At 49.0% G+C, this 57671-nt stretch carries 45 protein-coding genes and 1 pseudogene (1 of these 46 running past the window's edge); 26 read left to right on the forward strand and 20 right to left on the reverse strand.

Translation table 11 applies throughout. The features are described 5' to 3' along the window. A partial coding sequence (locus BMY60_RS07055; protein WP_143057382.1) for an IS110 family RNA-guided transposase occupies positions 1-698 on the reverse strand: 698 nt, incomplete at its 3' end. 341 nt (positions 699-1039) lie between these two features. Here BMY60_RS07055 and BMY60_RS07060 point away from each other — a divergent pair. After that, the gene (locus BMY60_RS07060; protein WP_090332477.1) at positions 1040-1603 is read left to right on the forward strand and encodes an NADPH-dependent FMN reductase; all 564 of its coding nucleotides are present in this window, start codon (positions 1040-1042) and stop codon (positions 1601-1603) included. Between the two features lie 228 nt (positions 1604-1831). On the opposite strand, the gene BMY60_RS16220 is transcribed toward BMY60_RS07060, so the two are convergent. From BMY60_RS16220 to BMY60_RS07075, 4 genes are all read right to left on the reverse strand, one after another. After that, positions 1832-9418: a calcium-binding protein gene (locus tag BMY60_RS16220; RefSeq protein ID WP_090332479.1), complete on the reverse strand. Its 7587-nt coding sequence runs from the start codon at positions 9416-9418 to the stop codon at positions 1832-1834. A gap of 9 nt (positions 9419-9427) precedes the next feature. Next, positions 9428-9874, reverse strand: a complete 447-nt coding sequence (locus tag BMY60_RS07070; protein WP_090332480.1) for a hypothetical protein — start codon at positions 9872-9874, stop codon at positions 9428-9430. A 148-nt stretch (positions 9875-10022) separates the two neighbouring features. Beyond that, positions 10023-10178: a hypothetical protein gene (locus tag BMY60_RS15710; RefSeq protein WP_177166615.1), complete on the reverse strand. Its 156-nt coding sequence runs from the start codon at positions 10176-10178 to the stop codon at positions 10023-10025. A 21-nt stretch (positions 10179-10199) separates the two neighbouring features. Next, a complete protein-coding gene (locus tag BMY60_RS07075; RefSeq protein ID WP_090332482.1) occupies positions 10200-10430 on the reverse strand; it encodes a hypothetical protein in 231 nt (76 codons plus the stop codon). A 751-nt stretch (positions 10431-11181) separates the two neighbouring features. Between BMY60_RS07075 and BMY60_RS07090 the strand changes: the two genes are divergently transcribed. The 6 genes from BMY60_RS07090 (at position 11182) to metW (ending at position 15662) form a co-directional block, all read left to right on the forward strand. Further along, complete coding sequence (locus tag BMY60_RS07090; protein ID WP_090332487.1) at positions 11182-11586, forward strand: PTS sugar transporter subunit IIA; 405 nt, start codon at positions 11182-11184, stop codon at positions 11584-11586. Then, positions 11576-11845 carry an HPr family phosphocarrier protein gene (locus tag BMY60_RS07095; protein ID WP_090332488.1) on the forward strand — a complete coding sequence of 90 codons (270 nt, stop codon included), beginning with the start codon at positions 11576-11578 and terminating at the stop codon, positions 11843-11845. Before BMY60_RS07090 ends, BMY60_RS07095 begins: the two co-directional genes overlap by 11 nt. Then, on the forward strand, positions 11842-13569 hold the full coding sequence (gene ptsP, locus BMY60_RS07100) for a phosphoenolpyruvate--protein phosphotransferase (RefSeq protein WP_090332490.1): 1728 nt from the start codon (positions 11842-11844) through the stop codon (positions 13567-13569). The genes BMY60_RS07095 and ptsP overlap by 4 nt, the downstream gene beginning before the upstream one ends. Positions 13570-13653: 84 nt before the next feature. Continuing rightward, entirely contained in the window at positions 13654-13812 is a 159-nt protein-coding gene (locus tag BMY60_RS15715; protein WP_177166616.1) for a hypothetical protein, read from the forward strand. Between the two features lie 89 nt (positions 13813-13901). Continuing rightward, on the forward strand, positions 13902-15029 hold the full coding sequence (locus BMY60_RS07105) for a homoserine O-succinyltransferase MetX (protein WP_090332491.1): 1128 nt from the start codon (positions 13902-13904) through the stop codon (positions 15027-15029). 15 nt (positions 15030-15044) lie between these two features. Next, the gene (gene metW / locus BMY60_RS07110; protein WP_090332493.1) at positions 15045-15662 is read left to right on the forward strand and encodes a methionine biosynthesis protein MetW; all 618 of its coding nucleotides are present in this window, start codon (positions 15045-15047) and stop codon (positions 15660-15662) included. A 78-nt stretch (positions 15663-15740) separates the two neighbouring features. Here metW and BMY60_RS07115 read toward each other — a convergent pair whose 3' ends face one another. Both BMY60_RS07115 and BMY60_RS07120 read right to left on the reverse strand, forming a co-directional pair. Next, on the reverse strand, positions 15741-17162 hold the full coding sequence (locus tag BMY60_RS07115; RefSeq protein WP_090332495.1) for an AmpG family muropeptide MFS transporter: 1422 nt from the start codon (positions 17160-17162) through the stop codon (positions 15741-15743). Then, positions 17162-17932 (reverse strand): exodeoxyribonuclease III, encoded by a 771-nt coding sequence (locus BMY60_RS07120; protein ID WP_090332496.1) that lies wholly within the window; start codon positions 17930-17932, stop codon positions 17162-17164. The genes BMY60_RS07115 and BMY60_RS07120 overlap by 1 nt, the downstream gene beginning before the upstream one ends. 19 nt (positions 17933-17951) lie before the next feature. Between BMY60_RS07120 and pyrE the strand changes: the two genes are divergently transcribed. After that, the gene (gene pyrE, locus BMY60_RS07125; RefSeq protein ID WP_090332497.1) at positions 17952-18593 is read left to right on the forward strand and encodes an orotate phosphoribosyltransferase; all 642 of its coding nucleotides are present in this window, start codon (positions 17952-17954) and stop codon (positions 18591-18593) included. Positions 18594-18686: 93 nt separating this feature from the next. Here pyrE and BMY60_RS07130 read toward each other — a convergent pair whose 3' ends face one another. From BMY60_RS07130 to BMY60_RS07140, 3 genes are all read right to left on the reverse strand, one after another. Continuing rightward, positions 18687-18896 (reverse strand): hypothetical protein, encoded by a 210-nt coding sequence (locus BMY60_RS07130; RefSeq protein WP_218141652.1) that lies wholly within the window; start codon positions 18894-18896, stop codon positions 18687-18689. A gap of 329 nt (positions 18897-19225) precedes the next feature. Continuing rightward, positions 19226-19456: a hypothetical protein gene (locus BMY60_RS07135; protein ID WP_090332500.1), complete on the reverse strand. Its 231-nt coding sequence runs from the start codon at positions 19454-19456 to the stop codon at positions 19226-19228. Positions 19457-19648: 192 nt separating this feature from the next. Continuing rightward, positions 19649-23317, reverse strand: a complete 3669-nt coding sequence (locus tag BMY60_RS07140) for a beta strand repeat-containing protein (protein WP_090332502.1) — start codon at positions 23315-23317, stop codon at positions 19649-19651. Between the two features lie 692 nt (positions 23318-24009). Between BMY60_RS07140 and BMY60_RS07145 the strand changes: the two genes are divergently transcribed. The 12 genes from BMY60_RS07145 to BMY60_RS07200 all read left to right on the forward strand — a co-directional run bounded on the left by BMY60_RS07145 (position 24010) and on the right by BMY60_RS07200 (position 43017). Continuing rightward, on the forward strand, positions 24010-24834 hold the full coding sequence (locus BMY60_RS07145) for an ABC transporter permease (protein WP_256250745.1): 825 nt from the start codon (positions 24010-24012) through the stop codon (positions 24832-24834). Then, positions 24824-26149: an ABC transporter ATP-binding protein gene (locus BMY60_RS07150; RefSeq protein ID WP_090332503.1), complete on the forward strand. Its 1326-nt coding sequence runs from the start codon at positions 24824-24826 to the stop codon at positions 26147-26149. Before BMY60_RS07145 ends, BMY60_RS07150 begins: the two co-directional genes overlap by 11 nt. A gap of 3 nt (positions 26150-26152) precedes the next feature. After that, entirely contained in the window at positions 26153-27148 is a 996-nt protein-coding gene (locus BMY60_RS07155) for a GNAT family N-acetyltransferase (protein ID WP_090332504.1), read from the forward strand. 35 nt (positions 27149-27183) lie between these two features. Beyond that, complete coding sequence (locus BMY60_RS07160) at positions 27184-28269, forward strand: acyltransferase family protein (protein WP_090332505.1); 1086 nt, start codon at positions 27184-27186, stop codon at positions 28267-28269. Positions 28270-28526: 257 nt separating this feature from the next. Continuing rightward, positions 28527-29624 carry a glycosyltransferase family 2 protein gene (locus BMY60_RS07165; RefSeq protein WP_090332506.1) on the forward strand — a complete coding sequence of 366 codons (1098 nt, stop codon included), beginning with the start codon at positions 28527-28529 and terminating at the stop codon, positions 29622-29624. Between the two features lie 35 nt (positions 29625-29659). Next, complete coding sequence (locus tag BMY60_RS07170) at positions 29660-34267, forward strand: rhamnan synthesis F family protein (protein WP_177166617.1); 4608 nt, start codon at positions 29660-29662, stop codon at positions 34265-34267. Between the two features lie 174 nt (positions 34268-34441). Continuing rightward, positions 34442-36550 carry a glycosyltransferase gene (locus BMY60_RS07175; protein ID WP_090332510.1) on the forward strand — a complete coding sequence of 703 codons (2109 nt, stop codon included), beginning with the start codon at positions 34442-34444 and terminating at the stop codon, positions 36548-36550. Beyond that, on the forward strand, positions 36543-37520 hold the full coding sequence (locus BMY60_RS07180) for a glycosyltransferase family 2 protein (RefSeq protein ID WP_256250746.1): 978 nt from the start codon (positions 36543-36545) through the stop codon (positions 37518-37520). Before BMY60_RS07175 ends, BMY60_RS07180 begins: the two co-directional genes overlap by 8 nt. Beyond that, positions 37513-38391 (forward strand): SDR family oxidoreductase, encoded by an 879-nt coding sequence (locus BMY60_RS07185; RefSeq protein WP_090332512.1) that lies wholly within the window; start codon positions 37513-37515, stop codon positions 38389-38391. Before BMY60_RS07180 ends, BMY60_RS07185 begins: the two co-directional genes overlap by 8 nt. A gap of 75 nt (positions 38392-38466) precedes the next feature. Then, positions 38467-40257 (forward strand): type I secretion system permease/ATPase, encoded by a 1791-nt coding sequence (locus BMY60_RS07190; protein ID WP_090332513.1) that lies wholly within the window; start codon positions 38467-38469, stop codon positions 40255-40257. A 57-nt stretch (positions 40258-40314) separates the two neighbouring features. Next, a complete protein-coding gene (locus BMY60_RS07195; RefSeq protein WP_090332514.1) occupies positions 40315-41667 on the forward strand; it encodes an HlyD family type I secretion periplasmic adaptor subunit in 1353 nt (450 codons plus the stop codon). Continuing rightward, entirely contained in the window at positions 41668-43017 is a 1350-nt protein-coding gene (locus BMY60_RS07200) for a TolC family outer membrane protein (protein WP_090332515.1), read from the forward strand. Here BMY60_RS07200 and BMY60_RS07205 read toward each other — a convergent pair whose 3' ends face one another. Both BMY60_RS07205 and BMY60_RS07210 read right to left on the reverse strand, forming a co-directional pair. Then, entirely contained in the window at positions 43018-43224 is a 207-nt protein-coding gene (locus tag BMY60_RS07205) for a DUF6447 family protein (protein WP_090332517.1), read from the reverse strand. Positions 43225-43426: 202 nt separating this feature from the next. Beyond that, positions 43427-43900 carry a DUF5658 family protein gene (locus tag BMY60_RS07210; RefSeq protein WP_090332519.1) on the reverse strand — a complete coding sequence of 158 codons (474 nt, stop codon included), beginning with the start codon at positions 43898-43900 and terminating at the stop codon, positions 43427-43429. Between the two features lie 270 nt (positions 43901-44170). Between BMY60_RS07210 and lptE the strand changes: the two genes are divergently transcribed. Both lptE and holA read left to right on the forward strand, forming a co-directional pair. Next, positions 44171-44719 carry an LPS-assembly lipoprotein LptE gene (gene lptE / locus BMY60_RS07215; protein ID WP_090332520.1) on the forward strand — a complete coding sequence of 183 codons (549 nt, stop codon included), beginning with the start codon at positions 44171-44173 and terminating at the stop codon, positions 44717-44719. A gap of 9 nt (positions 44720-44728) precedes the next feature. Then, positions 44729-45808, forward strand: a complete 1080-nt coding sequence (gene holA / locus BMY60_RS07220; RefSeq protein ID WP_090332522.1) for a DNA polymerase III subunit delta — start codon at positions 44729-44731, stop codon at positions 45806-45808. Between the two features lie 28 nt (positions 45809-45836). On the opposite strand, the gene BMY60_RS07225 is transcribed toward holA, so the two are convergent. Continuing rightward, the gene (locus tag BMY60_RS07225; protein ID WP_177166618.1) at positions 45837-47360 is read right to left on the reverse strand and encodes a protein adenylyltransferase SelO; all 1524 of its coding nucleotides are present in this window, start codon (positions 47358-47360) and stop codon (positions 45837-45839) included. 151 nt (positions 47361-47511) lie between these two features. On the opposite strand from BMY60_RS07225, the gene BMY60_RS07230 reads away from it, so the two are divergent. Together BMY60_RS07230 and BMY60_RS07235 are read left to right on the forward strand one after the other, a co-directional pair. Then, positions 47512-47715, forward strand: a complete 204-nt coding sequence (locus tag BMY60_RS07230) for a hypothetical protein (protein ID WP_143057384.1) — start codon at positions 47512-47514, stop codon at positions 47713-47715. A 170-nt stretch (positions 47716-47885) separates the two neighbouring features. Beyond that, on the forward strand, positions 47886-48836 hold the full coding sequence (locus BMY60_RS07235; protein ID WP_090332526.1) for a YihY/virulence factor BrkB family protein: 951 nt from the start codon (positions 47886-47888) through the stop codon (positions 48834-48836). Between the two features lie 63 nt (positions 48837-48899). Here BMY60_RS07235 and BMY60_RS07240 read toward each other — a convergent pair whose 3' ends face one another. From BMY60_RS07240 to BMY60_RS07270, 7 genes are all read right to left on the reverse strand, one after another. Beyond that, a complete protein-coding gene (locus BMY60_RS07240; protein WP_090332527.1) occupies positions 48900-49235 on the reverse strand; it encodes a BON domain-containing protein in 336 nt (111 codons plus the stop codon). Between the two features lie 53 nt (positions 49236-49288). Further along, complete coding sequence (locus BMY60_RS07245; RefSeq protein WP_090332529.1) at positions 49289-51229, reverse strand: AsmA family protein; 1941 nt, start codon at positions 51227-51229, stop codon at positions 49289-49291. A gap of 150 nt (positions 51230-51379) precedes the next feature. After that, positions 51380-52573 carry a tRNA 2-selenouridine(34) synthase MnmH gene (gene mnmH / locus BMY60_RS07250; protein ID WP_090332530.1) on the reverse strand — a complete coding sequence of 398 codons (1194 nt, stop codon included), beginning with the start codon at positions 52571-52573 and terminating at the stop codon, positions 51380-51382. Continuing rightward, entirely contained in the window at positions 52566-53636 is a 1071-nt protein-coding gene (selD, locus tag BMY60_RS07255) for a selenide, water dikinase SelD (protein WP_256250747.1), read from the reverse strand. Before selD ends, mnmH begins: the two co-directional genes overlap by 8 nt. Before the next feature lie 71 nt (positions 53637-53707). Further along, positions 53708-54811, reverse strand: a complete 1104-nt coding sequence (locus BMY60_RS07260; protein WP_090332532.1) for a transglutaminase-like domain-containing protein — start codon at positions 54809-54811, stop codon at positions 53708-53710. Between the two features lie 210 nt (positions 54812-55021). Beyond that, the gene (locus BMY60_RS07265; protein WP_090332533.1) at positions 55022-55546 is read right to left on the reverse strand and encodes a putative ATP-dependent zinc protease; all 525 of its coding nucleotides are present in this window, start codon (positions 55544-55546) and stop codon (positions 55022-55024) included. A 286-nt stretch (positions 55547-55832) separates the two neighbouring features. After that, positions 55833-56795 carry an acetoin utilization protein AcuC gene (locus BMY60_RS07270; protein WP_090332535.1) on the reverse strand — a complete coding sequence of 321 codons (963 nt, stop codon included), beginning with the start codon at positions 56793-56795 and terminating at the stop codon, positions 55833-55835. A gap of 246 nt (positions 56796-57041) precedes the next feature. Here BMY60_RS07270 and BMY60_RS07275 point away from each other — a divergent pair. After that, positions 57042-57379 (forward strand): annotated as a pseudogene (locus tag BMY60_RS07275) (ATP-binding protein); the annotation flags it as partial. 239 nt (positions 57380-57618) lie between these two features. Next, a protein-coding gene (locus tag BMY60_RS07280) for a hypothetical protein (protein ID WP_090332537.1) crosses the window boundary here: on the forward strand, positions 57619-57671 show its 5' portion. Its footprint extends 1624 nt past the window's final position; the window shows 53 of its 1677 coding nt (coding positions 1-53); its start codon is at positions 57619-57621; its stop codon lies off the right edge, out of view.

A 57671-nucleotide genomic window follows, 5' to 3' on the forward strand; every position in this document is an offset into this window, starting at 1 on the left:
GTGCCTACGCCCACTATCTTTTGTAACCGCTCTGTAGCTTCATTCTTTTGGGCAATCTGCTTAATTTGCTTCTCCAGTTCTGCTATACGCTGATCCAGCGCCTTCCAGTGTGCGCGTGCCAACTCAATCCCGCTTCTCGCCAGTAGCGGTAGCCGCGCCAACTCTTCTGCCTGCCTGCTAAACCAGCTCTCCAATTTATCCGGCGTCTGACCAATCCAAATTCCAAACTCTGCCAGCAACCCCCTGATTCGGTTCATCTGCGCCGTGCGATCATTAACCAGCCCGGAGCGCAAGCGGTGCAGCATCAGCAAGGATTGTTGCTCCTCGCATTTGATTGTCACAAAACGCATGTTGGGCCTGCCTGCCGCTTCACAAATCGCTTCGGCATCATTGATATCGTTCTTGCTTTTGCGGCTTTTACGGTATGGCGATACGTATTCAGCCGCCATTATTCTCACCTCATGCCCCAGCTTGCCTAATTCCCGCGCCCAATAATGACTGCCCGAACAGGCTTCAAAACCTATCAAACAACTGGAAATGTTTGCTGCCCAGGCAAGAAAATCTTCTCGCCGCAATGTCTTTACCAGCACTACGCGGTCATAGACATCAACACCATGCACATGCAGATAATGCTTCGAACTGTCCACACCTAAACGCTTGAATATTGCAATCCGCTCTGTTTTCGTTGAAACTCTCATTTGACTTCTCCTCTTATTTTGATTGATTAATACTTCAATCCTGGCACACCGATGCCGTGCGGGGCTACCGCTTCGAGTAGGGGAAGTCCTTTCTATTCAGTTGACCGCTACAACTATGGCCAATCTTATGAAATAAAACTAATATTTCATCATATGCCGCCCACCAAAAAGGTGGGCCACGCTATGATGCTATAGCACACTGTTCTTCCTTTTTTACTGCGTTGCAATTCGTTGCAATAACGCGCTATTACGCCTCATTGCGCCTTGCCAAAAAGGAAGAACGGTGGCACTCTAAACATCATCCAACTAAGGATTCTAGGTTAAACGGACAGTGTGCAATCGTGACTAAAATCATCGGCATTTCGGGCAGTCTGCGCAAAGATTCATTTAATACTGCTTTGCTTCGGGCAGCAAAGCAGTTGATTTCAGCGAAAGCCGCACTTGAAGTGACTACGCCTGAGGGTATTCCACTCTATAACGGTGACGTCGAGACTGAAGAAGGAATACCGCATGCTGTCGTTATGCTGCAGAATAAAATTGCGGCGGCCGACGGTATATTGCTCGCCACGCCTGAGTACAATTATTCAATACCGGGTGTATTAAAAAATACAATAGACTGGCTGTCACGACCGCCGGAAGCCATTCCACGTGTTTTCGGCGGACGTCCGGTAACCGTCATGGGCGCAACACCAGGTGGATTTGGCACGGCCATGTCCCAGAACGCCTGGTTGCCTGTGCTCAAAAGGTTAGGCACATGCCCCTGGTTTGGCAGTCAGTTGATGATTTCAAGAGCGCAGCAGGTTTTCGATGAGACTGGCAAATTAACAGACGAAGCGGTGCGCAAGCGACTTGAAGCGTTTGTTGCCGGATTTGTCAGGTTTATTCAATCCGGCAACAGCCGGTAACACCAGAAACTTCGACAATAAAGGCGAGTAAAGCAGAAATTTGAGGACTGTAAATTAAACTGTGTAACTGCCTGGGTTAAACATACTCAATCAGTCGAGGCGGGCACACTGCGGCGTTATTCGTCGTCTTCATAGCTTGTGCTATGGCTCATCCTCCCGCCTTGCATTGCATCCCCGCCAGACACGCCCGATTGTTACACTTATTTATTCGCGGCTCCTTAGACGATTTCATACCCAAAGAGACGTAATGACCGGATCAAGTATTACCGCATAGTCGCTAGATAATTCAGTTTGCCCGATATCGGGTATGGCGAAACCTGACATGGCATCCACCAGATCCTCAACCCGGTCGTTTTGCAGTTTCAATCCATCGGAAGTTCTGAACCGTTCGATCTGATAGGCCGGTCCAAGGTACCAGTTATTGATCACCAGCTTGTCACCGGTGCCGATGATGCTGACTTCAAGATTATTGCCGGCCTGCTGGAACCATACCTGGCTGGTGCTGACGTCAGGCAGGAATCGAACAACATCATTATTGCCTGCAGCGGAGTCGTTTTCGATTACTGTATCTGTACCATAACCGCGCCCAAAGACGTATACGTCATTACCGGGTCCGCCCAGCAATGTATCCACACCTTCCCGCCCGTTGAGCCGGTCATTACCAGCTTCGCCCGTGAGTATATTGCCGGCATCGTTGCCAACCAGATTGTTACCGTGTTCATTGCCATTCCCGTTAATCGCTGCACCGTCTATCAAAACCAGGTCTTCGACATTTGCGCCTAACGTATAACTGATGCTCGACCGAACTCTATCGGTTCCCTGATCGCCGAATTCAATGACAACATCCCCTGCATTGTCCACTATATAAATATCATCGCCAGAACCGCCGATCAGCGTGTCCGCACCTTCCCGTCCATTGAGCCGGTCGTTACCTGCGTTACCAGCGAGGATGTTGTCGCTATTGTTGCCAATCAGATTGTTGTCAAGATCATTACCCGTTCCATCAATCACTGATTCTTCAATTAGCACCAAATTCTCGACGTTAGCACTAAGTGTGTAGCTTACACTCGACCGCACCATGTCGATGCCTTCATCGGCAAACTCGATAATGGCGTCATTATTATCGCCAATAATATAAATATCATCTCCAATGCCGCCAATCAGGGTATCTAAGCCTTCATTGCCGTTGAGCCGGTCGTTGCCTGCGTTACCCGTCAGCACGTTGTTTGCGCTGTTGCCGATCAAACGATTATCCAGTGCATTGCCGGTGCCGTCGATAGTATTCGCTCCAATAAGGTTCAGATTTTCGATATTACCGACAAGGCCATAGGAAATGGATGACCGTACGGTATCTGTACCTTCATCCGTATTTTCTAACACACTATCCAGTGCACTATTGACAACGTAAATATCATCACCCACACCACCGATCATCGTATCGTTGCCTGCGCCGCCATTGAGCCGGTCGTTACCGGCATATCCGCGCAATATATCGTCACCCGCGCGCCCGTTGAGGATATCATCGCCTGTTCCGCCATCCAGCGTATCGACACCGGATGTGCCGCTAAGCTTCATTCCCAGGCCGTTGACATTGATGTCGAAGGTGTCCGATACCGTCAGATTGCCGGTATCCGTCGCAGCAACCGTAACGCTATACACGCCTGATACATCCGGTGTGCCGTTGAATGTCAGCGACTGCGCATCAAAACTGAGCCATGCGGGCAATGGATTTCCATCAGAAAGTGTCGCACTGTACGTCAGCATGTCCCCGGCATCCGGGTCAGTAAATGCATTCGCGTCTACGGTATAACTGAACGCAGCGCCTGCGGTGGCTTCCCGGTCCGGCAGCACGACTGAAAGCTCCGGTACCCGGTTGCTATCCAGTATCGTCAGGATTGCTGTCAGATCCCAGACGGTGCCACTTTCGCTGAATTCGATTAGTTCCACAGAATAGGGCGTAATGCCATTGTTTTCCAGATAACCCCGAATAGTCAGGGTGTCATCCGTATCTATAATAGAAAGCACCAGGTCCTGACCAAAGCGCCCGACATGGATTTGATCGGGCATTACGCCAAAACCAAACCGTATGGTGTCAGTCTTCCCGGAAGCTGTGTCGTAGCTGTTAACCGTGTCATTCCCCAAGTCCCTGTCAAACAAATAGGTATCATCACCTGCCCCGCCGGTCAAAGTATCGTTTCCGGTGCCGCCATTTAGAAAATCGTCACCACTGCCGCCATCCAGTGTATCATTGCCGCCTTCGCCGTAAATGATGTCATCCGTACCCTGACCTGTAATAACATTGTCGAATTCCTGTGGGTCAAGTGTTGATACTGGGTTGGCCAGCGCGATAAGCTCGGCCATCGTCAATACGGAGCCATCGTCAAATTGGATACGTTCCAGTCCCAAACCCGGCAAATCGGTCGAGTTCGGCAGGACAATTTCAACACCGCCGCCGGTCCAGGCCATGGTGAGCGTTGCGTGCGTGGTTTGAGAATATAAATCTTCTATAGATTCGAGATCTTCAAATTCATATCTCACTTCCCGTATCCCTTCAGCGACTTTTTCTCCCCATGTAAACGAGATATCCTCTTGGCTTATACCTATCAGCCTGAGAGTATCTTGTGCTATGGGCCCAGGCGGGAACCTGTAATCTAAATTAGAACTCTGAGATTTATCAAGGCTAGTACCGAAATAGTCAAAGTCATCTATCATCCACAGTTGCGTCCCCGTATCCCAGATTGTGTCGAACCCGGATTCATCGGCAAACATGATGTATCTGTCTTCGCTGAACCAGCCATCCAAAACATCATTTCCATCTCCACCTATCAGGGTATCTCGGGCATAATTGCCATAGAGGATGTCACCACCGGTATTACCGTACACAAAGCCGCCGATATAAGGTGAGCTATCCGCGAAATAATACACCTCGTTACCAAGCCAGACTTTGCCGGATGCATAGAGCGTATCGTCTCCACCACCGCCATCGATGATCGATATTTCGCTGTGGAAACTCACGTCGCTCTGGCCGGTTCCATCATTGTATTGATACCAGTTGCCATTCTTGAAACCTTCAATAACATTATCACTGTCGCCGCCCTGAATGCGTTCTATCTGCGTATCCAGGGTGGTCGTGCTTTGCCAGCGCTGCTGAACAACGGTGGTGTCCGGATCGGGTTGCGCTGGATCAGTGCTGTATACGACGACACCGATGATTTCGCCGTGATCGTAAACGTAAGTGTAACCACCCTGCCAGTAATCAAATGCAATACGGGCAAAACTGCCGATTGGATAAAATTTCGTCTCAAGCGCGGGCGCTGTGAACACAGTGTTTTGTACCGGCGTGTTTACAGAAGATGACGTGTTTAATACTTCCACCCGGGTATTGGTATAAACAAGGCTGCTGTTCTGGCGTTGTATGACTGCGCTGTCATCTGTTGTATCCAGGACTGTAAAACGCTGCGTCTTGGTGTGCGTTTCAAATTCGGAGACCGATTCGGCGCTGTAAGTGGCTGCATCGACTTGCCTGTACAGCCCGTAGTATGAATCATCGGTGTTGTTCAGTACATCATTGGCCCATTGCGCGCGCGCCGCATCGAGAAAATCCGCCTGCAACTGGTCGATATCAACCACAGGCTCCGGTGAGGCCAGCCAGTCTGCAACGCTCACCGCAGCATTGTTTTCGTCCAGAACCACCCAGAGATGGGAAGTCATGAAATAGTCTTTCAGCGTCAACGTCGCGCTGCCGCCGCGCAGCGCCAGAATCAGATCGTCTCCTGTCTGCTGATGGCGCAGATCGGCCAGTACCGTACCATCCGTCAGTTTGACAAAACCCGATCCTGTGCCGGATTCCACCGCCACATCGTTACCCAGCGAGCCCCAGCCGAAAAGATAGGTGTCGACGCCGTCACCGCCGATCAGGATATCGTCGCCACCGGCCCCATCCAGGCTGTCGTTGCCTGCATAGCCTTCTATGCGGTCGTTCTCGCCCGTTCCGGTCAGAACATCGTCGCCCGGCGTACCGCCATAAGCCTCGACAGCGAGAGCGTTCATCTGGTCGGCATCCAGTGTCGAGCCGTCGCCGAAACGCAGCGCGGAGACGTTCGGCCCTTCGCCAAACCAGCCTGTAAACAGAATGCTGTCCTGCGTGTCTGTAATGCGCATCAGCAAAGCGCCGTCGGCCAACCGGAAAAACTGCAGATCGCTCGCGGCAATTCCGGCGCCCAGCTGCACTTCATCACCGGTAGCATCATCGGCGCTGGTTTGGGCGATGGTGTCGGTTCCATCGCCACGCGAGAATAGATAGACATCGGCGCCGGTGCCACCCGCCAGCCAGTCTGCGCCGAGGCCGCCTTCAAGCCGGTCGTCGCCGCCGCCGCCCAGAATATAATCACTGCCGTCGTAGCTTTTAAGCGTGTCGTCATGGGCGCCGCCCTGAATCAGATCGTCCCCCGCGCCCGTATATGCATGCGTAACCGGCTGCCCAAAATACGACGCCGCATTCAGATTCAAAACCACGTCTTCGGTCAAATTCCTGCTCACCCATGATTCGAGATCGATACTCTGCGTGCCGTGGTCATAGTATATCTGGGCATCCATGCCGTAGAGCGCAGGCCCCAGGTCTATTATCTCGCCGTTCTCCAGCACCATTTGCAGGGCGCTGATGCCATCGCGCCATGCCGCGCCGACGGGCGCGTTGGCCGGTATTGCAGCAGGCTCGGTCAGCGACGTGGCGGACAGACTGAGTCCGAGTCCAAGTGGTTCGTTAGCCGAATTTGAAGCCACACCGGCAACATCGGCAAAAATAATCGTGTTCTTCCCCAGAACATCTTCTATGATGTCGCCTTGCTCCACGCCGATATAGGTGTCGTCTCCCTGTCCGCCCAGCATAGTATCCCTGCCGCTGCCGCCGATCAGCGTGTCGTTGCCGCCATGACCGATCAACCGGTCGTCTCCGCTTCCACCGTCAAGCGTATCGTCGCCATGATACTGCAGTGCAATATCGCTGGCGTCTCCAAAGAGACTATCGTTACCCGCGCCGCCTTCAAGATAGTCCGACCCACCTTCGCCAGACAAACGGTCGTTTCCGTCTCCGCCGCTCAGATAATCGTCGCCATGCAGCGATGCGGCCAGCGACGACGGACGGTTATCGCCGGTTATCATGTCGTCACCCGCCTGACCCAGAATGACGTCATTACCACCGTCACCGAACACCACGTCATTATCCTTGCCCGCATCGATAAAATCGTTGCCGCCCTGCGCAAATATCCAGTCATTTCCGGCGCCGCCGTAGATCACATCGTCATCGCCCGTTTCGAGCGCAATCGTATCCAGCGTTGTTGAAAAACTGTAGGACCGAATGTATAGATCTGTGTTGTTTTCGGTCGCTTCCGTTCGGGCAACAGTCCAGTCGCGGTTAACCGCATTAATGCTGACATCGCCTTCGATAGTGTCGTCACCGCCCATGCTCATCAGAATGTCTTTGCCCAGGCCGCCCAGCAGAATATCCTTCTCCGTCTCGCCGATCAGCACATCGGCGCCCGCACCGCCGTCGAGCAGATCGCCGCGCTGCCCGCCGGACGCCTGCGTTTCACCCAGCGCGTATGCTTCATCGAACGTGTATTCGGTCTCGGCATAAAGCCGATCGCCATCTTCATCGCCCACAACGATGTCGCTGCCTGCTCCGCCCAATATAATATCGTTATCCGCTCCGCCCGCCAGATCATCCTGCCCGGCGCCACCCTCGATACGGTCGTCACCACCCTTCGCTGAAACATCATCATTACCGCCAAAACCCTGGATCAGATCGTTGCCGTCGCTGCCAAACAGTATGTCCACACGGCCGGGTTCTTCTTCGGCGCCGACAATCACATTGCCCAGTTCGTCATAACCGGTCTGAACGCCGTCAGTATCCGTGTCCAGATCTTCCGGCTGCAGATCGCCCAAAATGGTACGCTCGTAAGCCGGTGTGTCGGGCGGCGCGCTTTCTCCCAACGTAATGCCGAGCCGGCCGTCCTGCCAGGCTTTGATCAATACGCCGCTGCCATCGGCCGCTTTGACCAGCAGATCGTTCGAACCGTTATCTTGAGATAACAGCAAATACTCCAGGCCATTGTGCTGGTCGATCCAGTTATCGCCGATCTTTATCCAATCCTGGTCATCGTTAACACCGTCTTTACCCTGAACGGTTAACGCACCAAACCGGATCAATCCCAGGCCGTCAACATCCAGTACCGTGTCTACGCCGTCGCCGGCGCTGACGATATACGTGTCCGTCCCCTTGCCGCCTTCAAGATAATCGTTGCTTTCCAGTCCCTGCAGCGTGTCGTTTCCGCCGCCGCCATAAAGACGGTCTTTTGACGCCGAGCCAGCCGGTGTTTCTGTTGCATCACTACCAAAGAAATAACGCGGCGTGTTGTCAAACAATCCACCCTGTTGAATTTTGTAACCCGTGGCAGCGTCTTCAAAATAAATATCCGATCTCAGATACGGATGGACGCCAAAATCGTGGCTGTCTATCCGGGCAAACGGGTTGTAGGGATTCTGATCATTGGTATTGAACCACAGCTTGCGCGCCAGCATAGTGGCGCGGTCGATCAGATATTGATCCGAGATCGCGCCGGCACCGCTTGCCGGGTTAAAACGATCCAGCGCGCCGTCAACATTAAATACACTGTAGTCCGCGCCTTCCAGTACAAAGGGGTTCAGCGCCGTCAACGCATAACGGGCGGCTAGTCCTAGCGTATTATTGTCTGTGGCGAGGTTAATAATCTCGTTCACAGACAGACCCGGCAAAGCAGTCAATTGCGCTGCGCTGGAACCAGTGAAATTATCCAGCTTTGTCCTGAAATCCGGATCATTCAGATTGGTGTAAAAGGCTTCGCGGTCGCCTCCTGCAGTCTTAAGACCTTCATCCAAAAAAAACTGGCCATTTGCCGGGTTCTGAATAATTACACGTATCGCGTCAAGCGCGGACTCAAGTGTTGTATTGTTATTTTCACCAGAGGCATTGATTAATGAATTTAGCTCACCCTGGCTTACATTAGGTGCAAGCTGGAAATAAATTGACTGAACAGCCAGTGCATCAGTCAGTATTTTGATGCTGTGATTGAGCGAAACCTCAGGACTGGCAACACCGCCAAGCTGATCTTCTACAATTACGTTGATCGGTGGAGAAACATCGTAGCCCAGACCGGCAACAGGACTTATATTGAATCCGTCGCCGACAACCGCTTCGATATTGCTGAATTTGGCCGGATCGTACCGGGTTGGAATACCCCACGCATTTTGCATCATATTGAGCAGGTCGCCAAAGATGCCACCCTGTCCCGGAGTGTTGTACAGATACGCATGGGTAATGTTGTCGGCAAATTGTGCATCAACCGCCAGATCGGTCGCCAGAAACCCGCCCAGGCTGTGGCCGGTGACGGTAAAATTCTGCGGTAGTATCTCAGCATCAATCCACGCCTGAACCTGGCTTTTGAGACTCAGGTATTGCGGCTGCAGTGTCGTGCTGCCAAACAACGCGATATTAACCAGATCAGTCAGCAAATCCGCCGGATCAGTGGCTTCCGTTCCGCGAATTGCCAGATAAGTTTCGCCCGTATTGTTGTCTCTGAAAACTGTCGCTGAAAGACCGGTTGCATCGATGTGTTGGTCTACCACTTCATATCTGAGTGTGAAGGCATCGGCTTGAGTTGCGGGAAATGCTGCATCATTTATTAATTTGTCTCGATCTGGAATACCTGCAGTTAAATTTTTTGCATAAGAAGCTAATGCCAATTCGGCTTGTTTGAAGTATTCAACATGTTGACTCATTATTTTTCCCTACTCTTTGATAAAAATTTGTTTATTCAAATTATTAAGCCCTGCTTCTTCTGGGCAGCTAAATGAGGAAGGATGCCAGGGCCCCGGCATATCCCCTCCGCGCCTTACATAACTGATCGATTCACCAAGTAACTTACTATCGGTTTTCCGATAAACTTTGGTATGAAGCTGGTAAATGTCAGGATTTCCTTTTCTAAAATAATTCTGGAACGATTCGTAATAAAATTTGTCCTCTGGTTTAGCCAACCGCTTGGCCGGAACAAGTATCTGCCCATATTTATTAAATCTTTCAACCGGCAATGTCACCGTCTCATACACCCTGATGCCGCCATCTTTTTCACACAGCCGCCTGACTTCAGCATCCGCCATAATTTGCGATGGCGTTGCGCAGGCGCTGAGCAACGGCAGAACGATTGTTGTAAGTAAAAACATGCGGGAAGTTTTCATGCAGGGAACCTCTATTGAAATCTATTGCTGAAACTAAAGGCAAAAAAGGCGTTATTTCTCTGATTTGAATCCATATCCCGAGCATACGGCCCGCTCGGCAATAACTTGAGCATAAAACCAAAAAATAACGCGGCGTGCTGCCGAGCAATCAGCCTTGTTGAATTTTGTAGCCCGTGGCGGCGTCTTCGAAGTAAATATCCGATTTCAGATACGGATGAACGCCAAAATCGTGGCTGTCTATCCGGGCAAACGGATTGCAGGGACTCTGATCATTGGTATTGAACCACAGCTTGCACGTCAGCATGGTGGCACGGTTGATCGGGTATTAGTCCGTGATCGCGCTGGCACCGCTTGCCGGGTTAAAACGATCCAGCGCGCCGTCAACATTAAATACACTGTAGTCCGCGCCTTCCAGTACAAAGGGATTCAGCGCCGCCTCAGTTTGAATCACGACCTGCACTCCAAGCTGGCAACCCAATCCGGCAATGATGGAAAAACCTTCTGAACCGCGTATATTCCGGATATTGTTGGGCGGTATACTGCCTATACCGAACAAACCGCCTACGCATCTGCAAGATGGCTCAGTAAACCACCCGCCAGCAGGTCGCCGGCAAGACCTGTCTCATCGGTATGCAGCCAAAGGAGGCGATCAAGCTATATCAATCAGACTACCGGTCTGCTTTCGTTCAGACTTATTATTAGGGGGTGTCGTCACGTGCTATGTGCAATAATTCTGTTTATTTTTCGGACAAAGGGGTCAAGTTTTTGTACCGCAGGACATGCCTGAGCATATTCAAGGCGCAAAAACAACGAATACGGCCTGTTAATTGTACTGATCCACACAAATAATCACAAAACACAAAAATATTTTCATTGGTATCGACACTTCCAGATGTTTGTGTAACCATCTGTCCACAAGATTGGACCGGTTTTTCTTGGCAGGCGGAAATCCAGAAGCCGCCAGCGCAAGAGACATGGGTAAAAAATTGAAGCGAATAGAGTGCTTGACACAAGCAATGATAAAATCCAAACATTTTTTCATTTTCCAAAACAGGAATAAATCAAACAATGATCCCAAAATCCTCAGTTGACCGCTACAACTATGGCCAATCTTATAAAATAAAACTAATATTTCTCTATACGCTACTCACCAAAAGGGTGGGCCACGCTATGATGCTTATAGCACACTGTTCTTTCTTTTTTGCTGCGTTGCAATTCGTTGCAATAACGCGCTATTACGCCTCATTGCGCCTTGCCAAAAAGAAAGAACAGTGCACTCTAAACATCATCCAACTAAGGATTCTAGGATGATTGGAATACTTGTGGTAACGCATGAGCACCTGGGCGAGCACATGGTTCGCTGTGCCCGCCATGTTCTCGGAGAAAAGCCGGAACAATTACAATCTCTGGGTGTTTTTGTCGAGAACGATCCTGATAACGTATTGATCAACATGCGCACACTGGCACAACAACTTGATGCGGGTGATGGCGTGCTGATTCTCTGCGATATTCTGGGGGCGACGCCGTGTAATATCGCTAGCCGGCTGGTTCAGCGTGATCAAATTGCCTGCATCACAGGCATTAACCTGCCGATGTTGATAAGGGCGCTGACTTACCGTAATGAAACGCTGGCCACTGCAGTTAGCAAGACACTAAGTGGCGGTAAGGATGGCGTCGTTGAAATTTCTCCAGGAAACCGGTATGCGGCTTAAAGAAGTTGAAATTGCGAACAAACTGGGACTGCATGCCCGCGCATCCGCAAAACTGACAAAACTGGCCAGCCAGTATCCATGCGAAGTCTGGATAACGGGCAACAACCGCCGCGTCAATGCAAAAAGTATCATGGGCGTAATGACACTGGCCGCCAGTAAAGGTACAAGCATACAGATTGAAACTGCGGGCGAGAAAGAAATCGAAGCTCTAGACGCGCTCGTCGCATTAATCGAAAATTATTTTGGAGAAGGGGAATGAGCTTTATCCTGCACGGTATCGGTGTGTCCGGCGGCATTGCAATCGGGCATGCGCATCTAACGGCCGCCGCTACGCTTGAAGTGATGCATTACCTGATTCCAAAAAATCAGATCAACAAAGAAATCAAACGGCTTGATCAGGCTTTTGCAACCGTGCGGGCGGAGTTCGAAGCGTTACAATCATCCGTGACTAACGGACCGGCTCTAGCAGAATTCAGCGCATTTCTGGAACTACACCACATGATTCTGGACGACCCGACACTCGCTGAGGCGGCACGCGGCATTATTGCACAAACGCAATGTAATGCGGAATGGGCGCTGACCCAGCAAAAAGATGCATTACTGGCGCAGTTTGAAGCGATTGACGATGCGTATTTACGAGAACGCAAAACCGACGTCGAGCAAGTCGTCAAACGGATACTCAAAGCACTGCTCGGATATCCCGGTTATCATCCGCCTCCGTCCAAGCATCTGGGCGACCATATCCTGGTGGCGCATGATTTGAGCCCAGCGGATATCATGCAGTACAAGCCACATCAGTTTATCGCTTTTTTAACGGATATGGGCAGCCTGACATCGCACACCGCCATTGTTGCACGCAGTCTAAATATACCCTCGGTCGTCGCCCTGCACCATGCGCATCAGCTGATTCTGGAAGGCGACAGTCTGATTGTCGACGGCAATTTAGGCGTCATCATTGTCAACCCGGACAAATATGTCCTGGACGAATACCGTTTGCGGCAGAGCCAGCTGGAACTGGAAAAACAAAAGCTCAAACGACTAAAAAACGTTAAGGCAGTTACGCTGGACGGCACCGGAATCGATTTGCTCGCCAATATTGAACTGCCCGGCGACCTGGAGCAGGTTAAGGAAAATGGTGCGACCGGGATCGGTCTTTTCCGCAGCGAATTCCTGTTTCTGAACCGTGACGATCTTCCCGGCGAGGAAGAACAGTTCGAAGCCTACCGTGCTGTAGCCACAGAAATGAATGGAAAACCCGTGACAATCCGCACATTTGATCTCGGCGCAGATAAAAATCTGAAACATACCACTCAGATCACAGCAAATCCTGCACTGGGGCTGCGCGCTATTCGCCTGAGCCTCTCCGAGCCGCAAATGTTTCATACGCAGCTGCGGGCAATTCTACGCGCTTCCTTATACGGACAGATCAAGATTCTGATCCCAATGCTGTCGAATGTCACAGAAGTTTTTCAGACATTGCTCTTGATCGATCGCGCCAAGCAAGCCCTGCACAACGATGGCATCGATTTTGACGAACATATTCAAATCGGCGGCATGATTGAAGTTCCAGCAGCTGCTCTCAGCCTGGAGGCTTTTCTGCAAAAACTGGATTTCTTATCAATAGGCACCAACGATCTGATCCAGTATACGCTGGCAGTAGACCGGGTCGACGACACTGTGGCGTATTTGTACGACCCGTTTCATCCAGCGGTACTATGGCTGATATCGCGCGTCATTCAAATGGCCAACCGCTTGAAAAAACCCGTGTCGATCTGTGGCGAGATGGCAGGCGACATTCAGTTTACGCGCCTGTTACTGGGCATTGGACTGACGCAGTTTTCCATGTATCCGGCACAAATATTGGTGGTTAAGAATGAAATTCTCAAAAGCAATCTACCCGACATTACGCCGCTCGCACACAAAATTATCCGCACCATACATCCTGAGAAAATGCACGACCTTTTAGCCAAACTTAATAGCTAGGCGGACTCATTTCAGCTAAGGAGCTGCGAATAAATAAGTGTGACAATCGGGCGCGTCTGGCGGGATGCAATGCAAGGCGGGAGAATGAGTCATAGCTCAAGCTATGGCGGCGGCGAACAACGCCGCAGTGCGCCCGCCAGATGCGATCCGGGTGTTACAGTTACTTATGAACGACTCCTAAGCACAGCATTATTATTTACGCAAACCGCGCACGCATGGAATCTGGCGCCACTCCATCGATGAACACTGGAATACTGTCTAGTTCCATTTTTTGACGATATAATGATCAATTTTCATCTGATCGTCCTTTTTTGGATTTTTTTAATTTTTAAATGCCCGATTCAAACGCAACAGGTATCGTTACACCGCAATATGTACATATCGACAAACCGCTCAAATTGAAAAGCGGTGCGGTCATCAGCAGTTATAACCTGGTATATGAAACCTATGGCACACTCAACACAGATCATTCAAACGCCGTTCTCGTGTGCCATGCACTCTCGGGCAACCATCATGTAGCCGGCATTTATGAGGACAAGCCAAAAAGCACCGGATGGTGGGACAATATGGTCGGACCGGGCAAGCCCATCGATACAGATAAATTCTTCGTCATCGGCATGAACAATCTGGGCGGCTGTCACGGCTCTACCGGACCAGCCAGTATTGACGCCAGAACGGGCAGGCATTACGGCGCAAATTTTCCATTTGTCACCGTTGAAGATTGGGTCGAAACCCAGGCGCAGCTCGCGGAACATCTTGGCATTCATCAATTTGCCGCTGTTGTTGGCGGCAGCCTGGGCGGCATGCAGGCGCTGCAATGGACGCTCGATTATCCCGATAAAATACGCCATGCGCTGGTTATTGCTGCTGCAGCAAAACTCACTGCCCAGAATATTGCGTTTAACGATGTCGCCCGTCAGGCGATACTTACGGACCAGGATTTTTACGGCGGCGATTATTATTCGTACAATACCCTGCCTCGGCGCGGACTGCGTCTGGCACGCATGCTGGGACATATTACTTATCTTTCGGATCATTCAATGGCATCCAAATTCGGGCGCGAACTCAGAGACGGCAAGTTTTCGTTCGGTTATGATGTTGAATTCGAGATCGAATCGTACCTGCGTTACCAGGGAGACAAGTTTACCGATCTGTTCGATGCCAACAGCTACCTGCTGATGACCAAGGCACTTGATTACTTTGATCCGGCCAACGCTTATAACGGCGATCTGAGCGCCGCACTCAAAGCAGCAGAAGCCGATTTTCTGGTATTGTCCTTTACCACAGACTGGCGTTTTTCTCCGGAACGTTCGCGCGATATTGTCAAAGCACTGCTCGATAACAACATTAACGTCAGTTACGGCGAAATCACATCAACGCACGGACATGACTCTTTTTTAATGAACGACGCCTATTATCATCAACTGGTGCGGGCGTATATGAAAAATATCGAGGTTTAATAACGAATCGACATCATGGCTACAAGCGCAACAACACACTCTGCAACTGTCGCATGGCGGCCCGATTTTGCCGCAATCGCTAACTGGATTCAGCCGGGTTCTAAAATTCTCGACCTTGGCTGCGGCGACGGTTCGCTGCTCAAGTATTTGTATCAGGAACGCAATATTTTCGGCTATGGCGTCGAAATTGACGACCAGAATGTTCTGGGTTGCCTGAAAAACGGTATCAATGTGATTCAGAATGACCTGGAATCCGGTTTATCGAGCTTTGCCACTGGTTCATTCGATTATGTCATTCTGTCGCAGACCCTGCAGGCCATGAAACATACCGCCGAAATTATCCAGGAAATGCTGCGCGTTGGCAGGGAAGGCATTGTATCTTTTCCCAATTTCGGCTACTGGAGAAACCGCATGCAGGTTATCCGCGGGCATATGCCCGTTTCGGAATCGTTGCCATACCACTGGTATGACACGCCCAACATTCACCTGTGCACACTTGGCGATTTTGAAGAGCTTTGCCGCGAATGCGATGCGAAAATTCTCGAACGCCGCGTGATGAACAAAGACCGCCAAATCGAATTGCTGCCAAATTTAATGGGAAAACTGGCATTCTACCGGTTTGAGCGGAAATAGATATTAAAACTAATTACAGCACATTGCTGCATAATATCCCGGTCGCTGTCTCAGGCAATATCATATAGAAATAGAGCGCTAAGTATGTGATTTGGTGCCGGACTCATTTGGCGATACTGATGTTTTTTTTTCAGACGCTTCAAATTTCGCCTTTCCGGCCAGTCTGACCAGCAGGAGTACAGGCACACCCAGCAATGCCGTGGCGATAAAAAAGCTCTCGTAACCATACGCATCGACAAACTGACCGCTGAACCCCGCGACAAACTTCGGTAACAACAGCATCACCGAGCTGAACAATGCATATTGCGTAGCCGAGTATGCGGAATTGGTCAAACCCGACAAATAAGCGATGAATGCACTGGAGGCAATGCCGGCAGACAGGTTATCCGCCGATATGGTAAAAACCAGGCCACTGACATCATGACCGCGTCCCGCAAGCCAGACAAACAGCAGATTGGTCGCCGCCGACAACACTGCACCGATAAACAGCGTGCGCATGATCCCGATCTGTGCAATCAGCAATCCACCCACAGCCGCACCCAGAACAGTCATCAACACGCCGTACACCTTAGAGACAGCAGCCACTTCATCTTTGGTATACCCCATGTCGACATAGAACGGATTACTCATCACACCCATTACGACATCGGATATACGGTACAGCGCGATCAGCGCGAGAATCAGCAGTGCCTGTCCGCCGTGACGTACAATGAAGTCCCTGAACGGTGCGATCAGGGCACCATACAGCCACACCAGTATGCGGGTCATTCGGGCATCCAGATGCCAATTGATAATCACTCGCTGAGCGTATTGCTCGTTTTCAGACAGCAGCGTGTTTACCGGCACACTCGGTTCGCGGATAATCAATGTCGTTACGATACCGACGCTCATACAGCACGCCATGACCAGATAAGCAAAACGCCAGGGCATATAATCATAACTGGCGGCAGAAGAATCCACGGCTGCGGCTATCCACAAAACACCGGCGGATGCCAGAATCATCGCCACCCGATACCCGGCCTGATAAGTTGCGGCCATGGCTCCCTGCAGTTCCAGTGCAACCGCTTCGATGCGATAGGCATCGAGCGCAATATCCTGTGTCGCGGACGCAAATGCAACCGCCAGCGCAAAGAAAACCATGTGTGACAGGTCGACGGCAGGATCGGTCAACGCCATTCCGACCAGCGCCAGCAAAATAATGCACTGCGACAGCAACAGCCAGGCGCGCCGCCGGCCCAGTAGACGGGTCAGCACCGGCAGCGGCATACGGTCAACCAGAGGCGACCACAGCCATTTGAAACTGTATGCCAGTCCAATCCAGCTCAAATGACCGATTGTCGTGCGGTCAATACCTGCCTCGCGCAGCCAGAACGACAAGGTGCCGAGAATCAGCAGCAACGGCAGCCCGGCCGAGAAACCCAGCGACAGCATTCCCAGTACCCGTGGATGGGCATAAATGCTGAGTGTATCAATCCAGCTGGCTTTTCCGGCGGGTTTCATCAAAGTGCGTCGTAATGGATAATCAAAGGTGCATGGTCCGAGAATCGCGATTCCTTATAAATTCCGGCTCCAATCGCCTTTTCGGCAACATTAGGCGTGGCAATCTGATAATCGATGCGCCAGCCGACATTGTTGGCCCATGCCTGACCTCGGTTCGACCACCAGGTATACTGGTCCGGCGCCGGATTCAGTCTGCGAAATACATCTACGTAACCGATCTCGTCGAAAACACGCGTTAGCCACTCGCGCTCTTCGGGCAGAAACCCGGAATTTTTCCGATTAGCGCGCCAGTTTTTCAAATCGATTTCTTTGTGCGCAATATTCCAGTCGCCGCATAAAATAATATCGCGCCCGCTATTGATCATATCCTGCAGAAACGGGTAAAACCTGTCCAGAAAGAAAAACTTGGAAGCCTGCCGGTGATCGCCACTCGAGCCGGACGGCAGATACAGCGAGATGACGCTCAAATTACCGAAATCGGCCTGCAGGAAGCGGCCTTCCCGGTCAATTTCATCGATGCCGATACCTTCGACAATATTGTCCGGCTTGACACGGCTATAGATGCCCACACCGCTATAGCCTTTTCTCTGCGCGCAATGAAAATAGCCATGATAGCCGCCGGGTGCGATTATTTCATCACTTAAATCGGAGACCTGCGCCTTAAGCTCCTGCAAGCATACGATATCAGCCGCCTGTTGCGCCAGCCACCGGTAAAAACCCTTTCTGGCGGCAGCGCGCACACCGTTAACATTCAGCGTTATAATCTGCATTTATTTATTGTATCGAATCATGTCCGACTTCAGGCAAGCATTTATCGAATTTGCAATTGCGCGCAAGGTACTATGTTTTGGCGAATATAAAACCAAGGCCGGGCGTCTGTCGCCCTACTTCTTTAATGCGGGCCTGTTTAATGACGGTGACGCCTTACGGCGGCTGGGACAATTTTACGCGAAAGCGATACTAGCTGCCGAAGTTCCTTTCGATATGCTGTTTGGTCCGGCCTATAAAGGTATTCCACTGGTCAGCACAATTGCCATAGCGCTGGCCGAAACGGGTCATAATCGTCCATTTTGTTTCAACCGCAAGGAAATCAAAGATCATGGCGAAGGCGGCGTGCAGGTCGGCGCGCCGCTCAAAGGCAAAGTCCTGATTGTCGACGACGTCATTTCAGCCGGTACATCGGTGCGCGAATCTGTCAATTTGATTTCAAATGCGCATGCAACACCTTGTGGAGTTGCTATCGCGCTTGATCGTATGGAGCGCGGTACCGGCGCGCTTTCAGCAGTCCAGGAAGTCAGTCGGACATATAACATACCCGTCATCAGTATTATCAATCTAGACGATCTGACCGATTATCTTCAGTCAAACAATGAATATACACACGACTTTGAAGCCGTAGCGCAATACCGGCAGCGATACGGCGTTATGTAGAAGCAGTTCTTGGTATCCGGCACCAGACTTTGCACGCACCCCAAGCGGCACTCGCACTACCACGCTGCTTGATTGTTCATCGGAAACCGGATTTCAGGGTAAATATTTGATCACGGCTATCACAATCCCGCCAACTGTCAGCATTCCCGCAAAAGACCAGATCATGAAACGGTCTATCCGGGTCGTCATAACTTCAAAGCGTTTATCTACACGATTGAATCCATCAATCATCAGTTCTCGCTGATGTTTTAATTCTTCCTCTACACGAACGATTTTCTCGCGGATTTCCGGTTCATCGCGCACAATATTGACCGCAATAGCGGGTTGCTCTTTTCAGCCAGAACGGCTGCAAACAGTTCCCTGATCTCCTGGATATCTCCTTTTGCCAGCGCCATTTTGCTATTTACGGTTAAAATTTCCAGATAAGCATAACATATCAGGCCATAAAAAAGCGCACACGGTTCCTCGGATGCAGTTCTGTTGCGTTGGGTTACTGCAAATCGTAACCCAACCTACACGGCTAATCGATCTATGCAGATTATTTATCTTTTTTTGAGAAATCTTTCCAAGCATCGTAAGCAAGGTAATAGATAAAAACGATAAAAATGCCGGCCATTATTGTCATCAGGATACTATTCAACATTTTCGAGTTTCTCCAGTAATTGTTTAATCTTTTTATAATTCCAGACGCCAAAACCGGCCGCACCAATCAGTCCGGTCATCGCCAGAAAAAGTACTGCGGCATCTGTTACGCGATAATTATTAGCAGCCCATCCCAACAAACCCAGCATAATTGCTATAGCTGTAAAAAACATCTTTTCATGGAAAGAAATTTCCGCCTTTATTCTATCCAGCTTGCTCATGTCCAAAGGCTACACCCTTTGATTATTCTGGTCAATCGGACCTAAAGACCATAAAACAGGCGCAGGTTGCGCTTATGCGAACACTGGCTACCTTGGGTAAATTTTAGATAAAAAAAACCGCCCCAGGTTTCCCGAGGGCGGTTTTAATTAGCGGTCAATTCAGGTGCTCACGCACCCATTTTACCGATTTACTTAAGCAACGATGTCTACATCGGCTGCTACCAGACCTGTACCACCTACGATCGTTGCGATCAGGACTTGTGCGCCCGCACCGCTACCATCAGAATCGAAGTAGATATTGGTATCAGCAGTATCATCTTCAAAAATGATACGATCTGTTGCCGCAAGCGCAACTGCACCGGCACCGCCGAACAGAATGTTTGTACCATCAACGTTATTATCGGTTCCTGCGATGAATCCAACATCGTCGGCATCCAGCGTCAAGCCAAATTCACTGACAGAGAGTTGAACTCTATCTTGGCCACCAATCACAAAGCCATTGACTGTCAATAAACCCTGACCGATCTTGATTGCATCTGTAACACCACCACCAAAACCATCCAATGTTACATTTGCAGCGGTGATGCTGGACATACCCGTTGCATCCAAAGTTAATCCCATACCTGCGACTGGCGCTGCAATATCAGCACCTGCGTTCATACGAACATTGACCGTTTCTCTTTCCAATGTCGTCGCCGTATGATAGCTGTCTACCAACGCATCAACAACAGAATCTGTGAGTTCAAGATCAAGTGTCTGCGCGACCGCCTGATCGTTCACACCGGCAATGGTACCGATGTTTGACAGTCCCTGCATATCACCCGCCGTTACCGTAGCCGTATTGCGCACTTCCATGATATCGCCGTTCGCGGCACTGTTGGTATCGGACAGATTATCCAATGCGCCGCCATCAATGGTATTGCCGCCATTGATATTGGCATCGGTAAACATGAAGCGGTCGGCTGTCACCGCTGTCGGCACCGCGCTTGCATCACCTTCTTCACCGTTGTAGGTAAAGTGGTTTTGTGCATTCAGCGAACGTGCATCGATGGTCACACCGGACTCAGCACCGGTATTCGGATCACTGATAAAGTGGGTACCGGCCGTTGTACCTGTATTGTCATTGTTGGCATCATTATCGTTAGTGATATTGAGCATACCGGCGCCGTTCGCCTGAATCAGGTCATTCGTCAAGGTCAGGTTGTAAGCGTTCTGACCCAGCAGTGTTGTTACTGGTGCCGCGCTCGTACCAACGATCTTCAGGTTTTCAAAGTTGCTGACGTTGGTCCATTCCGACGCACCCAGTGAAATACGCACACCAGTTCCGTCGATAACCAAAGTATCATTACCATCACCTGCGTTAACCGTGTCCGAAATGGTCAGGCCCGCACGTGTATCGTTGAGATTATCAAAAATAACGTAATCGTCACCGGTACCCGTAGTTATATTCTGCTCGCCAACTGCGGACGCGGCATTGGTGCTGACACGCAGAATTACATTGGCTGCTTCGCCGCTGGCATCAATCGTAGCTGCCGCCAAGCGCACTTGCGTCGCCACACCACTGACATCGAAATGCTGACCCGCGGATACATCGATTGCGGTGCCATCCGTGTCTTTACCAAGCAACCCTTGCTGAACCTCACCAGCATCAGGATTTGCCGTCAAAGCACCTGGCAACGGACCGCCGAAGCCGGTACCGCCATCCAGAATCCCTGTCACATCAGCACCCGCCGTATCCACGTCGAGATTAAAGAAGTCACCCGCTTCGCCGCCGGATATGGTGATTGTGCCGGTATGGGTTACAAAGTTGGTCAATTCAACTGAATTGGACTCGGTATCGCTGTCTGTCAGCGTCACATTCTCAATGGTCGAGGTGATACTCGGAATGGTGGTAACGACAGAGAAGTTGAAGCGTGGATCTGTATTTGTACCGTCATTCAGCGTGATACCCAAGGTATCGTCAGCTGTATCACTCGCAACCGTTGCATTAATAGTTGAATTTTGAATCTGATTATTACCGGTTGTTGAATGCAGAATGGTAATACCAACCGCCTGATCTTCAGTCAGATTTGTTAGATTAAAGTTGGTCGGTCCATCAGTATCGTTTTCCAGAATACCGTCACCGCCGACAGGATCAGAAAAGCCGTTAAAGTTAACCTGATCCACGTCGGAGCTGATATTGCGCAATGTAACTGAAGTTACATCCGGCAGATTATCGAAGTCAGCCGAAACCGTACCCAGAACACCGTTCGGATCAGCAATCGAACCGTCAGCAAACATGCTTGCATTATCGATATTGGCAGCCATGCTGTTTAATGCCGAACCTGTGTAGAACAGCAGGGTATCTGTTCCACCGGCACCGCCGTCAATGGTATCACCTGTTTGCACGATATCATACAGAACAAACGTATCGTCTCCGTTACCGCCGGTAACTGTAACATCCTGATCGACACCGGATGTGCCTGCCTTGCCGACATCCAGGATGTTATCGAGCACGACGGTAAAGTTGCCTTCCAGTGCAGAGGCGTCGATTGTCGCAATCCGGCTGCCTGCCAGCGCAATACCCGTTCCAGCCACATACAGATTTTCAACTTCGACCAATGCGTTGTTAGCGTGGTTGACTGCATTGGCAGCCGCACCTAATGTTAGGTCGGCATCACCCGTGATGGTCAGCGCGCCCGCGGTACCGGTATCCATTGGAATATTAAAGGTGCCGATTGCGTTAGGCGCACCCGCGCTGTTCAATGCGATGTTTTCGTAGCCTTGCGTACCCACGCCTCTCGCTGCAATACCTGAAGTATTCTGGCCGATATTCAGCGCGCCGACCTGAACATTTTCCACTTCCAGAGATGCGGTATTTTCTCCATTCAGCGTATTTGCACTGTACGAAAATTCAACCACGCCGGCATCGTCCGCATTGGTATCCCTAACCGACAGCTCATTCACTGTCGAATCTTTGATATTTCCAATCTCCGCAGTGTTTACAGCTTGCGATACCCGGTCAATATTCACCGACATCAGACCACTGGAATCCTGCATATCCAGCGCCGTTACCGCGCCACCGCCTGAACCTGTAAATGAAGCATTCAGTGTCTCGATACCGTTGAGCGTTGGTGTAATAATTGTCGCGCCGTTATCGTTGGCATTACCCAACGTTGCGGTCAAGGTAGGATTCGGGCCCGCGCCGGTCAGCACGTCTTCGTCCTGCAGCGCATTGATACGGTCATTGCCACCCGGTGTAAAGACCAGACCGGATTCGAAATGATTCGCGGTTGCAATATCGGTCTGATTCGTCAAGGTAAAGCTGTCAGGAATGCCGACACCGGCATTTGCCAGAACCTGATCAACATCGTCCTGTGATATGGGGCCTGAACCCGTAATCAGCGGATCATCCAATAGCGCACTACCCAGGCTCGGACTGGATTCTTCAGCATTGTATGCCTGCGCTATTGCCGCTTTGTTTTCCAGCAGTTGCGCCGTTTCGGCAAATTCCGCCGGCAGATCTTCACGCATCAGAAATACAACTGCCTGATAGACGAGCGTACCGATTGGCGTACCGGCATCAATACCGGCATCAAAGAAATCAATTGCCTGCGTTGCGGGGCTTCCCTCAACGTCATCCGCCGTCAGGCCGAAATTACCGGCCAATACGGCAGCCTGTTCTGCTGAAGTGGTTGCAGAACCCATTACACCTTCCGTAAATTCCGTTTTAGTGGTCAGGATATTTAACACTTCAGGAATTGACAAGCCATTATCGACGGCATTTTCAAGCTGCGCATTAATCTCCGTTCCTGCAGCAGCGTCAAAAAGCCCTATAACACCTTTCAGAAGTTTAGTTTGGTCTTCACTAGATATAGCCATGGGAGCTCCCTTGATAAAAAATTAAAAAAACATTACTTACTTTCGATAGTAAATCACTTGCAAGCTTTTCACTTATCTTTTTAATCCATCTACAGGCTTCGGATTTTTATCAACTATATTACCCAACTGTTTCAATTTTTAACATGCCCGTTGAAAGTATGCTGGAGTACGCGTTTAAAATTTGAATACTATACAGCCAATATTAACCCAAAAGCCGAGTCAAGCTGAATTCTGCACAAAACCGGCTTAGTTTGCAAGTAAAATACCCTACTGATTGTTTTTGGTTGTTGCAATATTACAACAATCTATCAATTCCCGGCAGATAATATTCCAGCAATTATATTAAATTAGAAAGTGATTTACATATCAATACTAATACACTGATTACTAGATAAAACACAACAAGTTGCGGTACCAGCCATCCTACCATTGACTCCATGGCGCAGGGAATAATAGAAATTTTGCCGATATTCAGTCTTTCTTTGCCACACCCGAAAATTTCCACACACTTAATACAAGCTACTGATATATAATCATTTCATAAAAAGGACGCGTATAAAAAACCATTGCAAACATGCGCTTGCAGTTTTTCCTCTTTTTTTGCAATCACAGACAGAATCCGGAAACAACCCGCAAAGACGCCTATTAAAATCTGCGATAATTGTTTTTTCAGATCAATTACCGAACTTCCCTTGTATTTCAGAAAAATCACAATTCTTGATATTTTTTTATGTCTGGCACAGCATTATCAACTTGCGCTGCAAATGACCAGGCGCGAGATCATCAGCCGTTACCGCGGTTCCATACTTGGCATGCTGTGGTCTTTCGTAACGCCATTATTAATGCTGTCAATTTATACATTTGTCTTCAGCGTGGTATTCAAAGTACGACTGGCGCTAACCAGTGACACAGACAACCGTTTCGAATTTGCAGTGCTTCTGTTTGCGGGCCTGATTGTGTTTAATCTGTTCTCCGAATGCCTGACGCGCGCGCCAGCGCTGATCCTGAATAACACCAATTATGTCAAACGGATCATTTTCCCGCTGGAAATCCTGCCCTGGATCACACTCGGAGCCGCATTTTTTCATACCTGCATAAGCTATCTAATCCTGTTCGTTTTTTTACTCATCATCGGACAACCCGTTTTCTGGACGGCTTTACTGCTGCCGGTTGTATTACTGCCATTTGTTCTGTTGACGTTGGGAATTTCCTGGTTTCTTGCGTCAATCGGCGTTTTTGTCCGCGATATCGGCCAATTCATCGGTCTTGTGCTGACCATGCTGTTATTCATGAGCCCCATATTTTACCCTGCTTCCGCGCTACCAGAATCAGTTCGCGCCTATCTGTTTTTAAATCCACTGACGTTTATTATTGAACAGACGCGCGCAATTATCATATTCGGGCGGTTACCGGACTGGGCCGGTATGGGTCTTTACTATACAATCGGGGTTCTGACCGCCTGGGCCGGGCTGGCGTGGTTTCAAAAAACCCGTAAAGGGTTTGGCGATGTCTTATAAATCCGGATCAGCGCCTGTATCTGACCTGGCGGCATTTGAAAACACTGCCACCGCGATACGGGCAACCGGCCTGTCGAAATGCTACCAACTGTATAGCCATCCACGCGACCGGCTCAAACAGTTTTTGTGGCGTGGCAAACGGCAGTTCTATCGTGAATTATGGGCCCTGCAAAATATCAGTTTGACTGTATCGCACGGCGAGGTTGTCGGCATTGTCGGTCAAAACGGCTCCGGCAAATCCACATTGCTGCAACTGATTTGCGGCACACTGACGCCAACCAGCGGCGAAATCAGCGTTAACGGCCGCATCGCGGCATTGCTGGAACTGGGCGCCGGATTTAATCCGGAATTCACCGGGCGCGAAAACATCTATATGAATGCCGCCATTTTAGGCCTCAACCGGTCCGAAATAGAGACCCGTATTGACAGTATTATTGAATTTTCCGGGATTCACGATTTCATCGATCAACCCGTCAAAACCTATTCCAGCGGCATGTTTGTACGCCTGGCCTTTTCGGTTGCGATTAATGTCGACCCCGAAATTCTGGTTATCGATGAAGCCCTGTCGGTCGGAGACGGTGCGTTTTCACGCAAATCCTTTAATCGCATCATGCAACTGCGGGACGCCGGCAAAACCATTTTGTTCTGTTCGCATTCCATGTTTCAGGTCGAGTCGCTATGCTCCCGCGCCATCTGGATTGACCGGGGAACGATGATGGCGGATGACGAAGCAGCCAGGGTTGTTGCCGACTATCAGGCGTTTCTGGACAAAAGCGCGGCGATACAAAACGGCGGAACTGTCACGATACCGCCGCATGCCGGACAAGCGCAGCCAACGGCAGAATCCACTCAGTTTTCTTCCGGACGCGCCCGTCTGGATACAGTCAAAATACTGGCCGACGGCAAAGATTACAAGGGCGCGTCAATAATCAGCGGCCGCTCCACCCTGTCCGTTTCAATCACATTTATATCGGATCCGAACCTGCCATGCCCGAATGTCGCCGTCACTATTCACAGCATGGATGCACGCACCATTACCAGCGCGGCAACCTGGGAAGACCATATCACACCGTTCCGCCAGCCAGACGGTACCGGCGGCATTTGCCTGACAATTGACCAGTTGCCTCTGCTTAAAGGCAAATACTTTATCAGCGTACACTTGTTATGCGAACGCGGCATCCATATCTACGAATCCGCAAAAGCCATCGCAACCTTTCCGGTTGACCAGGAAGGCCGTCTGCAGGGTTATTTCAGGCTGCCTCACTGCTGGAAAAAAATACCCAGCGGGCAGACGGGAATGTCTGACAGCATTTAAGATATGGATATGGATATGGATGCAATGACTGACAATCAACATAGCAAAAAATGGCAATGCCGCTGGGCCACCCCGCATGACCGGGATGCATTGCTGGCACTTTTCGAGTCCGCATTCGGCCAGCCGATGCCCGGCGGCCTCTGGCAATGGAAATATGCCCGGCAAAAAAAACCCGGCATGCTGGCATACATCGAAGACGGCATTATTGCCTATTATGGCGGCATGCCCCGCACATTCAGCCTTAATGGCAAGGCAATCAAGGCAGTGCAAATCTGCGACGTGATGGTGGCACCGAAAATGCGCGGCATTCTGACGCGCAGAGGACCTTTTATGCAGACTGCCGATACTTTCCTGAGCGAACAGGCGGGAACGGACAAGCCTTTTCGTTTTGCATTCGGATTCCCTTCGGACCGGCATGCAAGATTGGGGGAAAAAACAGGCTGGTACACACGCTCCGGCACTTTCCTGGAAACCGTCTGGCCAGCAAAGCTCGCACAGCCGCACTTATCTGTATGGTTCAAAACCAGACCGCTGGGCCTGCACGATTCAACAACGGTCAATACGCTCTGGCAAATCATGCAGTCAACATTACCGGATTGCTTAATACCCCGAAAAGACGCCGATTTTTTTAACTGGCGTTATCATCGGCATCCAAGCTATGCTTACACCACCTATGTTGTTTCAAGACGCTGGAGAAACAAACCGGTGGGTATTTTTGCGTTACGCGACCATGGCCCCGGTCACGGCATGGAACTGATGGATTTGCTTGGACCGCCTGATACGCTGCCAATCCTGTTAAACACGGCATTGCGCATCACCAAGCGTGCTGGCCGCAAGCGTTTGTTCAGCTGGGTGACACCCGCGGTTCTGGAGCGGCTGCCAACACCCGAAACAACACAGACGATATCCGGCGTGTATGTCACGCCAGACTATAAACAAAAAATCGAAGAGCAGCATCTGCACTGGTGGCTTATGGGTGGAGACACTGATTTTCATTAGGGGTTGCCGGTTTGCATACTTTGACATTTTCAGCCATGAACACCGCCCGTCCCCAGGGAATTGATCTATCGGTTGAACTGCTGCGCGGTGTCGCCGCCATTATGGTCATGCTTTGCCACTATGCCGTGATCATTCACGGCACGGAACGCAGCTGGCTGAGTTTTTTCTATACAGGTGTCGATTTTTTTTTCGTCATCAGCGGATTTGTCTTTGCGCCTGTACTACTCGCGCCAGGCAGGGAAAATGTAACGGCGTTCGTTATCAGGCGCGTTTTCAGAATCTACCCGCTTTTTTTGGCGGCAATTTTTCTCTACGCCCTGTTGCCCCACAAAACATGGGATAACAGCATCATTTTGCAACATGCCCTGTTTCTCCACACCACCGTCTCCAAGGAAATTGCCTTTTATTATAATCCCGCCTTCTGGTCTCTCCCCGTAGAAATCGAGTTTTATCTGCTCATCGCCTTGCTTGTGTCAATCAAAACCCGCAAAACAAAATACATACTCACACTTCTGTTCGGTTTATCACTGATGACCAGTCTGATGACGCATTATTTACTGGCGGCAGACTCGCACGCAAAACTGGTGCTGACACATCACCTGCCGGTTATTCTGCCTGAATTTCTGCTGGGCACATTGGCGTATCAAATAAGCAGAAATTGCGGTAAATTGCCAGGCCTGATTGCTGGCGTTGCAGGTATAGTCCTGCTATTTATGCTCGGACAAGGATTTGTTGCACATGGCGAAAATATCTTTAACATGACCTACGGCCTGTTTAATCTGTTTTGCGCTCTGGGATATCAGTGGATTCTCATCGCAAGCGCCGTGCTGTTCCGCCCGTCCCGCAGTATTGATGCATTTACACTGCTGGCAAGCGTCATGGGCAATCTCAGTTACGGCATCTATCTGTTTCACAATGCAATACCGCCTTTACTGAGACTCCATTTTCAACTTGACGGCTTTCTGTTGTTGACCGGCTCCATACTGGGCACCCTTTGTCTCTCCGCTATCATGTACAATACGCTGGAGGACCCTGCGCGAAAATATGGAAGACGCTTTGCACGGCAGTTCTACAAAGCGGGGCGATCTGATTTACGCGGACTAACGGGAAACAACCAATAGTTGTTCATCCGTTTGTAACGCTCCCCGCAGATTTACTTACGGACACTTCTAAAAATTCAGAATTTTAAACAAGACAAGGCGGAAACAAAAATATTGACACGGCATATGATTGATATATAAGGAGATATTTTTTGTGACCAACGATGTGCTGTAACAAAGTATGGATCTTGAGAGATGCCCGTACTTATTATCTGTCAGGCCGCCACAATTGTCTGATGCAACTTTGCTAACCGCTCAATCACCTATCAAGCTCATAAATGATCTCGGTCATTCTCGTCAATTACCACTCCGCCCGGCTCGCAATTAACGCTGTTGCATCCGTTATCGATCAAACGGATATCGAAAAACCCGAAATTATCGTCGTTGACAACAGCACGGCGGAATCTGAACATGCCTTAATGAAGACGCATCTGCCTGACGCGGTCACTTATCTTATCAATCAACATAACGCCGGTTTCGCCCGCGCCTGCAATCAGGCTTTTGCCTGCGCCAACGGTGAATTGATTCTTCTGCTTAATCCCGATGCCCGTTTACTGCCGAATGCTTTATCACTGCTCTCGGATTATTTGAAAAAACACCCTGATGCCGGCGCTGTAGGGCCGCGTGCTTACTGGGACGACGACCGCCGATATTTAATGCCCCCCAGCACATTCCCATCTGTCGCAGGATTATATAAGGAAGCCATATCCCGGTTGCATCCTTATCTTGCCGATTATTCATCGCTTGATTTTCGCAAAAAAGCACTGCGATTCTGGACCTGTACCGCACCCATAGCCGTTGCGGCATTGTCTGGCGGCCATGTACTGCTCCGCCGGGACGCCGTCATTCAAAGCGGCGGTCTGTTTGACGAACGTTTCTTTATGTACTGGGAGGACAGCGACCTCATGCATCGCCTGAAAAAAACCGGCTACCGCTTGTATATGGAACCGAACGCAGGCTGTGTGCACTACTATGAGCATGCCCCTGCAAAAGACAAGCGCATTGCGCAGGGCTGGCCAGCCTATCGGCAGAAACACTTCGCGCATACGAAAAGTTTCAGGCTCGTTAACTGGCTCGGTCAGCATTTACCTTCTGCAGCAGCAGCCGACATTGAACCGCTCTCATGTCATGATGACAAACTGATTGTTCCTGTCCCGGCCGGACTGAGAAACGGCTGGCTATTGGAGATCGGAACGAGACCGCAGTTGTTACCGGCAATCGGCCTTTTTGGTAACGGCCCAACGGTTGAAGTCAGTACGCTGTTATTCAAACGACTGCGTGAGAAAACCTACTACGCACGTTTATCTGCGCCAAATTCAAGGCCGGATTTGGTATATTATTGGCAATGGCAGGGCTACTCAACAGAAGCACACTAAAAACAGCAAACCATCGTATCATCTCAACTAAATCATTGGAAAATTCACTTATTCCCTTCCAGGCCGTCAGAAACATTTCGGGTAACCGCATTTTGGTTTTGGCGCCGCATCCCGATGACGAAGTATTCGGCTGCGGTGGCGCCATCATGCGGCATGTCGAACACCACGGTTTCATTCAAGTCATTATCGCCACAGATGGCGCCCATGGCGTCGATAATGCCGAGAAGCCAGACTACATTCATCAGCGCCAACAGGAGAGCCTGGCTGCAGCAGCCTTACTGGGCTACGGCAAACCCGTATTCTGGCATTACCCGGATCGAGAGCTTTTTTATGGCGAGAAACTGATCGCTGACATTGTGACCGCCATACGGTCCATCAATGCTGATCTGGTATATGCACCGTCAATCCACGAAGTGCACCCGGATCACCGCGCATTGAGTATGGCCTCGATTGAGGCGGTTCGCCGGTCCAGCCATTCAGTGCGTTTGGCGCTGTATGAAATCGGACAACCGGTGCGTCCCAATTTACTGCTTGATATCAGCGATCTGGCCGACCGCAAAATGGAAGCCATGCGCTGTTTTGCATCCCAAAACGCAAAACAGCGTTACGATCTGGATATCGCAGCGCTTAACCGTTACCGGACCTACACGCTACCTGCTGAAGCAACCGCGGCAGAGGCGTATATTCTGACCAGCACTACGGAATTGGCCAGCGATCCGCTCAACCTGTATCAATCCGAGCATACCCGGCAGCAAAAATCAGGATTGGCCATTGATACGGAAGACCTGCCACTTGTCAGCGTGATCATACGCAGCATGGACCGGCCCACGCTGTCTGACGCGCTGGATTCGGTTGCATTGCAAACCTATCCTAATATTGAAGTTGTTCTTGTCAATGCCAAGGGTCCGGCACACAAAAAACTGAATCCGTGGTGCGGACGTTATCCATTACACTTTACACACAATGATGAACCACTAAACCGCAGCCGGGCGGCAAATCTCGGACTGAAAACAGCAACAGGAAAATATCTGATTTTTCTGGATGATGATGATTTTTTCTATCCGGAACATATCAACAATCTGGTAACCACGTTGCAAAACCGGCGAAACGCCCGATGTGCATACGCGGGTGTGCACGTTCAACACTATACAAATGATGTACTTGATCAAGTTACCGAATTCAATGAACCTTACGATCAACACAGGCTGCTGAGCAGAAATTTTATACCGATTCATGCTGTGTTGTTCGAAAAATCACTTATTGATTCCAATCAATGCGGGTTTGATGAGAACCTCAATGTTTTTGAAGACTGGGACTTCTGGATTCAGATTTCACTGTGTTGCGAAATCGTGCATGTCGACACAATCAGTGCCGTCTATCGCAACCATGGCGATTCCGGCCTGGGACGCGGCCTGGACAAGCCATTTTTGCGGCAAACACGCAGCAAGGTGTATGAAAAATGGAAGTCACGGTTCAGCGGTGAACAGTTCGAGGATTTGATTCAGTACTGGGACGACAAAACCACCGATTTGACTGGACAACTTGCCGTCCGTACAACACAGACTCACACATTGAAAAATCGTATTGACCAGCTTGAACATGAAAAACAGTCCAATGTGCAATTCATTCAATCACTGCAAAATTCGATTCAATCCTTGCAATCGCATAATAACCACTTAACCGGTGTTATTACCGGTTTCACACAATCTTCCTCATGGAAAATTACGGCACCGTTAAGATTCATATCGCGAATATTACGCGGCGAGTACCGTGAAGCCTGGGACGGATTGCGCCGCAGGATACTGCCATTCGGAAAAAAAATATACAGAACCCTGCCCGTTCGTTTGCGGCAACGCGTTTTGTCCATCGTTTACCGCTTGGCCGGCCGTTTATTCGCCGGCACCGAACATTATGAACTTTGGCGCGTTGAGCAGGGTTATGTCAACAACCCTTTACCAATTCATGCCAATACAGCATTAACCGGCTTAACCGATGCCGCTGAAATTGAACCATTGACAATAGCGCCTTCAGGACACATTGCAATCCATGCGCATATCTTTTACGCGGACCTGGCAAAAGAATTTGCCAGGTTTCTAAAAAATATGCCTTATCCATATGACTTGTTCGTTTCCACCACGAGCGAAGCTGACAAACACACATGCCAGCAGGCACTGCTCCGTTTACCGCAACTCAAACATCTGACCATAACCGTTGTACCGAACCGCGGGCGCGATATCGCGCCGTTTTTTTGCACTTTTGGTAAAAACCTGCAGCAATATGCATATATTGCACATATTCACAGTAAAAAATCACTGTACAGCGATGGCAAGGCGGATGGCTGGCGCGAATATTTGCTGAACCAGTTACTGGGCAGTCCATTACAAATCCGGAAAATTTTTTCACTGTTGACCGGAGACAAAAATGCCGGTTTGATTTACCCGCAGAATGCAACCGTTTTACCGCATTGGGCGAATACCTGGCTCTCAAATAAAGCCCTGGGATACCGGTTGTGCAGAAAGCTTGGGGTTGCGCCTATTCCTTCAGGTTATTTCGATTTCCCGGCGGGTTCGATGTTCTGGGCGCAATCCAAGGCGATTCAACCTCTATTCAACGCTGGTTTTAACATTGAAGATTTTCCTGAGGAAGCCGGACAAAACGATGCTACGCTCGCGCATAGCATAGAGCGCTTATTTGCCCTGACCGCCCGGCAATCAGGGTTCAACACCTGCATTCTGCAGGATAGGCAATCCCCGAGTTGGTCGCGCTGGCGCATTGACCGCTATATGCTGCACCAACAAAAAACAATTGAGACCACAATACGGCAACCCGATGTACAAATAGTCGTTTTTGACATTTTTGATACCTTGATAACACGCCCATTACTTAACCCAGAGGATATCAAAAAAATTATCGCACACCGCGCCGGAGGAACAGCCGGGGAACGTTATCTCGAATTTCGCGCGATAGCGGAAAATCAGGCACGCCAGATTGCAGGGCGCGATGTTGGACTGGATGCTGTCTACAGGGAACTGTCGGTTTTGTCCAGTCTTTCAACTGATGCGATTGAACAGCTGCGTACGCTTGAAGAAACTATCGAGTCGTCAATCGTTACGCCGCGTCCCGAAGCAATCGCTTTGTTTCAGCTTGCAAAAATACTCGACAAACGGGTCATACTTGCCAGTGACATGTATCTGTCCAGACCGGTGATTGAAAGCATGTTGGCGCATTGCGGCATCAGTGGCTGGAACAGGCTTTATTTGTCATCCGAGAACGGATTACGAAAAGATACGGGCGGCTTTTACCGCCAGCTGCTGGTCGATGAACATGTATCACCGCACGAAATCATGATCATTGGCGATAACGAGCAATCCGATGTACAAAAACCCGGGGATCTCAAATTCAGAGTTGCGCATGTCATGCGGCCAGTCGAGCTTGCACGCGCAACGCCCCGTTTTGAACCGATTCTTGAAAAGACCTGCAATCAAGAAACCAGGGACGATCTGAATACCCAGCTTACGATCGGAACAGTTGTTCAGGCAAACTTCCGGCCACTGTTTTATCCACGCTTTGATCCGGCCGATTTCGTACCTGCAACACCCTGGGCGGTTGGATTTACGGTAGCCGGTCCGCTGGTATTGTCTTTTGTGCAGTGGCTGACGAAAAAAGCTGCGGATGACGCAATGCAATGCCTCTATTTTGTCGCGCGCGAAGGCCAAATACTCAAAATTGCCTATGATTTATGGACATCCGATGATACGCATGCGGCACCATCTGAATATCTGGTGCTCTCACGCCGCGCCATTACCGTGCCGATGATTTCTAATCTCGATGATATTTACAAAATAGCCCGTACGGACTTTGCGCCCAATCCGATGCCGGATTTTATTCTTGAGCGGTACGGCATTAATTTGTCTGAAAAAGAATGCGAAACATTTGCCCGGCAAAAAATATGGCCGAGAAAAAAAACGGTTTTTGTTGAAAACGAAAATATCGACCGTCTGAGACCGCTGTTGCAGGCGCTCGAAAAACGTATTCTGAAACAAGCCGAACATGAACGCCCCGCACTAACAGCTTATTTACAAGATGCTGGTTTGCCTGCTGACGCCAACACCGCCATTGTTGATGTGGGTTATGCAGCAACAACCCAGGGATACCTAAATCGATTGCTGCAAAAGAAAATTCACGGTTATTATCTGATGACGCTCGACACCGCCGAAATGATTGCCACGGCGCATCAGGTCATTGCGCAAGGCTATTATTATCATTTTGCCAAACCAAGCGCGACCGAACCGGTTTTATACAGAAAAAGTTTTACCATAGAAAAACTTCTGAGCGCCGACGATGCGCAGATTGTCCGTTACCGGACGTCCGAGACCGGTGACATTATTCCGGAGTTCCGCATGCTGACGGATGAAGAGCGGCAATCTGCATTAACACGAACTGAAATCCGGCGCGGCATCCTGGATTTTATTCACCAGTCAATCGCTATCCGCAACAATTTACTGGGCGATTTCAAAATACCACCGCACATCGCGGAAGCACTGTTTTTACAGTTTATTGAAAACCCTTCTCAGTCTGAACATGAACTGCTGCGGTCAATTGTATTGGACGATTATTATTATGGCCATGGTCTTGTACGTTAACAATCAGCCATCATAAAAGGCATGATAAAATACGCACAAACCATTTATTCCGCGGTACAAATCTACAAAAAGCCAGTGTATTTCCGTTATAATAACCAGCCGGTTAACTGCGGTCGCTGACAGTCAAGCAGTAGAGTAGTTATACGTCCTAATTTAAATATTATAAACCGCCCAGTGATTTATCTATTAAAGTATTTTCCGGTCGCAATCAGTATTCTCAAAACACAGGGTTTAAATGCGCTGACCAGACGCGTCGCCAAAAAACTATTTTCACCGCCGCAAAAAAACCATCTACCGGAAGTTCATTATTCCGTTGCACTGCAGCACCATCCGCTCCGTTTCCAGGAAAGCGTTGATCCGGAAATATCCATTATCATCCCGGTCTATAATAAAACCCTGTACACCTTCACCTGTCTCAAATCAATCCATGAGAGCAGTGGCAGCAACGTGTACGAAGTCATCATTGTGGATGATGCATCCAACGACGATACCGCACAGATGCTCAGCAATATCACGGGCATTTCAGTTATCCGCAATGTTGAAAACAAAGGTTTCATTTATTCAAGCAACAGGGGAATAAATGCTGCGAGAGGCAAGTATATTGTATTATTAAATAACGACACAATCGTAACCAGAGGCTGGTTGGACGCATTAAAACATACCTTCAGCCATTTCCCGGATGCGGGACTGGCCGGGGCCAAACTCGTTTATCCCGACGGAAAATTACAGGAAGCCGGCGGCGTTGTCTGGCAGGATGCATCTGCCTGGAACTATGGCCGTTACGATGACCCCGACAAGCCGGAATACTCTTATTGCAGAGCCGTCGATTACTGCTCGGGCGCCTGTTTGATGATTCGGCGACAGGATTTGACCGACCTTGGACCCTTTGACGAATACTATGCGCCTGCTTACTACGAAGACACTGATCTTGCTTTTCGCGTCAGAAAAGCGGGTAAAACAGTATACTATCAACCCGGCGCTGTCGTTGTTCATTTTGAAGGCATTTCTTCCGGCATTGATGTCTCAAAGGGCACCAAGCAGTATCAGGTAATCAACCATAAAAAATTCTTTAACCGCTGGAAGGATACGCTCAAATTTCACCGGTCAAACGGCGACAGTCCTCATTTTGAAAAAGAACGCAACGTAAAAAAACGTGTACTCGTTATTGATGCGCTTGTACTCAAGCCTGACAATGACTCCGGTTCATTACGCATGTTCAATCTGTTAGCCGTTTTCCAGAATTTAGGTTACAAGGTAAGCTTTATCGCCGCAAACGAGCCCGGTTATCATGACGTCTACACCAGACAAATGCAAATGAACGGCGTTGAATGCTTTTATAAGCCTTACCCGGAATCCGTTCCCGAACTTCTGAAATCCCACGGGCATCTTTATGATGTAGTTTTACTCAGCCGGGTTAACATCGCCGAAAAATATATTGATGACGCACGCAAGTACTGCATTAACGCTATGATATTGTTCGATACCGTCGATCTTCATTTTTTGCGTGAACAGCGGCAAGCCGAAATCAATCAGGACAAGCTGTTATTGGCCACAGCCAGAATGCGCAAGCAACAGGAATTAACTACCGCACGCAAAGCGGACAAGACATTACTCGTCAGCCCGGTAGAAATCGAATTGTTCAAACAGGTAGCACCTGATGTTCCGGTCGGGTTGTTATCGAATATTCATCGGAATCAGGAAACGGTCTTCGGTTACCAGCAAAGAAAAGATATTCTGTTTATCGGTGGCTTCGAGCACTTGCCGAACGTTGATGCAATGGAATTTTTTATAAAAGAAATTTTTCCGACGCTGCATGCATTAAAGCCGGATATCAAACTATTGATTGTTGGCTCCCATCTTCCCGATAAAATTGCGGCCCACGCCTCGCCGCATATTATTATCAAAGGCTTTGTATCCGACATAAAACCTATTTTTGGCCGCATCAGGCTGTCCATCGCACCGCTTCGATATGGCGCAGGCGTTAAAGGAAAGATCAATACCAGCATGACTTACGGCGTACCGGTTGTTGCCACAAGCGTGGCCGCTGAAGGTATGAAGCTCGTGCACGACAAGGATATTCTGATCGCAGACGAGCCTGAAGACTTTGCCAGACAAATAATTCGGGCTTACGATAATGAACAGCTGTGGACACATTTATCCAATTCCGGCAAAGCCAATATCGAGAAACATTTTTCATTTTCCGTAGCTGAACGACAACTTAGCGAAATTCTGCTGCATCAGCAAAACACCGGAGGAACCGTCGATCAAGCAGTCAATGCGTGAGAAAACGCACGGTCAATTGTTTAATAAAATGACCATGCAGCAAGCCGATCCAAACAATCATGACAGTACAGGGAAATTGCCAATCGCAGTTGTCATCGTCAACTATAATGCGGGGGATTTTCTAACAAAATGTGTCGCGACAATACTGCAAACGGTTGATTCGGTTGTTATCGTTGATAACGCGTCGACTGATGCAAGTCTGTCGACACTCACCGCCCGATTTCAAAACGAACCCCGGCTCAGAGTGTTACACAATCCTGCCAATTTGGGCTTTTCCGCGGGCTGCAATATTGGTCTGGGCGCAACTGACATGCCTTACGTTCTGTTTTTGAATCCTGACTGCAAAGTTGAAAAGCTATCATTAATTCGTATGCTGCAAGTACTCGAATCCGATCCGCAAATCGGCATGACCGGCGGCTGCCTGGTCAATCCGGACGGCACAGAACAGGGTGGCGGACGCCGCATCATACCCACGCCGTGGCGCGCTTTTGTACGCGCAACCGGCTTACATCACCTGAGCACATTCTGGCCGGTGTTGTTTCCCGATTTTCACTTGCATAAGCAGCCGCTTCCTGACAGGCCTGTTGAAGTGGAAGCCATTTCGGGCGCCATGATGCTGGTGCGCCGTCATGCCATACAAACTGCAGGCAAATGGGACGAGCAGTATTTTTTACATTGTGAGGATCTGGACTTATGCATGCGCTTCAGACAAGAGGGCTGGAAAATCATGTTTGTCCCGAGTGCCAAAGCTGTCCACTATCAGGGTACATGCAGCAAATCCCGGCCGTTTTTTGTTGCCTGGCATAAACATAAAGGCATGGTTTATTTCTACAAAAAATTTTTCCGCCGGCAGTACCCAGGCATTTTGATGCATCTGGTTGCTGCCGGCGTCTGGCTGCGTTTCTTTATCGCGACCCTTTATTATGCTTTTTGTTATTTTGTAAAATTTTTAAAACCAAAACATGGATGACAAACATGTTGGTGTTCTAGGCGCCACCAGCCTCGTAGGTGCGTGCATTCTGCGGCAACTGGTATCGGAACAATGGCAAATCAGCGCTTTTTCGCGCAGCCCGGTGCAATCAAACCACGAACAGATAAATTGGGCACAACTGAATCCAATGAGCGCCAGGCATGATCAAAATAAACACGGCCCGGCCATGTGGATTTGTATTGCGCCCATATGGACACTACCGGAACATTTTCCACTGCTACGCACACAAGGTGCCCAACGGATCGTGGTTTTGTCTTCGACCAGTCGATTCAGTAAAGCCGAGTCAAGCGACACGGGTGAACAAGGTATCGCACAGCGGCTTGCAGGCGCTGAAAAAACAATTAAAATCTGGGCCGAAGAGCACGGTATTGAGTGGATTATCCTGCGGCCCACATTGATTTACGGCCTGGGATGCGATAAAAACATCTCGGAAATAGCCCGGTTTATTCTCCGCTTTGGTTTCTTTCCATTATTGGGTTCCGCAGATGGATTGCGGCAGCCCATTCACGCGAAAGATGTTGCAACAGCATGTATACTTGCGCTTCAAACTTTAAATATCAAAAATCGTTCTTATAATCTTACAGGTGGCGAAACATTGACATACCAGGAAATGATTGACCGCGTTTTTTCAGCACTTAATAAGAGACCCCGTTTCATCAGAATACCGCGCGGGTTGTTTCAGCTAACAATACCCGTCTTGAACCGGTTGCCCCGCTACCGGCATTGGACTGCGGCAATGGCTGAACGCATGAATCGGAATCTGGTATTCGACAGCATTAATTTACAACAGGATCTTCGTTTTCGACCCGGTTCGTTTATCCTGTCTAAAGCAGATTTACCGCCTGAATAAAACCGTTTCTAGACGATGCAATCGTATACTTATATATCGCATAGCATGTTATTGATTACACACAATCCATAATGAATGAAACCTCTTATTAAAGCTCCTCAGAATGAAATCACGGAAGTCCTAGCCAGTTTCAAGAAAGCATTCCATACCATCGGCGTCTTCAGCGCCGTGATTAACGCCCTGATGCTCATGCCGGCCATATATATGCTGCAACTTTACGACAGCGTATTGACCAGCCGTAATGAAATGACATTACTGATGCTGACTTTAATCGTGATCGGCGCCTATATTTTTCTGGGCGCACTCGAATACGTACGCAGCTTCGTCTTAATCCGGGTTGGCGCCAAGCTTGACTTGAAACTGAACAAACGGGTCTATACCGCCGCATTCGAGCAAAGTTTGAAGCAAGGAGGCGGCAATGCCGGGCAGGCTCTAAAGGATTTAACCAGTATCCGTCAATTCATGACCGGAAACGCTTTATTTGCATTTTTCGACGCACCCTGGTTTCCGATTTATATTTTTGTCATTTTCATGTTTCATACCTGGCTGGGTATTTTTGCGCTGTGCGGAACCGCAGTACTGATTATACTGGCCTATGTCAATGAAAAAATATCCCGCAAGCCATTGGATGAAGCCAACACCATGGCAGTCGCTTCAACCAATCTGGCATCCAATAATCTGCGTAATGCGGAAGTCATCGAAGCCATGGGCATGCTACCCAATCTTCAGGCGCGCTGGGATCAGTTTCATAACCGTTTTCTCAATCTTCAGGCGGATGCCAGCGAGAAATCCGGCGTTGTCACCGCGATATCCAAATCCTGCACCGTTGCGCTGCAGTCATTGATGCTGGGGCTGGGCGCTTTACTGGTATTGGAAAACCAAATTTCTCCCGGCATGATGATCGCCGCATCGATATTGATGGGCAGGGCGATCGCGCCGGTTCAGCTGTTAATCAGTGTATGGAAACAGTTTGGCAGCACGCGCAGCGCTTACGACCGGTTGACGAAATTGCTGGAGCTCAATCCAGCCCGCAAGCCGGGCATGTCGCTTCCCAAGCCAACTGGCGCCATTAATGTTGAGAATGTGACAGCCGCGCCGCCGGGATCGCGTGTGCCGGTGGTTAAAAACATAAGCCTGACTGTTCTGGCTGGCGAAGTATTGGGAATTATCGGACCCAGCGGCTCCGGGAAATCCACATTGGCACGGCTTCTGGTTGGCGTATGGCCGGCCGCGGCAGGCAAGGTGCGCCTGGACGGTGCCGATGTTTACCAGTGGAACAAGGAGGAACTGGGACCGAACATCGGCTATTTGCCCCAGGATATTGAACTATTCAGTGGCACCGTTTCAGAAAACATCGCGCGTTTTAGCGACGTCGACCCGGAAAAAGTGATTCAGGCCGCTCAACGTGCCGGTGTACATCAAATGATTCTGAATATGCCGGAAGGTTATGACACCAAACTTGGCGACGGCGGCGCGGGACTCTCGGGCGGTCAGAAACAGCGCCTCGGTCTGGCGCGCGCCATGTATGACGATCCGGCCCTGATCGTACTGGACGAACCTAATTCCAATCTTGACGATGTAGGCGAACAGGCATTGCTAAAAGCGTTGATTGACCTGCGCAAACGGGGCAAGACCATCGTTTTGATCACCCACCGTACCAGCATTATCAGTGTGACGGACAAACTGTTGCTATTGCACGATGGAATGGCAAAGCTGTTTGGGCCGACAAAACGCGTACTAGACGAATTGAAACAACAGCAACAGAAACTGCAAGGACAGGCATCCCAGCAAAAACAGCAGCCACCCGGCTCCGAGACGCAGCAACAACCGCCTACAACTGTGAATGTTGTGGATCAGGAGTCCTGAGTGAACACAGCAGGAATTAACATTAACATGTTAACGCGCACATAAACAGGAACAATTATGAAGTTGCAGGCAGAAAATAACGTCACCGGCACCGGTATTGAACAAAACGACCGCACAGATCAAGTCAAAACTGATGAAACCGTTCATGCCAGAATCGGCTGGTGGATTGTATTGGCCGGGGTTGGCGGTTTTGTTCTGTGGGCGTTCTTTGCACCGCTGGACAAAGGCGTGCCGTTAAGCGGCACGGTTACGGTAGACACCAACCGCAAGGCGGTTCAGCATCGTACCGGCGGCATTATTGATCAGATTTACGTCAAGGAAGGCGAACATGTCGAGGCCGGTCAGACACTGGTGCGCATGAACGATATACAGGTTAAGGCACAAGCGGAGATAACCCGCGCACAACTCATCACCGCACGCGTAGTTGAAGCGCGTCTGATAGCCGAACGCGATGAAAAAAATGCTATCGAGTATCCTGCTGATCTGCTTGCAGCACAAGACGACCCGCGCGTCAGAAACAGCATCATGACACAAAACCAGCTGTTCAAATCCCGCCAGCTTGCCATGCAGCATGAAATCGCCGCGCTTGACGAAAATATTGCGGGTCTGACCTTACAACTCCAGGGTCTCCAATCTTCCCTGGCCAGTAAAAAACAGCAGTTAATATTTTTAAAAGAACAGCTCGACAATCTGCGCGAACTGGCCAGAGACGGTTTTGTGCCGCGCAACCGCGTACTCGACCTGGAACGTACTCATGTGCAGCTAAACGGTGAAATTTCCGCTGAGACCGGTGAAATCGGACGCATTCAACGTCAGATTGCAGAATTGAAGCAACGCCGAATACACCGTTTTCAGGAACAGCAAAAGGAAGTGCGCCAGCAGTTGTCGGAGATTCAGCGTGAAGTAGACGCGCTTAGCAGTCAGCTGATCGGACAGGAATTTGAACTGGCCAATGTCCTGGTCAAAGCGCCTGTCGGAGGAACGGTTGTCGGCATTAACGTTTTCACCGAAGGTGGCGTTATTTCACCAGGATTCCGCTTAATGGATATCGTGCCAAGCGACGATCCACTCATGATCACCGGCCGGGTGCCTGTTCACCTGATCGACAAAGTACATCCCGGTCTTCATGTCGATCTGATTTTTTCAGCCTTCAACCAGAACAAAACGCCCAATATTCCCGGTGAGGTGCTGCAGGTATCGGCTGACAGACTGACCGATGAGCGCACCGACGAACCTTATTATCAATTAAAAGTCCGCGTAACCCCGGAGGGTATGCAACTGCTCGCGCACCATCAGGTACGCGCGGGGATGCCGGTTGATATTTTTGTCAAAACAGGTGAGCGCTCTTTAATGAATTATTTGTTTAAACCTATTCTTGACCGTCTCCATGCATCCATGAGTGAAGAATAAATGACTTCTATACGCATTAATTTTCGCATTGTATCGTCGTTTTTTTCACTTGCCTTAATAGTCAGTTCCGCGCAGGCGCTGAGTCTGCTCGACGCCTATGAAGCGGCACTGGAGAATGATCCGCTGTTTCGTGCGGCTGTATATGAAAACGAAGCCGGGCTACAGGCCGAGAAAATCGGTTTGTCCGGCCTGCTGCCGAATTTGTCGATTACCCACTCAGACAGTGAGAATACAGGAACACGCAAACTTTTCGGTCAGCCACGCACCCCTTTAAATTTTCACAGCCAGGTTAGTTCATTAGCTTTACGCCAGCCCATATTGAACATGGAGGCCGTCGCCAGCTACCGCCAAGGGAAGGCACAAGCCAATTCCAGCCGTGCCCGCTTTACCGGACAAAGCCAGGAACTGGTCATCAGGTTGTCCGAGGCATATTTCGGCGCATTACTCGCGCAACATCAAGTACGGCTTGCACAGTCACAAATCGATTCACTTGCGGAACTTAAACGTGCCAACGAACAGATGCTGTTGAAAGGCGAAGGCACGACAACCGACGTACTGGAAACGCAATCCAGGCACGCACTTGCCGAAGCGCGTTTGATTGAGGCAAAAGACGAACTGGATGTGGCGCAATTAAGACTCGAATCCATTATCGGCCTGGAAATCACACAATTGCACCATCTGTCTGACGTTTTTCAGGCAGAAATGGTTCATTTACCCGACTTTGATGACTGGCGTGTGCTGGCGCTTGATCGCAATGCAGAACTTGTCACTCAGCGGCACGCTCTTCTATCGAGCAAAGAAGAAATTCGCAAAAGTTATGCCGGGCATACGCCGCGTGTAGATCTTGTCGCAAGTATTAGCAGAAACAAATCCGCTTCATTTGTTACTGCCAATCAGAATGTTGAACTGGCATCTATCGGCGTAGAGGTCAACGTGCCATTGTACGCAGGCGGCCGCGTCATGGCGACCACCGATCAAGCAAGAGCAAATTTCGCGCGCGCCGAAGCCGAAATGGATGCAGCCATCGATAATGTGCTTGTTGAATTACGCAGGCAATATCAACTGGTTTTAAGCAGCGTCAAACGTATCAGATCATTGGAATTGGCGGTCAAATCAGCAAAACTGCTCGTTAACGCAACTGAAAAAAGCATTCGGGGAGGCATTCGCATTAATCTGGATCTGTTGGACGCACAGCAACAGCTGTTCAATAGCCAGCTTGATCTGGCGGAAGCCAAGTATAATTTTCTGCTTGCGTACCTGCGCCTCAATTTCACCGCAGGTACACTGGTGCTTGACGATCTGCAACGTATCGCTGCTTATTTTACACCCGAAAGCCCTTTGTCAAAGTAATCAGTGTGTATCGACTGGCAGCGCATTCTTCAGTGCATGCTGATACGCAATTTTTGCGGTACTCGCAATCGCCAGCTTTGCCTTTAATTGCGCAATTTCATTTTCAACAACACGCAAATTCGTAATTTGAGCCTTGGCCTCCTGGCTCAACGATGATAATGCATATTCTGTTCCATCAATGACAACTTTTTGTTCATTTTCCGCCATGTTTATCCTTGAATATCTATCAGTTTATCAGAGCGATTCACTTTAGGGCATCTCTAAAAATTCATATTTCGTCACAATACGTCGTTGTTCACAAAAAATATTTCCTTACATATCAACCATATGCTGCGCCAATATTTTTTGTTCTCGCCTCGTCTTGTTTAAAACTCTGAATTTTTAGAGTCGCCCTTTAATTCTTCCAGCACTACAACTCGCCGGCCAGATTGAGCAAATACAGTTCATAGCCTATCAAAACGCTGTAGCCGGCCAGAATGGCATATTTTACATGCCTGACCCGCATTGTATAAACAATTCTTACATTATGATGAATCACCAGCATGATTAACGCCAGCGCTGTCAGCGACATTTTAACAGCCACAAATTTATTGACGCTTTCGTCGATAAGAATCGCCATAAACCAGTTCAATTCCTCACCGCCCCGCGTAAGAATTTTCAACGTGAAAATCGCATCGCCGACACTCAATAACAGAATCCCGACCACGCATAACATTAGATGATTTGCGTAACGATCCACATAAACGGCTCCCCAACGGGCGGTTTCGGAGCGCCGTTCATTCATCCGCCTGCCTGGTTTGAAGCCTAAATGATACGCACAAAAAAACGGAGCGTCTCTGCGGCGCTCGCGTACACGCGTATTCTCAGCAAACGGCATATTCATAAATTATCCCTCCTCGATCAATTACAGGCTTATATACGCCAAGCGTGCTAAATACGGCTCAAACAACATAGTTTTCGCACATACTCACATCTTTACCTGTCAAATTCTCACTGCAACGCTTGCCACAATATGTCTCCGGCATATCCTTCAGTTTTTCAGGCTATTAGAATCGCGCCGTCCGGCATACTGCACTAACGTACAAGAAGGCGCAAATGCGGTAGAATTTCACCATACATTTTTATTAATCGCTTGTTCAAAAACTCAGATCACATGAATGCAATTCGACCAACGTTACCGTTCTTCAAGCATTGCCTTGCCGGACTGATTATGCTACTCGTTCTTACCGCGTGCGGCTTCAAGCTTCGCGGGCAGATTTCATCGCTGCCCTTCGATACATTATACATTGCCGCGCCACCGGGACATACCATCGGATCAGACTTAAGACGCGCCATTGACGCCACCACAACGACAAAAATTGTCGACGCTACCGATAAAGCCGAAGCTGTTTTGCAGGTCCTCAATGCAAATAATGAACGAAGAATTTTATCGCTTTCAGGCGGTGGACGTGTACGCGAATTTGAATTGATTTTCAGAATAACCACGCGACTGGTTGACAATAAAGGCGATGAAATCGTACCGAGAAACACTATTACACTGCAACGGATACTGCCATTTTTGGACGCACAGATACTGGCAAAAGAAGCCGAAGAACAAATGCTGTACCAGGATATGCAGGCTGATGCCGTACAGCAGATTATATGGCGGCTGTCGACGATACAAAAATCGAACGTCAAACCCGAAACCGCTGCCATGCAATGAGTATTCGACATGCGCATTAACGCGGAGCAGCTTCATCGGCAACTGCCGCAGCAACTTTCACCGCTATACGCAGTTTCCGGCAATGAAACGCTGCTGGTCATCGAAGCTGCCGATTTGATCCGGCAGCATGCACGTCAACAGGGTTTTAGTGACTATGCTTTATTTACTGTCGACCAGCACTTCAACTGGTCAGAACTCTTCAATACAAGCAACAGTCCATCATTATTCAGTGACTGCAAACTTATCGATCTGCGTATTCCATCGGGCAAACCGGGCAAAGAGGGCGGAAAAGCGATTGAATCGTATTGCAGGTCACTGCCGCAAGACACTGTGACACTGATCACGCTACCCAAGCTGGATAAACAGAGTCAATCCACGCAATGGTACAAGGCAATTGAAAATACCGGCATTGTTGTTCCGATTCAAGCAATCGAATATGCGCAGTTACCGGCATGGATCAGGCAGCGTCTCAGCAGGCAACAACAATCTGTAGACGCTGAAACACTCAATTTCATTGCTTACAATGTTGAAGGTAATCTGCTGGCCGCGCATCAGGAAATTCAAAAGTTAGCCTTACTTTATCCACAAGGCCAGTTGACCTTTGATCAGGTCAAAAACGCCGTATTGAATGTCGCCCGGTACGATCTCTTTCAATTAACCGAAGCCATGACCGCTTTCGATCCCATTCGTTACACCCGCATCCTGTCAGGTTTACAAGGCGAAGCTACGGCTCCGCCACTGATTCTCGCCACATTGGCCGAGCAAATCCGTCAATTGATCGTGCTGCGCACGGGACTGGATCAGGGATCGCCGCCTGATCTGCTATTCAAATCAGCACGTATCTGGAGGAGCCGGCAGAATGCACTGCTGTCAGCAGCCAGGCGTATTTCAGCGAGACAGCTTCAACAAAGCCTAATTCATGCGGCAAAAATCGACCGCATCAGCAAAGGTGTTGCTGCAGCAGATAGCGCCACGGTTTGGGATGAATTATTACAACTGGGTCTAAACATCGCGTTGATCGATCAACCGACGATGCAACGGAAAAAGCCTGCACATCGGAATCGGCGCTCAGCCACCGGCGGCCGATAATTGATCAAACAACAATCAAACAACAACGTTACGTGCCGCAAAAGGTTTGCTGCACGCGTTCGGCAGCGGATGGCGGCGTGCAAAACTCGCGATATTCCGGTTTATCGATATAAGGGTCGGCCACAGCCCCCAGCAACCGGCGAAATTCCTTATAATCACCACGCTCTGACGCCGCAGTCAGCGCCGCCTCCACACAATGGTTGCGCGGCAAAATAGCGGGATTACTGGCCCGCATCAAACGATATGCGGCCGCTTTGGACTCAGGCTGGCGTGCAAGACGCGCCTGCCATTGCGCATGCCAAGCGGCAAATGCCGAATCCTGAAACAGGGTATCGTCAGGGAGCGGATCTGCAGTCAGCATGCGGAAAGTATTGGTGTAATCGGCGTGATGTTCGTGCAAACACATCAGCAGCGCTTCAATCAGTTCAACATCTTCCGCTTCTTCGGTTAACAGCCCCAGCTTCCTGCGCATACCGGTCAACCAGTATTGCTGAAAAATACCGGGAAAAGCATGCACCGTTTCTTCTGCCAGCACCAGTGCCTTTTCCTGCACCGGATCCAGCAATGGCAATAATGTTTCCGCAAATCGCGCAAGATTCCATTGCGCCGCGCGCGACTGATTATGATAACCGTAACGACCCTGATAATCGATTGAGCTAAACACGGTATACGGGTCGTATTCATCCATAAATGCACACGGGCCGTAATCGATAGTCTCGCCGCTGATAGCCATATTATCCGTATTCATCACGCCATGAATAAACCCGACCAGCAGCCATTGCGCCACCAGCGAGGCCTGGCGATCGATCACACGGCGCAGTAGCGCCAGATAAGGATTAGCGGTCTCGAACAGATCCGGATAATGGCGCTGAATAGTATAATCGGCCAGTGTTTTAACATACGCGCCATCGTTGAGTCTGGCAGCATATTCGAATGTGCCTACACGTATATGACTTGCCGCCACACGGGTCAGAACAGCACCGGGCAAGGGAGTCTCCCGCAACACCGTTTCACCGGTGGTCACAACAGCCAGGCTGCGCGTGCTCGGTATCCCCAATGCATGCATTGCTTCGCTGATAATATATTCACGCAGCATTGGACCCAGCGCCGCACGGCCATCGCCGCGCCGTGAGAACGGCGTTTGTCCGGAGCCTTTTAACTGAACGTCCAGCCGGCTGCCCGCTTGCGTCAGATGCTCGCCTATCAGTATCGCACGGCCATCGCCAAGCATGGTAAAACCGCCGAACTGGTGGCCGGCATAAGCCTGCGCGATTGGGTCTGCAGTCTGCGGCAGAACATTTCCGGAAAACAGCTGCGCAACATTTTCATCGGATAATGTATCAAAATTCAGCCCCATCGACTTTGCCAGCGCATGATTTAAAATTGCCAGACACGGCGCACGCACCGGAACAGGTGCGATACGGACATAAAACGGTTCCGGCAGCCGAACATAGCTGTTATCGAATTGCCAGCCCGCTTCTTCAACCGGCAATCTCGCCTCAGCTTTTGTATGTGCATTCACATTCACATCAGTCTTTGTTTCTGGTCTCATGTCCAAAGAATTTTAATGAAAAGCGTCTGACAGTTTCTTCAAACATATGTTCAAATTTACATACACTGACAGCGATAGCGTTGGTGATCGCTCGCGCAACCTTGGCATCGTCTTTTTTTGAGAGACAATCCGCAGTTTATTGGATATTTTCTTGACTGTATATTACTCTAAAATACTGCCGCAAATCGATAGCCTCAAAACAAAGATAGATGATGAAAAACTTCATAACGGACAACTTTTCACCTGGCATCCCGATCTGCAAACCGGTAAAATCCGTACGGCATCACACGACGTACCGGACAAAATCAACGATTCACAGTCGGCCTTGTCTGGTATGTTCAATGTGACTGCTTGATGCGAACAATCTTTGGCACTGTACGCAGGTGTAAAGCGGAAAAACCAGGTTTTTTACCAACAGGCCAAAATCCGGCGCACTTGTGCAATACTGGGTTAATGAAGTTGCAGTGAGCAAATCAAAACTATTACCATACTGCTTCATGAACAAATAAGCTTCATCCCTCAATCATGATTATGATCACTGTCAGATACAGATTTATTCGGGATGTTTTAATCAACAGTTTCAAAAAATTTCAGCAAGGCAACGCGCTGGTCCGCGCTGCAGCGCTTTCATACTACACAATCTTTTCGTTGCCGCCGATGTTGCTGGTCATACTGTTTACTACTACTTTATTTTATGATCCGCAAACCGTGCGGCAAACAATTTTTGGAGATCTGGCCGATGTCATCGGCCGGGAAAGTGCAGCACAGCTCGCCAATACGGTGCGCATGGCAGGGATTTTTGAAGGAAAATGGTGGACGACATTACTTGGCATCGGCGCATTACTGTTCACATCTACTACCGTATTTGTCACCATTCAGGACGCGCTTAACAGACTGTTTATGGTCAGGCCCAGACCGAATGCCGGATGGCTGAAAATGCTACGGGACCGTATCATTTCATTTACTTTGCTACTCAGCATTGGTTTTATTCTGGTGGTTTCGCTGACAATCAACGCACTGGTCGCAAAATTCAGTCAATCGCTGATGGTCGTGATACCCAGCATCTCTGTTCTGATCATCGAAATCACCGCGCTCGTACTTCCTTTTCTGATCACAGCGCTTTTGTTTATGCTGATATTTAAATATCTGCCGGACGTTCGCTTGCCGTGGAAAAGCGTGATGACCGGCGGCATTGTTACCGCGGTTTTATTTTTTATTGGAATGTATTTCATCAAGCTCTACATCAGTAATTCCTATGCAGTCAATCTGTATCAGGCAGCCGGCTCTGTAATGGTAATTATGGTATGGGTATATTATGCATCGGTAATATTTTTGTTTGGTGCCGCATTGACTTTCAGTTTTAATGAAAGCGCCGGATTTCGCATGCCTGCTGAAGACTACGCAGTTAAAACTGTCAATCTGGAGATAGAAACCGGTAATCCTCCTGAGCATCTGCCGGACAGGTCCAAGCCATGACCCAATTTTGATTCACGCCGCATTAAATCAAATACAATCCGTAACCAGCTAATTTTTAGAAAATTATTTCACTTCCAGCAAATTCTCAACCCGGATGACACCATCGGTTTGCCGCGCTATTTGACCGGCGAGAACTTGCTGAGCGTGCGTTTCAACAAACCCGGTCAATTTCACCATACCACTCGACGCATCCACATGAATAGCGGCGGCGCTCAACTCTTCCGATTCAATCAGCTTTGATTTAATTTTCATTGCCAGAATAACGTCCTCACGCGGTTCTGCCTCTATCGTTTCAGGATTTAGCATGCCGGCACAGCCGCCAAGCAAAGCCATGACCATAAACAACCCGAACACATGCCAGCATCGGCACAATTTGTGATCAATCAAATCGTTAATCATTTAGTCTAAGCCCATGCATGTAAAAAATTTCCGGTTGTACCAATCAGCCTGCATCAGCGAGCCTCATTAATGGCTTCCACCAGACCGGAGCAGTGTATGTTTTCCTCCCCGCCATCTTCTTCCAATAATGAAATCAGGCTTGCAATCGGAGCCGAGGGCAGCAAAGCAAGCGACGCGGCGCCGCGTAATACCGCCGAAGAACCGGGAACAAAATCCGGACTGCTGAAACGGCCGCCGATATGAAGCGGTGCGCGCGCGGAAAAAAGGCTTAAATCCTTGGGATTAGGATCAATGACCAGATCCAGCTTTTCACCGGCCAGATCAATTGTACCTTTTCCTAGAAAAACAGTATCCTTGGTATCCACAACCAAGGTCTCCAAGCTCATCATGCCGTTTTCAGTCGGCAGATCGACAAAAGCACAATTGATACCGGTATCTGTTTCATCATCGAATAATGCAACCAGCGTCTCACCTATATCAAGCCCGGCAATCTCTATGAGCAGGTTGTCAAACTGACCGCCCGTCATTAACATCAACAAGCCGCCATCGGCCGCAGCCAGCATCTGTGCAATCGAATCGCCATTGAACCAAAATACGGCCCGGCCACCTACCACTCCTGCACTGTCATCGGCGATGTCAAAATATTTCAACATTTCGTTTAGCCGCACGTGCCGGATTTCAGCTTCAATTTTACTGGCAATTGGTTTTTGGCTTGCATCCAGTTCAATACGAGAGCGCAAATTACCGCTTGCAATTCCGAAATTCAGCGGCGCAAGAATCAGGTTGCCGCCCTCAATGCTGATTTTCATCGTCAGATCATCCAACGGCAGTTTTGATTCAACCCGTTTACCACGCAGATGAATATCAGCATTTACCTGCTTCAATGCTTCAAAGTCAATTTCATCTTTAGGCAGCACGGTTGGCGTTTTTTCCTCTTTTCTGGCTTCTTTCTTTTGCGGCGCCGAAGCCGTTTCCCCTTTACCGGTATCCGGCGCAATGCCGATCAGAGGGCCAAGATCATCCAAATCCAGTTTTTGCGAGGTCAGATCAGCTTTGATAAAAAGCGGGCTTTGACCGATATCGACATCAATATCCCCGGTTAAATCACTGTCACCCACACGGCCATCAAAGCCGGAAAATTTCCAGATATCGCCATAACGGGATATCTCACCCGCTAACCGATAAGGCGGCAAATCGGGCATCGGAAAGCCCAGAATGGTTGATACACGGCCAGGATTAGGTCCCTGTACCTCAAAATACATATCCAGCCCTTTCAACTGAAACGGCTGCCGCAACGTGCCATCGATTTTGGCAACCGTGTCATCCAAGCGGACATCCAAAACCAGTTTATAAGGCTTCTCGGTTTCCTGAAGCGCAAGAAGCGGATCGGCATTCAAATCAACATCCAGCGTCTTTCCCTGTATTTTTCCCTTAGCCTGCAAAGTGAACGAATCTCGGTGATTTTCCGTTCCACGCACGGAAGCAAGCGTTGCTTTTATATCGGTATCAGCAGCCGGATCGTCATAAACAAGCAATCCATTTTCAATTTTAAGCCGCTCAATGACTGGAAACTCGGTGCGTTCATCAGGCGCAGGGTCGCCAACAGGGACAATTTCAAATTCCCAGTTTGCCTTGCCATCGTACGATTTCTCGAGAAAGATGGCGGGGCTAAACAATGACACTTCAGGCAGCACTATCTGCCCCGCGATTAACCTGCGCAGATCAATTTGCAGCTCTAGTGCAGAAATTTCAAGCATGTATGGCCGCTCACTCCATGACGCATTTTCAAGCTTGATCTGCTCGAGCCGGATATGCGGCGCCAGAGACCAGCTAATATCCAGATCTCCCTTTATAACCAGCGTCCGTCCCGTCATTTCACTCAGCTGCCGGACCGCGTAGTCACGCACCCAGTTCCAGTCCATCAGCGAAATCAGTACAGCAAACAATAGCAGCAAAGAAAGAAACAAAATTGCGGTCCATTTGAATATAGCCATAGCTTTCCTAATAGATGAGGATTCAAGATCTGTTACATCATCAGCGATACGTTTATACAAGTTACCATATTCTCTGACCTGCGCCGGTATAAATCAGCGTCAGGTGTTATCATCATTATTTTTACAAGCCTCTGTTTATAAAAATAATGATTAGGATACATCAGTTGAAAACCGTGCGTGCTGGTAACCTGGACGATTTGCCGCGAAATCGTTCGTGCCGTTTTTAAGATATTCAATGACCGCGCTGTTGGAGCCTTTAAAGATTACCGTCACCTGGCGGCGTTTCAATGATTTAAGATAAAGCGGATCGTAATAATACGTTAACAATTTTTCAATCCAGATTTTGTTGGATTGAATTTCATTCCTGTTTAGAAAATCCAAACGGGCCGACGCTAAATCAATCATAATTTCCCGGGTTCGCAGTCCACCGAGCTTCTTACTGATTGCCACTAAAGCTTTTTTGTAATATTCAAAAACTGTTAGTGCTTGTTCCTGCATCGATTTTCCTTCCGCCCCTGTTTTCTGGAAAGCATGGCCGATGACCGTATTGAGAATGTAATCGTTAAAAATATTATCGACGCGGACAGCGCGCGGTTCGTCAAGCCAAATAACCTCTGAATTTCTCAGGTGAATGAAAAAACTGTCCGGCAAACAATTTTTTCCAATATGGCGGCTTTCGTCTTCAACTAGCAGGCTTGTTTGCGGCAGTAACTTGTTTTCTAATTTCATAAGCGCAACGGCCAGACGATTCTCAAAATCAATTTGTGCCGGTTGCGGAATGCGCCAGGCCCCAAATGCCGAGCCGCGGTGGTGCGCAAGGCACTCCAGATCCAAAGCGGGGTAGAAATTCTTTACCGCATTGATCAACGCTGTTTTGCCGCTTCCTGTAGGGCCTGATAACAGAATAAATCGATTTTTTGCGCCGAATTCCTCGATGAAGCGCATCAAAAACCGGCGTGCGGCTTTGTATCCGCCGGCGAGTAGCGGCCTTTCAACACCTGTATCTTTCAACCATTGTTGCGCAATTTGAGATCGCCTCCCACCACGAAAACAATAAAGCACTGCATGGGGGTTCTCGGCAACAAACTGACACCAGTGCGCAACGCGTTCTTTTTTTACCGGTCCAGAAACGATTTGATAGCCAAGCCTGATTGCGGCCTCCTGACCTTGGTGCTTATAGGCGGTCCCGATTAACGCGCGTTCTTCAGTATTGAGTATCGGAATATTAACGGATTCAGGCAGCGAGCCTTGCTCAAATTCAACCGGCGCGCGCAGGTCAATCAACGGCGTTTCCGCTGCAAATAATTGTTTTAATTCATCAATGATGACAAGCTGATTACTCAAAGATCACCGCTTTTTCTTGACGGGGTAAAACCTGTCCGATAATCCCAGCAGATTTGAATTTTGTGCGCAAAATCTGAACCATGTCATGACCTGCTTCGGCGGAAACGCTCAATAACAAACCACCGCTTGTCTGCGGATCATGAATCAATAGCCTGTGCAGATTATCCAGACTCGACACATCGATGTCAGGCTCAGTGTATTCCTTGTTAGTCCTGTGCGCCTTTGTTAAAAAAGAATTTTCCAGATAGTTTAATGCGTTACTAAACCGGGGCAGTTCGGCCGCGTCCACTTTTAAAGTCACATTACTGGCATGAGCCATTTGCATGGCATGTCCTGAGAAGCCAAAACCCGTTATATCCGTGGCCGCGTGAATGGCGGCTATTAACCCGGGCTTCATCAAGTCAGCAACATTATTGACAGCCGCCATACCGAGCAGCGCCTCCATAATATCTTCTTCATCTACTGCTTGTCTCTTTAACGCGGCGGTCATGGTGCCGGTGCCTAACGCTTTGGTAAGAATCAAATGATCCCCTGCTATCGCCCCGGCATTCGTCCACACCTGTTGTGGATTGACAAATCCGGTTACGGAAAGACCAAACTTCAACGTATCATCGTCAATAGAATGACCGCCCACAAAATTAGCCCCTGCTTCGGCAATTTTATTGCTGGCCCCCTGCATGACATCGACAATCACATGCTCGGGTAATGTCGCCATCGGAAAAGCCAGAATTCCCATGGCCGTTCTGGGCCTGCCACCCATGGCGTAAACATCGCTTAAAGCGTTCGCCGCCGCAATTTCTCCAAAAAGAAGCGGCGTATTTACGATCGGCGTAAAAAAATCCAGGGTTTGCACCAATGCAACGTCATCATTTACTTTATAAATCGCCGCATCATCAAACAAACCGCCGTCAACGAGCAGCTCGCGGTGAGCAGTCGGAAACTTTACCTGCTGTAAAATTCGATGTAATTCGGAAGCAGCAACTTTGGCAGCACACCCCCCTTTTTGGACTGTTTGCGTTAGGGCAATTTTCCCGGCACTCATAATTGCGTTTGCTTTTGACATATCACCTTTGACATATCACCTTGTGCTGCTTCAATAGCTAAACAAAAATCGCGTGACAAGGTGTTTACACTTTACACAGGTGTTTTGATTTCCCGAGCGGTGATTGTGTATTTGAAGGTATCGGGATCCAGTTGATCCAGAGCCTTTCCACCACTTTCGCCATTCGGATACATGAAATAAGCGAGCCTGGTTCGTGAGTTTGGCAGAACAACGTCATGCGCAGTATTATAAGCAAGCCAGTTCATTTCCCAGGTGCCGAATAATTTCCTGCGTATCGCCATGACTCTTGGGTCGTCTAGTTGCAGATTGCCGGGTGGCTCTTCCAGCACTACCTTGCGTACGTCGGCGGGATCGACCGGCACCCAGCCTATACCTTGAGCAAAAAATTCAGCACGGCAGTGTTGTCCTTTGCTCGCATCGGTACTGCCGAGTCCGAGGCTTTTGTAACCCAGTCGCGAGGGCGCAACGCGCAATCCGTAGACATCGCGTGCTGCCACGCCGACCGACCGGGTCAGGCCGACGAACAGCGCATTGAGATCGCCACATTTGCCACCGAAATAACCTGTTTCCAGCATCGTCTTGATATCGCCCCAACCGCACCCGTTGACTTTAGGGTCACGAAAAGTATTCTCCACAACCCATTCGTAGATCGCATACGCCTTTTCAATGTCTGACCTGGCCAGACGCGTGATGTTTCTTGCCGTGTCACGCACGATGCCGTCTGTCGGTATCAGTTCAGTCGGTTTGGTATAGCGTTCTATTTCGCGCTGTGACAGGGGATCAGTGGCCAGTGACCCCGGATTGGACCTGATGAAATCTGCGGCGCGGTTACGCGTAGCAAAAGAATTAATTACTTCAATATGTGGCGCTTGCTCATTTTCCCGCCATTCGACATAAAGTATTTTTGCACCATAGTTTGGCTCGGTAATAACTGTTGTCCGTCCGTTGCCCGACCATGTAGTACCGAGCAGTGTGTGCCAGTCAGTTTTTTCCATGTAAGGCAGCGGGACCCAGGCACGCGAAATACCGGAGGGATTCGTAATGTCGAGCTTTGTAATCACCTCGTATGTGCGCCAGCCTTCATCCTGTGTTGCGGCAATTGCTTTGCGCATGCGCGACAACCCGGCAATGAATGGGGCCGTAACAACAGCTTGTAAAAAAGTTCGTCTTTTCATATGAAAGCTACTATTTCTCATCAATCACGGCCGTTATTGCTATCCAAAGCATCGACTGCCGTTTATCCAATCCAGTAAATTTTTCAGCACTTGAAGACACATTTTTTTCAAAAAATAATGTTTTATTGGACGCTGTCATTCCGGTCGCACACTCAAAAACAGAGTATCGGCTATTCCTGCATTACGCAACAATAATGCAGCGTCACTGTTTCACTGCTCCAGATCAATAACCACTTCACGATGCATCCAGTCCCGGCCGATCAACAATTTGTACGTCATTTTGCTGCGGTCGCGTAAATTTACATCAACCGTTTTATTGATACCGTTCCAGCCCAGACGCAAAGGTACATTATAACGGTATTCAACACCCTGTGAATTGCGTACCTGAGTAACAGAACTGATACGCCTTGAAATGGACCATGTCTCGCCTTCTTCATTCTCAATAGTAAAATTAACCTGTTTGCCGACATTGTCCATCATGGTTTCCGCGGCATCTTCGACTTCGATATCAGTTGCATGTATCGACGTACTTTTAGCGCCGCTGTCAATGCGGGCGAAAAACCGCGCCTGACCTTCAATCCAAAAATATTCTTCCGGGCTGATTACTTTTTTGTGTGCATCAATACTTTCCAGCGCCTCGGGCGGGCCATCCAAAGCCAACGACGAAGCATTTACTCCCACAGCAAGCAGGAAAAACGTAAAAAACAAATATTTTTTCTTAAAAAATAGACTCATATTTCTCCTTTTAAAAAGATATCAATAATTGACTGATCGGTTATCGATTAAATCTGGTAATAATATCCGAGCGCCTCGCGATTACCAGGGGGTTTCGACAGAAGAATCCAGCCCAAAGGCAACACCCGCATATTTCAGAATACACGATCGCTGGTCACAGCCGCGAAAGTCAGGCTTTACGGGTCAGGAAAGAAAGCCAATTTTGAAGGAATTGCAAGTTATTTTGCTGTTGCTGTAAATTTCATTTCACTGTTTCTGCTCAATTCGGTTAACACGTGGATGCGCCTCAGATTCGGTCCACTTCAATCATGGCGCTGACAACAGTAGTCCATGTTTTAGCAATATTGTCAAGATTGTAGCCGCCGCCACCCAGTGCCACCACGCGGCCACCACAAAATTCGTTGGCAATGCGGCAAACACTTGTTACTACATGTTTATGCACACACTCAGTATATGCCATGTGCGTTATCGGGTCACCACATATACTGTCGGCACCACATTGAATTAACACAAACTCCGGTTTACCCGTGCGTATAAATTCTTCGGCGCGCGGCCATGCCTGCATAAATAATTCATTACCAGCGCCAGGCGGCATCGGAAAATTCAGCTTGGTGCCTTTGGCGCCGCCTTTCCCGGTCTCGGTGATATTTCCGGTCCCCGGATATAAAAAACGACCGTCTTCATGAAAATCAACAAAAATCAGATCGGGATCATTTTCAAAACTGTAGAATACGCCATCGCCATGGTGCGCATCGATATCGATATAGGCAATCCTGTTGATATGGTGCTTATGGCGCAGATACTCAATGGCAATACCACAATCATTGATGACACAAAATCCCGCAGCGGTATGGCGCCGCGCATGATGCAGGCCGGCAATCGGCACGAAGGCTTTTGTATATTCATTGTCAACAAGACGATCAATCGCGTCACATACTGTCCCCGCAACCGTCAGGGCTGCGTCATACATACCGCTAAACGCTGGCGTATCCCCCTGGTCAAGATAACCGCCGCCAGACTCCGACAAATCTTTAACTTTTTCTATGTACTCATGTTCGTGAAACAGTTCAAGAATTTCTTGTGTGGCCGCAACAGGCCTCAGGATGTCAACATGTTGATCAAGATTCTTCTGGTACAGCGCATTGCTGAAAGCACTATGGCGCAGCGGGCCAAAAGGATGGTTGTTTCCGAATGCGTAACGTGCAAGTTCATCGCCAAGGTACACACAGCATGCATATTCTGTTTTCATCGTCGTGACACTGCCAGATTAATTGTATCAGTATGATAGTAACAAAATTAAATTTAGCGATCCTCAATAATATGCAATCGGTTTAGCCAAAGTAATCGTAATTGAAGGATGTATTTCACCAGCTTAGGGAGTTTGGAGTCAGGCTGCCCAATTTAACAGCCAACGTCAGCCGGATGATTTCGCTTACCCTGAAAAAACAAAATGCATAAAAGGTTTACCAAATTGATTCTGGAATAAATGCTTTTCGAATTAGCGGGAGGTGCTGAGAAGGAAAAACAGCTGGACAAGCCCGGCTCGCTCGCCAGGCGACTCATCCAAATCGACGCCATCATTCTCGATGAACCGGGCTATCTGTCTTTCCCGGAATCCAGCGGCGCTTTATTGTCTCATATCATCAGTCAGCTATATAAAAAGACTTCTCTGATCATTACTACAAATCTCGACTTTGCTGAATGAGCACAAGTTTTTGGCGATGAAAAAATGGCCATCGCCTTACTCGACCGCATCATCCGTCACTGCGATACCTCGAGACCGGTAACGATTCCTATCGATTCAAGCATCATAAAAACGCACTTGATAATTAAATTGCACATTGTTTAACTGGAAACTTTTGGCTGTTGATACATGGTAAATTTTGAGTGTTGATTGACACTCGTGACAGATACCGAATTTTTTTCAGTTAGCGCGTGATAATTTTGCAAGTGGCTCAGAAGACAAGAAAGAATTCTCCACGAAATGGGCCATTTCCGCTTCTCATACGTATTAAGAGTAGTAATGGAATTTTCAATCTTTTTGGACATATACATAAAGCGGAGAAATCAAGATGAGCAAACAACAACTACCCATCACGCACTATCGTGGCAATGAATTTGTTCT

The sequence above is a fragment of the Nitrosomonas sp. Nm51 genome (assembly GCF_900111165.1).
Lineage (GTDB): Bacteria > Pseudomonadota > Gammaproteobacteria > Burkholderiales > Nitrosomonadaceae > Nitrosomonas.

Excerpts from the sequence above, each read along its gene's own strand:
- BMY60_RS07185 (WP_090332512.1), top strand. The coding sequence starts at position 37,513 with ATGGATGACAAACATGTTGGTGTTCTAGGCGCCACCAGCCTCGTAGGT.
- lptE (WP_090332520.1), top strand. The coding sequence starts at position 44,171 with ATGAATGCAATTCGACCAACGTTACCGTTCTTCAAGCATTGCCTTGCC.
- BMY60_RS07205 (WP_090332517.1), bottom strand. The coding sequence starts at position 43,224 with ATGGCGGAAAATGAACAAAAAGTTGTCATTGATGGAACAGAATATGCA.
- BMY60_RS07195 (WP_090332514.1), top strand. The coding sequence starts at position 40,315 with ATGAAGTTGCAGGCAGAAAATAACGTCACCGGCACCGGTATTGAACAA.
- BMY60_RS07095 (WP_090332488.1), top strand. The coding sequence starts at position 11,576 with ATGCGGCTTAAAGAAGTTGAAATTGCGAACAAACTGGGACTGCATGCC.
- BMY60_RS07165 (WP_090332506.1), top strand. The coding sequence starts at position 28,527 with ATGATCTCGGTCATTCTCGTCAATTACCACTCCGCCCGGCTCGCAATT.
- holA (WP_090332522.1), top strand. The coding sequence starts at position 44,729 with ATGCGCATTAACGCGGAGCAGCTTCATCGGCAACTGCCGCAGCAACTT.
- BMY60_RS07180 (WP_256250746.1), top strand. The coding sequence starts at position 36,543 with ATGCGTGAGAAAACGCACGGTCAATTGTTTAATAAAATGACCATGCAG.
- BMY60_RS07190 (WP_090332513.1), top strand. The coding sequence starts at position 38,467 with ATGAAACCTCTTATTAAAGCTCCTCAGAATGAAATCACGGAAGTCCTA.
- BMY60_RS07225 (WP_177166618.1), bottom strand. The coding sequence starts at position 47,360 with ATGAGACCAGAAACAAAGACTGATGTGAATGTGAATGCACATACAAAA.
- ptsP (WP_090332490.1), top strand. The coding sequence starts at position 11,842 with ATGAGCTTTATCCTGCACGGTATCGGTGTGTCCGGCGGCATTGCAATC.
- BMY60_RS07150 (WP_090332503.1), top strand. The coding sequence starts at position 24,824 with ATGTCTTATAAATCCGGATCAGCGCCTGTATCTGACCTGGCGGCATTT.
- BMY60_RS07210 (WP_090332519.1), bottom strand. The coding sequence starts at position 43,900 with ATGAATATGCCGTTTGCTGAGAATACGCGTGTACGCGAGCGCCGCAGA.
- BMY60_RS07135 (WP_090332500.1), bottom strand. The coding sequence starts at position 19,456 with ATGAGCAAGCTGGATAGAATAAAGGCGGAAATTTCTTTCCATGAAAAG.
- pyrE (WP_090332497.1), top strand. The coding sequence starts at position 17,952 with ATGTCCGACTTCAGGCAAGCATTTATCGAATTTGCAATTGCGCGCAAG.
- BMY60_RS07155 (WP_090332504.1), top strand. The coding sequence starts at position 26,153 with ATGGATATGGATATGGATGCAATGACTGACAATCAACATAGCAAAAAA.
- BMY60_RS07115 (WP_090332495.1), bottom strand. The coding sequence starts at position 17,162 with ATGAAACCCGCCGGAAAAGCCAGCTGGATTGATACACTCAGCATTTAT.
- BMY60_RS15710 (WP_177166615.1), bottom strand. The coding sequence starts at position 10,178 with ATGCTGACGTGCAAGCTGTGGTTCAATACCAATGATCAGAGTCCCTGC.
- selD (WP_256250747.1), bottom strand. The coding sequence starts at position 53,636 with ATGTCAAAAGCAAACGCAATTATGAGTGCCGGGAAAATTGCCCTAACG.
- BMY60_RS07160 (WP_090332505.1), top strand. The coding sequence starts at position 27,184 with ATGAACACCGCCCGTCCCCAGGGAATTGATCTATCGGTTGAACTGCTG.
- BMY60_RS07200 (WP_090332515.1), top strand. The coding sequence starts at position 41,668 with ATGACTTCTATACGCATTAATTTTCGCATTGTATCGTCGTTTTTTTCA.
- BMY60_RS07090 (WP_090332487.1), top strand. The coding sequence starts at position 11,182 with ATGATTGGAATACTTGTGGTAACGCATGAGCACCTGGGCGAGCACATG.
- BMY60_RS07270 (WP_090332535.1), bottom strand. The coding sequence starts at position 56,795 with ATGAAAACAGAATATGCATGCTGTGTGTACCTTGGCGATGAACTTGCA.
- BMY60_RS07140 (WP_090332502.1), bottom strand. The coding sequence starts at position 23,317 with ATGGCTATATCTAGTGAAGACCAAACTAAACTTCTGAAAGGTGTTATA.
- BMY60_RS07120 (WP_090332496.1), bottom strand. The coding sequence starts at position 17,932 with ATGCAGATTATAACGCTGAATGTTAACGGTGTGCGCGCTGCCGCCAGA.
- BMY60_RS07240 (WP_090332527.1), bottom strand. The coding sequence starts at position 49,235 with ATGATTAACGATTTGATTGATCACAAATTGTGCCGATGCTGGCATGTG.
- metW (WP_090332493.1), top strand. The coding sequence starts at position 15,045 with ATGGCTACAAGCGCAACAACACACTCTGCAACTGTCGCATGGCGGCCC.
- BMY60_RS07265 (WP_090332533.1), bottom strand. The coding sequence starts at position 55,546 with ATGAGTCTATTTTTTAAGAAAAAATATTTGTTTTTTACGTTTTTCCTG.
- BMY60_RS15715 (WP_177166616.1), top strand. The coding sequence starts at position 13,654 with ATGAGTCATAGCTCAAGCTATGGCGGCGGCGAACAACGCCGCAGTGCG.
- BMY60_RS07070 (WP_090332480.1), bottom strand. The coding sequence starts at position 9,874 with ATGAAAACTTCCCGCATGTTTTTACTTACAACAATCGTTCTGCCGTTG.
- BMY60_RS07245 (WP_090332529.1), bottom strand. The coding sequence starts at position 51,229 with ATGGCTATATTCAAATGGACCGCAATTTTGTTTCTTTCTTTGCTGCTA.
- BMY60_RS07235 (WP_090332526.1), top strand. The coding sequence starts at position 47,886 with ATGATTATGATCACTGTCAGATACAGATTTATTCGGGATGTTTTAATC.
- BMY60_RS07260 (WP_090332532.1), bottom strand. The coding sequence starts at position 54,811 with ATGAAAAGACGAACTTTTTTACAAGCTGTTGTTACGGCCCCATTCATT.
- BMY60_RS16220 (WP_090332479.1), bottom strand. The coding sequence starts at position 9,418 with ATGAGTCAACATGTTGAATACTTCAAACAAGCCGAATTGGCATTAGCT.
- BMY60_RS07105 (WP_090332491.1), top strand. The coding sequence starts at position 13,902 with ATGCCCGATTCAAACGCAACAGGTATCGTTACACCGCAATATGTACAT.